Origin of the sequence: Paenibacillus solisilvae, assembly GCF_042656405.1 — a bacterium.
In the GTDB taxonomy this organism is placed as follows: Bacteria; Bacillota; Bacilli; order Paenibacillales; family Paenibacillaceae; genus Paenibacillus_Z; species Paenibacillus_Z solisilvae.
The window spans coordinates 57672-115342 of sequence record NZ_JBHSOW010000058.1; the positions used below are offsets into that span (position 1 = coordinate 57672).

At 50.8% G+C, this 57671-nt stretch carries 53 protein-coding genes and 3 pseudogenes (2 of these 56 cut by a window edge); 42 read left to right on the plus strand and 14 right to left on the minus strand.

Features of this window, described 5'->3' with window-relative positions; translation table 11 throughout:
* The 7 genes from ACFPYJ_RS15830 to ACFPYJ_RS15860 form a co-directional block, all read right to left on the minus strand.
* Positions 1–645: the 5' end (the start) of a hypothetical protein gene (locus tag ACFPYJ_RS15830; RefSeq protein ID WP_379189130.1), read on the minus strand. The gene continues 1797 nt to the left of window position 1, outside the view; only the first 645 of its 2442 coding nucleotides appear in the window; the start codon lies at positions 643–645; the stop codon falls past the left edge of the window.
* An 80-nt stretch (positions 646–725) separates the two neighbouring features.
* On the minus strand, positions 726–1436 hold the full coding sequence (locus tag ACFPYJ_RS15835) for a sulfite exporter TauE/SafE family protein (RefSeq protein ID WP_379189132.1): 711 nt from the start codon (positions 1434–1436) through the stop codon (positions 726–728).
* Between the two features lie 10 nt (positions 1437–1446).
* The gene (locus ACFPYJ_RS15840) at positions 1447–2898 is read right to left on the minus strand and encodes an aldehyde dehydrogenase family protein (RefSeq protein WP_379189133.1); all 1452 of its coding nucleotides are present in this window, start codon (positions 2896–2898) and stop codon (positions 1447–1449) included.
* Between the two features lie 39 nt (positions 2899–2937).
* Positions 2938–3777 (minus strand): carbohydrate ABC transporter permease, encoded by an 840-nt coding sequence (locus tag ACFPYJ_RS15845; RefSeq protein ID WP_379189134.1) that lies wholly within the window; start codon positions 3775–3777, stop codon positions 2938–2940.
* Between the two features lie 15 nt (positions 3778–3792).
* Complete coding sequence (locus tag ACFPYJ_RS15850) at positions 3793–4671, minus strand: carbohydrate ABC transporter permease (protein ID WP_379189135.1); 879 nt, start codon at positions 4669–4671, stop codon at positions 3793–3795.
* Between the two features lie 62 nt (positions 4672–4733).
* Entirely contained in the window at positions 4734–6140 is a 1407-nt protein-coding gene (locus tag ACFPYJ_RS15855; RefSeq protein WP_379189136.1) for an extracellular solute-binding protein, read from the minus strand.
* A gap of 200 nt (positions 6141–6340) precedes the next feature.
* A complete protein-coding gene (locus ACFPYJ_RS15860; protein ID WP_379189137.1) occupies positions 6341–7132 on the minus strand; it encodes a creatininase family protein in 792 nt (263 codons plus the stop codon).
* A 108-nt stretch (positions 7133–7240) separates the two neighbouring features.
* Here ACFPYJ_RS15860 and ACFPYJ_RS15865 point away from each other — a divergent pair, with 108 nt between their 5' ends.
* From ACFPYJ_RS15865 to ACFPYJ_RS16060, 41 genes and pseudogenes are all read left to right on the plus strand, one after another.
* Complete coding sequence (locus ACFPYJ_RS15865; protein ID WP_379189138.1) at positions 7241–8170, plus strand: U32 family peptidase; 930 nt, start codon at positions 7241–7243, stop codon at positions 8168–8170.
* A 17-nt stretch (positions 8171–8187) separates the two neighbouring features.
* Complete coding sequence (locus ACFPYJ_RS15870) at positions 8188–9216, plus strand: Gfo/Idh/MocA family protein (RefSeq protein ID WP_379189139.1); 1029 nt, start codon at positions 8188–8190, stop codon at positions 9214–9216.
* Positions 9213–9950, plus strand: coding sequence for an amidohydrolase family protein (locus ACFPYJ_RS15875; RefSeq protein WP_379189140.1), 738 nt, complete (start codon positions 9213–9215; stop codon positions 9948–9950). Before ACFPYJ_RS15870 ends, ACFPYJ_RS15875 begins: the two co-directional genes overlap by 4 nt.
* A gap of 52 nt (positions 9951–10002) precedes the next feature.
* A complete protein-coding gene (locus ACFPYJ_RS15880; RefSeq protein ID WP_379189141.1) occupies positions 10003–10758 on the plus strand; it encodes an amidohydrolase family protein in 756 nt (251 codons plus the stop codon).
* 14 nt (positions 10759–10772) lie between these two features.
* The gene (locus ACFPYJ_RS15885; RefSeq protein WP_379189142.1) at positions 10773–11891 is read left to right on the plus strand and encodes a mandelate racemase/muconate lactonizing enzyme family protein; all 1119 of its coding nucleotides are present in this window, start codon (positions 10773–10775) and stop codon (positions 11889–11891) included.
* A 52-nt stretch (positions 11892–11943) separates the two neighbouring features.
* Positions 11944–13026 (plus strand): DUF4432 family protein, encoded by a 1083-nt coding sequence (locus ACFPYJ_RS15890; RefSeq protein ID WP_379189143.1) that lies wholly within the window; start codon positions 11944–11946, stop codon positions 13024–13026.
* Between the two features lie 15 nt (positions 13027–13041).
* On the plus strand, positions 13042–13875 hold the full coding sequence (locus tag ACFPYJ_RS15895) for an amidohydrolase family protein (protein WP_379189144.1): 834 nt from the start codon (positions 13042–13044) through the stop codon (positions 13873–13875).
* Between the two features lie 12 nt (positions 13876–13887).
* Positions 13888–14277, plus strand: a complete 390-nt coding sequence (locus ACFPYJ_RS15900) for a RidA family protein (RefSeq protein WP_379189145.1) — start codon at positions 13888–13890, stop codon at positions 14275–14277.
* Positions 14278–14351: 74 nt separating this feature from the next.
* The gene (locus ACFPYJ_RS15905) at positions 14352–15122 is read left to right on the plus strand and encodes an AAC(3) family N-acetyltransferase (protein ID WP_379189146.1); all 771 of its coding nucleotides are present in this window, start codon (positions 14352–14354) and stop codon (positions 15120–15122) included.
* Between the two features lie 138 nt (positions 15123–15260).
* Complete coding sequence (locus ACFPYJ_RS15910; protein ID WP_379189147.1) at positions 15261–16064, plus strand: IclR family transcriptional regulator; 804 nt, start codon at positions 15261–15263, stop codon at positions 16062–16064.
* Positions 16061–17140 (plus strand): lactonase family protein, encoded by a 1080-nt coding sequence (locus ACFPYJ_RS15915; RefSeq protein WP_379189148.1) that lies wholly within the window; start codon positions 16061–16063, stop codon positions 17138–17140. Before ACFPYJ_RS15910 ends, ACFPYJ_RS15915 begins: the two co-directional genes overlap by 4 nt.
* Before the next feature lies 1 nt (position 17141).
* On the plus strand, positions 17142–18452 hold the full coding sequence (locus tag ACFPYJ_RS15920; protein WP_379189149.1) for a hypothetical protein: 1311 nt from the start codon (positions 17142–17144) through the stop codon (positions 18450–18452).
* Between the two features lie 495 nt (positions 18453–18947).
* Positions 18948–19709, plus strand: a complete 762-nt coding sequence (locus ACFPYJ_RS15925) for an IclR family transcriptional regulator (RefSeq protein ID WP_379189150.1) — start codon at positions 18948–18950, stop codon at positions 19707–19709.
* An 89-nt stretch (positions 19710–19798) separates the two neighbouring features.
* On the plus strand, positions 19799–20680 hold the full coding sequence (locus ACFPYJ_RS15930) for a fumarylacetoacetate hydrolase family protein (protein WP_379189151.1): 882 nt from the start codon (positions 19799–19801) through the stop codon (positions 20678–20680).
* Between the two features lie 49 nt (positions 20681–20729).
* The gene (gene gucD / locus ACFPYJ_RS15935) at positions 20730–22199 is read left to right on the plus strand and encodes an alpha-ketoglutaric semialdehyde dehydrogenase GucD (RefSeq protein WP_379189152.1); all 1470 of its coding nucleotides are present in this window, start codon (positions 20730–20732) and stop codon (positions 22197–22199) included.
* A 276-nt stretch (positions 22200–22475) separates the two neighbouring features.
* Positions 22476–24707, plus strand: a complete 2232-nt coding sequence (locus ACFPYJ_RS15940) for a helix-turn-helix domain-containing protein (protein ID WP_379189153.1) — start codon at positions 22476–22478, stop codon at positions 24705–24707.
* Positions 24708–24883: 176 nt separating this feature from the next.
* A complete protein-coding gene (locus ACFPYJ_RS15945) occupies positions 24884–25846 on the plus strand; it encodes an ABC transporter permease (RefSeq protein WP_379189185.1) in 963 nt (320 codons plus the stop codon).
* 1 nt (position 25847) lies between these two features.
* A complete protein-coding gene (locus tag ACFPYJ_RS15950) occupies positions 25848–26747 on the plus strand; it encodes a carbohydrate ABC transporter permease (RefSeq protein WP_379189154.1) in 900 nt (299 codons plus the stop codon).
* Positions 26748–26803: 56 nt separating this feature from the next.
* A complete protein-coding gene (locus tag ACFPYJ_RS15955; RefSeq protein WP_379189155.1) occupies positions 26804–28459 on the plus strand; it encodes an ABC transporter substrate-binding protein in 1656 nt (551 codons plus the stop codon).
* Between the two features lie 70 nt (positions 28460–28529).
* Positions 28530–28739 (plus strand): annotated as a pseudogene (locus tag ACFPYJ_RS33160) (family 43 glycosylhydrolase); the annotation flags it as partial.
* A gap of 45 nt (positions 28740–28784) precedes the next feature.
* A complete protein-coding gene (locus ACFPYJ_RS15960; RefSeq protein ID WP_417629237.1) occupies positions 28785–29291 on the plus strand; it encodes a beta-xylosidase family glycoside hydrolase in 507 nt (168 codons plus the stop codon).
* Positions 29273–29347: a hypothetical protein gene (locus ACFPYJ_RS15965; protein ID WP_379189186.1), complete on the plus strand. Its 75-nt coding sequence runs from the start codon at positions 29273–29275 to the stop codon at positions 29345–29347. Before ACFPYJ_RS15960 ends, ACFPYJ_RS15965 begins: the two co-directional genes overlap by 19 nt.
* 5 nt (positions 29348–29352) lie before the next feature.
* Positions 29353–30114 (plus strand): ThuA domain-containing protein, encoded by a 762-nt coding sequence (locus ACFPYJ_RS15970; RefSeq protein WP_379189157.1) that lies wholly within the window; start codon positions 29353–29355, stop codon positions 30112–30114.
* A 16-nt stretch (positions 30115–30130) separates the two neighbouring features.
* Entirely contained in the window at positions 30131–31123 is a 993-nt protein-coding gene (locus ACFPYJ_RS15975; protein WP_379189158.1) for a zinc-dependent alcohol dehydrogenase, read from the plus strand.
* Positions 31124–31130: 7 nt separating this feature from the next.
* Positions 31131–31976 carry a sugar phosphate isomerase/epimerase family protein gene (locus tag ACFPYJ_RS15980; RefSeq protein WP_379189159.1) on the plus strand — a complete coding sequence of 282 codons (846 nt, stop codon included), beginning with the start codon at positions 31131–31133 and terminating at the stop codon, positions 31974–31976.
* 16 nt (positions 31977–31992) lie between these two features.
* Positions 31993–32802 (plus strand): alpha/beta fold hydrolase, encoded by an 810-nt coding sequence (locus ACFPYJ_RS15985; protein WP_379189160.1) that lies wholly within the window; start codon positions 31993–31995, stop codon positions 32800–32802.
* A 16-nt stretch (positions 32803–32818) separates the two neighbouring features.
* Positions 32819–33715: a sugar phosphate isomerase/epimerase family protein gene (locus ACFPYJ_RS15990; protein WP_379189161.1), complete on the plus strand. Its 897-nt coding sequence runs from the start codon at positions 32819–32821 to the stop codon at positions 33713–33715.
* A gap of 3 nt (positions 33716–33718) precedes the next feature.
* Positions 33719–34534, plus strand: a complete 816-nt coding sequence (locus ACFPYJ_RS15995) for a sugar phosphate isomerase/epimerase family protein (RefSeq protein ID WP_379189162.1) — start codon at positions 33719–33721, stop codon at positions 34532–34534.
* Positions 34535–34607: 73 nt separating this feature from the next.
* A complete protein-coding gene (locus ACFPYJ_RS16000; protein ID WP_379189164.1) occupies positions 34608–35711 on the plus strand; it encodes a Gfo/Idh/MocA family protein in 1104 nt (367 codons plus the stop codon).
* A complete protein-coding gene (locus tag ACFPYJ_RS16005) occupies positions 35708–36550 on the plus strand; it encodes a sugar phosphate isomerase/epimerase family protein (protein WP_379189165.1) in 843 nt (280 codons plus the stop codon). The genes ACFPYJ_RS16000 and ACFPYJ_RS16005 overlap by 4 nt, the downstream gene beginning before the upstream one ends.
* 202 nt (positions 36551–36752) lie before the next feature.
* Complete coding sequence (locus ACFPYJ_RS16010; protein ID WP_379189187.1) at positions 36753–37835, plus strand: fatty acid desaturase family protein; 1083 nt, start codon at positions 36753–36755, stop codon at positions 37833–37835.
* Positions 37832–38152 carry a MocE family 2Fe-2S type ferredoxin gene (locus ACFPYJ_RS16015; RefSeq protein WP_379189166.1) on the plus strand — a complete coding sequence of 107 codons (321 nt, stop codon included), beginning with the start codon at positions 37832–37834 and terminating at the stop codon, positions 38150–38152. The genes ACFPYJ_RS16010 and ACFPYJ_RS16015 overlap by 4 nt, the downstream gene beginning before the upstream one ends.
* A gap of 10 nt (positions 38153–38162) precedes the next feature.
* Positions 38163–39413, plus strand: coding sequence for an NAD(P)/FAD-dependent oxidoreductase (locus ACFPYJ_RS16020; RefSeq protein WP_379189167.1), 1251 nt, complete (start codon positions 38163–38165; stop codon positions 39411–39413).
* Between the two features lie 268 nt (positions 39414–39681).
* Entirely contained in the window at positions 39682–41547 is a 1866-nt protein-coding gene (gene iolD, locus ACFPYJ_RS16025) for a 3D-(3,5/4)-trihydroxycyclohexane-1,2-dione acylhydrolase (decyclizing) (RefSeq protein ID WP_379189168.1), read from the plus strand.
* 13 nt (positions 41548–41560) lie between these two features.
* Positions 41561–42472, plus strand: coding sequence for a myo-inosose-2 dehydratase (gene iolE / locus ACFPYJ_RS16030; protein ID WP_379189169.1), 912 nt, complete (start codon positions 41561–41563; stop codon positions 42470–42472).
* 1 nt (position 42473) lies between these two features.
* The gene (gene iolC, locus ACFPYJ_RS16035) at positions 42474–43484 is read left to right on the plus strand and encodes a 5-dehydro-2-deoxygluconokinase (protein WP_379189170.1); all 1011 of its coding nucleotides are present in this window, start codon (positions 42474–42476) and stop codon (positions 43482–43484) included.
* Between the two features lie 54 nt (positions 43485–43538).
* Complete coding sequence (locus ACFPYJ_RS16040) at positions 43539–44984, plus strand: CoA-acylating methylmalonate-semialdehyde dehydrogenase (protein ID WP_379189171.1); 1446 nt, start codon at positions 43539–43541, stop codon at positions 44982–44984.
* Between the two features lie 30 nt (positions 44985–45014).
* Positions 45015–45893: a class II fructose-1,6-bisphosphate aldolase gene (gene fba / locus ACFPYJ_RS16045; RefSeq protein WP_379189172.1), complete on the plus strand. Its 879-nt coding sequence runs from the start codon at positions 45015–45017 to the stop codon at positions 45891–45893.
* Positions 45890–46921 carry an inositol 2-dehydrogenase gene (iolG, locus tag ACFPYJ_RS16050; protein ID WP_379189173.1) on the plus strand — a complete coding sequence of 344 codons (1032 nt, stop codon included), beginning with the start codon at positions 45890–45892 and terminating at the stop codon, positions 46919–46921. Before fba ends, iolG begins: the two co-directional genes overlap by 4 nt.
* Before the next feature lie 4 nt (positions 46922–46925).
* Positions 46926–47741: a 5-deoxy-glucuronate isomerase gene (iolB, locus tag ACFPYJ_RS16055; protein ID WP_379189174.1), complete on the plus strand. Its 816-nt coding sequence runs from the start codon at positions 46926–46928 to the stop codon at positions 47739–47741.
* A gap of 109 nt (positions 47742–47850) precedes the next feature.
* Positions 47851–48861 (plus strand): LacI family DNA-binding transcriptional regulator, encoded by a 1011-nt coding sequence (locus ACFPYJ_RS16060; RefSeq protein ID WP_379189175.1) that lies wholly within the window; start codon positions 47851–47853, stop codon positions 48859–48861.
* Here the strand turns inward: ACFPYJ_RS16060 and ACFPYJ_RS16065 are convergent.
* The 4 genes and pseudogenes from ACFPYJ_RS16065 to ACFPYJ_RS16080 form a co-directional block, all read right to left on the minus strand.
* The gene (locus tag ACFPYJ_RS16065; protein ID WP_379189176.1) at positions 48830–49639 is read right to left on the minus strand and encodes a hypothetical protein; all 810 of its coding nucleotides are present in this window, start codon (positions 49637–49639) and stop codon (positions 48830–48832) included. The genes ACFPYJ_RS16060 and ACFPYJ_RS16065 overlap by 32 nt on opposite strands.
* Positions 49640–49836: 197 nt before the next feature.
* Positions 49837–50127, minus strand: a pseudogene (locus ACFPYJ_RS16070) (sigma factor); the annotation flags it as partial.
* 414 nt (positions 50128–50541) lie between these two features.
* On the minus strand, positions 50542–51507 hold the full coding sequence (locus ACFPYJ_RS16075; RefSeq protein ID WP_379189177.1) for an aldo/keto reductase: 966 nt from the start codon (positions 51505–51507) through the stop codon (positions 50542–50544).
* Positions 51508–51539: 32 nt separating this feature from the next.
* Positions 51540–54242 carry a UxaA family hydrolase gene (locus tag ACFPYJ_RS16080; RefSeq protein WP_379189178.1) on the minus strand — a complete coding sequence of 901 codons (2703 nt, stop codon included), beginning with the start codon at positions 54240–54242 and terminating at the stop codon, positions 51540–51542.
* A 395-nt stretch (positions 54243–54637) separates the two neighbouring features.
* On the opposite strand from ACFPYJ_RS16080, the gene ACFPYJ_RS16085 reads away from it, so the two are divergent.
* Entirely contained in the window at positions 54638–55579 is a 942-nt protein-coding gene (locus tag ACFPYJ_RS16085; RefSeq protein WP_379189179.1) for a helix-turn-helix domain-containing protein, read from the plus strand.
* A 463-nt stretch (positions 55580–56042) separates the two neighbouring features.
* On the opposite strand, the pseudogene ACFPYJ_RS16090 reads toward ACFPYJ_RS16085, so the two are convergent.
* The 3 genes and pseudogenes from ACFPYJ_RS16090 to ACFPYJ_RS16100 form a co-directional block, all read right to left on the minus strand.
* A pseudogene (locus tag ACFPYJ_RS16090) lies at positions 56043–56204 on the minus strand (IS110 family RNA-guided transposase); the annotation flags it as partial.
* A 494-nt stretch (positions 56205–56698) separates the two neighbouring features.
* Positions 56699–57352 carry a signal peptidase I gene (lepB, locus tag ACFPYJ_RS16095; RefSeq protein ID WP_379189181.1) on the minus strand — a complete coding sequence of 218 codons (654 nt, stop codon included), beginning with the start codon at positions 57350–57352 and terminating at the stop codon, positions 56699–56701.
* Between the two features lie 212 nt (positions 57353–57564).
* Positions 57565–57671: the final stretch of a hypothetical protein gene (locus ACFPYJ_RS16100; RefSeq protein WP_379189182.1), read on the minus strand. It continues 109 nt past the right edge of the window; the window shows 107 of its 216 coding nt (coding positions 110–216); its start codon lies beyond the right edge, outside the window; its stop codon occupies positions 57565–57567.

Sequence of the window (57671 nt, forward strand, 5' to 3'; positions counted from 1 at the left end):
TTCCACATAACTGGCAATCGTGTCGGTACCTGGAATAGCCGTCGCAAGTGACTCCTGATGATACGTGATTCCTTGATGATCCTTATAATTGAGCTCGAGGATAGGGAGGTAACCCTTGTACAATTCGGGTGTGCTCAGGTTAGTCAGGCAAGAACCGAATTGCTCTTTACCATCGGCTCCGACGAAAATCCGAGAGCTGAGGTTGCCCACTTTGTTTGAGATAATCTGGCTGCCGTCCGCCACGGTAAGGGCCACATTGCCCGGCGTAGTCGGCTGCTGGGGCTGCCCGAACGGTATGTAATAGACGCCGGTATCAGTTAGGAATCCTCCCCCCGCGGCCGGGGCAATGGCATACATGATGGGAGAGAGGTAATCTTTCACGTTGTCATAGGTAGGACCTTCCGGCTTGGCAAGAACCTGCTGGCCCCAGATATCCTGTGTTGTCGTCAATGCTTCGACGACTCCGTTCTTGTACTGGCTGCTCAAGGCGGGCGAGTTGGTCCCCGGAGGGCAGCCTACCGTACCGGGGTTAAGACCTACGGCTATCGGAGCCCCGTTATCTGCAGCAGACGTCGGGAAAACAGCTGAAAAGAAAACGCACATAAGGACAATGGACGAAAGTATCGATTTGATCGGCTTTCTCATCGATGAAAGTCACTCCTTTTTCATTATTGGTGTCATTGTCTTTACTATCCGAATTACCTCATCTCACCACCTCCCCAATTTTAAAAACTCTGAATAACGGAATTGATGCCAGTTGCCACTAAGAGTATGAAAGTCAAGCGCCGAAACGCCGTTTGGTTGATTCTCTTGTGCAGCACGGAGCCGAAAGCTTGACCGATAAAAATTGCCGGAATCAACAGCAAATCCAGGAGCAGGTCGGTATGGAAACGTCCGATAGAGAGTAAAATCGCTAGACTTGCCGGGTAGACAACACAGTAATAGGCCATGGATGTGCCTCGAAAGATGTTCTTGTCCATATTCTTCGACATGAGATAAAAGATGATCGGTGGACCTGGCACTCCGATGCTGGAGGTTAGAAACCCTGACAGAAACCCGATCCGTTTGCCGTCCCCCAGAGGAAAACGAATTTTAATCATGATGGATAAGGCTGATAAGATGATTGCGAAGCCGACGATCAGCTTCAACCACGCGACATCTGCGGTATAATACAATAGTCCGCCAAGCGGCAATCCGAACAGACTGCCTATTAAAAGCCGCTTCAATAAGAGTTTGTCGATATCTTTAACTACCCTTGGAAGGGTAGTTAAAGAAGAAATCAAAGACAGAAACACGCTTAATAAGATTGCATAATGGGTTGGATACAACAATATAAACAAAGGAATAGCGATAATAGCGAACCCAAAGCCGGTGCTGGTTTGAATCATTGCTGCCAGCAGTACGATGGGAAAAGCGAGCATCCATTCACTCCACATACGAGTCTCCTTACAGGCGCATCGGCGGCGGGTCGAGGTAGACTGTCTTGACCTGGGTGAAGAACTCGCGGGCAGACTTGCCCTGCTCCCGGGAATTGGAGCTGGAGTCCTTCATGCCGCCGAATGGAACGTGCGGTTCCGCGCCTGCCGTTTCGGAATTGACGTGCACGATGCCACACTCGACCTCTTCGATGAAATGCATAGCTTTGGCAATGTCCCGGGTGAAAACCGCTGCGCTCAGGCCGAAGTTGCTTCTATTAACCATGGAGACAGCTTCGTTCGCATCTGCGGCTGAGATCACGGACACGACAGGGCCGAATATCTCCTCCGTGGCGATACGGCTTCCGGGGTCCACATCCGTGAAGACGGCGGGGGACATAAAATAACCGCCCATATCAATCGACTCTCCGCCCGTTGCAAGTCGGGCTCCTTCCCGTTTACCGATCTGGATATATTCGAGCACGGTTCGCTTCTGGTTAAGGGAGGCTAGAGGGCCCAAGTATGTTTGTGAATCCAGCGGATCACCGACTTGGAGTTTACGGCTGCGCTCGACCAGTGCTTCGCTAAAGGCATTCACTAACGGTGCTTCCACGATAACCCTGCTGGTGGCGGTGCATTTTTGCCCTGTTGAACGCATGGCGCCGCGGATCGTCATCTCTACCGCCAAATCCAGATCGGCATCCGATAGAACGACGACGGCGTTTTTACCGCCCATCTCCAATTGAAACTTAGTTCCTTTCTCGGCGCAGACGGCAGCGATGCTTCGCCCCACGCCATTGGAGCCCGTAAAGGAAATGCCTTGCAAACGGGTATCCGCGACCAGCGCGGATCCGAGAATGGAGCCTTGACCGTACACTACGTTTAATACACCTTCCGGCAGTCCGGCATCTACTAGCGCTTGCGTCAGATGATATGCCGTGAGCGGAGTTAATTCCGCCGGCTTCCAGACTACGGTATTCCCATAGACGAGGGCGGGCGCAATCTTCCATGCCGGAATGGCGATCGGGAAGTTCCACGGTGTGATGATCCCGACGACGCCCAGTGGAACCTGTCGGGTATAGAGCAGGGTGCTTGGGTCGGTTGCCGCATAAACATGCCCCGTCTCTTGTCGGGATTCACCGGCATAATAGCGTAGGAGCGCAGCTGCGCGCATCGTTTCTCCTTTAGCTTCGGGGAAGGTTTTCCCCTCCTCCAGGGAGAGATCCCGGCTGATTTCATTGGCTCTTGCCGTGAGGATATCGGCTGCGCGGTACAGAATTTCCCCTCGTGCCACCAAGCTCATGCTGCGCCACTTGGGATAAGCAGCCGCCGCAGCCGCGACGGCATCCTGCATATCGATCGGGTCGCTTTCCGGAAATTCCCCCAGGACCTCCGTGTTTCGGCTGGGGTTGAAATCTTGTAAAACTCGCCCGGAACGGGCAGCAACCCATCGGCCGTCTATAAGATTTTGATAAGAATCCATAATGATGCCTCTCCTTTCTGCACTGGCGTCCAGAAGGGATTATCCCTTGAGGGCACCTGCCGTAAGCCCCTTGGTGATTTGTTCCGATAGCATTAAATACAGAATAAGGACCGGAAGCATGGTGATCATCATACCGGCGCACAGATAGACCCATTGGGCGGTGACCTCAGCGTTAACATCGAGATGGTATAAGCCGACGGCGACGCTGTAGTTGGATGGCCGGGTCATAAAGATCAGCGCGTAGAAGAACTCGTTCCATGCCCAAAGAAAGTTGACGACGAATATTGCAGACATTCCCGGCATCGCCATAGGAATGAAGATAAGAAAGAAAGATTTTGCCAGATTGGCGCCGTCAACGACCGCAGCCTCTTCCAATTCATGGGGGATGGCTTTAAAGAAGCTGGTCAAGTAATAGATAGAGAACGGCAGCATCATTCCCGTATAGATGACAATAAGCCCGGCCTTTGAATTGACCAAATGCAGGCTCTCCCAGAAGAAGTAGAGAGGAACGACTGCTAAAATAACCGGCATCGTAATGCCGATGAGGAAAAACTGCTTTAGAATCTTGGCCCCCTTGACGCCGTTAATACGGGAGAGAGCATAAGCCGCCAATGTGGAGACCGCTAGAGCGCTCGCCGTGGAGGATACGCTCAATAGGATGCTATTGCCGAAATAGGAGCTCATTTTAGCGCGGTTCCAAGCTTCCGCATAGTTTTCCCAGCGCCAATTCTTTGGCAGCTCCCAGGGCAGGGAGTTGAGAAATTCGGCATTGTCCTTCAGGGATTGCATCACAACCCAGAGAAAGGCTCCGATAATTACTGCTGCATAAAGTGAAAGTATGAAGTAAATCGTGCATTTTTTTCCACTTGCTAGAGACATTTTTTTTTCGCCTCCCTAAAACTCGTAAGCTTCTCGATGAAGCAAGCGGTTAACGAACCATAAAATTGCGAAGATGATGAGCATCATTATCGTTGCCAAAGCTGTGGCATACCCGAAGTCATAAGAGACAAAGGCAATGCTGTATACATATGTGGCGGCGACTTCGGTGGAGCCCATGGGGCCGCCTTGGGTTAACACGAATACCCAGGCAAATGCCTGAATGGCATGGATGATCCATAAGACTAGCAAGGAACGTAACACTTCCCATAGAAGTGGAAGGCTGACGTAAATAAACTGCTGCCTGTCGTTAGCGCCATCTATCTTGGCTGCGTCGTACAGCTCCGGCGGAATGCGCTCGAGGCCGGCCGAGAGAAGTACCACGTACATGCCCATGCTATGGAAAACCGAAGCGATGATCACCGCCAGCAATGCCGTATTGGGGTTTCCCAGCCAAGGAGTGGTCAATGCATCGAGTCCGATTGCCCTGAGGAAAGTGTTGATTAGACCCCAATTGGGGTGAAGCATGAACTTCCATACCAAGGATGTGACCAGTATCGATAAGACTTCCGGCGCGAAAATAACGATCCGGTAAAAGCGCTTGAAGCGGATGGGTTTTCCCAGACACCAAGCTAGAAAGAGGGCAGGAACGAACAGCAAGATCAAGCTGACGAACGCATAGATGAACGTGTGCTTAAGGGCCGAAAAAAAATAGGGATCGTTAAATGCGTTAATGTAATTTTTCAATCCGACGAATTGAAAGCTGCTTTCCATGGAGCGATTGGTAAAGGAATAGAGTAGCGTTTGCACCATTGGAATGATGAGAACTAGCACGTACAGTATTGCCGCGGGCAGAACCAATGGCCAAAATAGGCGTCGGCGGATTTTCTCCAGCATGAGTGACCTCCTATGTGAAATGAAGAGCGGAAGTTAGAACTTCTTCCGCCCCTAAATACCGCTTATTTTTGCCGCAGTCTTGCCAAATTATCATCGATCTCCTTAATGACTTCTTCCGGTGTCGCTTGCTTGAAATACAGCTTCGAGACGGGAAGATACCAAGAATCCGACCGCTGCTTATCCGTATTAATCCCATAATAATTTAAGGTTAACGGTGAGTTCTCAGCATTCTTCAGGACACCGTCCAACCCTGGAATCGAGTCGGGAGTCGGGACGCCAGCGTATGGAGAGATAAAGCCGAGATCATGTGCTCGTTGAGTCTGCTCTTGCTTGGAGGTGAGAGTGCGTAAATATTCGACGGCGAGATCCGGGTTTTTCGATTTCTCGGCAATGCTCCATTGGAAGACGGTGCCGAACATTCCCTTCTGGTCTCCTTGCCCTTCTGGAACCGCAGGGAACGAGGTGATCCCCACTTGGAAGTCGGCGGGAATAGACTGCTTCATCTCGCCAACCAGCCAGGAACCCATTAGAATCATGCCGGTCTTGCCGCGGAAAAATTCGGTTTGAGCGGCCGTGAAGTCTAAGCCTTCGAAGCCTTTCAGGAAATTACCGTTATCGACCAACTGCTGCAGTTTTTGAGCGGCCTTCAGGAAGCCGGGGTTGTCGGCTGCTTTCTTGTCGCCGAATGCGACGTCCATAACTCCTTGAGTCCCCACCTCGCGCTGCAGCAGATAGTCCCACCACATGCCCATATACAGGGGGCTTGTGCCGGCTACCGCAATCGGATCTACTTGCTTGGCCTTCAGAGCTTCTGAAACCTTAAGGAATTCATCCCAAGTGGTAGGCGGCGCGAGGCCGAACTCGTCGAACATCTTCTTGTTGTACCAGAGACCGATAACGACCGCCTGATCGGGGACCGAATAATAATCGCCCTTGTACTGGGTGAAGGGTCTGAAGATCGGCAGGATCGACTCTTCCCATGACTTGCCGTCATAATCGGGTCGCGTCGTGTTTTTCAGGGTGTCGGTAAGTTTTTTAAGCTTCCCTTCGTCCACCCAGTGGTACGATGATTTGTTTGCGCCGTTGAAAATATTGTCCACATCCAGCGGATCATCGTTCTTCCAGCGCAATTCGAGCTGCGGACGCGCCTTCGTATTAGAGAAGGTGAAAGTTAAGTCGGTGCCTGGAAATTCCGTGGTTAACGAATCGCCAACGCGTTGCGCCGCAACAAAGTTGTCGGAGCCTTCGGGCCAAAGCACCCCGACTTCCAAAGGACCGCCCTGCACAGGCTTGGCTTTTGCGTCTGCCGAGGGGCTTTCACTGCTTGTACTACTTGGGCTTGTACTACTTGGGCTTGTACTACTCGGGCTTGTGCTGTTCGCGCTGTTGTTGTTGCTGCCGCAACCCGCGACGATAAGTACGCTCGCTAAAAGAAAACTTCCAATCCCATTTCTCCACTTGCTCTTCATGTAAATCACTCCAGTTCAATATACTGAACTACAATTCAAAAATCTATGTTACGAATAATAACATGGGTTTTATTAATTTTCAACACTTTTTCTAAAATATCTTCAATTTGATGAATTTGATGTTACATAAAGTGACATGTCTTTCATATACAGAAGGACGCGCTCAACGCGCGCCCTTCTGTAATGGCTATGAACCTGCATCAAGGAAAGGTCAGTCGATGGAACCGGACGAATTCATCGGCAACGGCACGGCTGATTACGCCAAGCAGCCGGTTGCCTGTTTCTGCGCTAGCCTCGCTGGCGTTGTCGCTGTAGCCGTCGATGGCTGCCCAACTGCCGTGGCGCTGGATGAGCGGTCCCGAGGCCGGATCCCTGGGAGGTGCCGCCTTGTTCCCGCGGCCAGGTAAGGGGAGCAGATCGGTACGCACCAAATCGGGACGGAGAGATAACATCAAGGAGGTTTCGAATCCTCCAGCATGACCCGGCAATTTGCCCAGGCTGGCCGAGGCTTCTTCTTCGATAATCGCTTCCCAAGCGATTGTCCAATAAGACGCGGCGCCAGCAACCACGGGGTGGCGCAAGGCCAGCTCGCGAGCTGCGAGCCGGACGCATTCCTCGTTGCCTCCGTGGGCATTAAGGAGAAAGATGCTGCGGAAGCCGCTGCTCACCAGAGAGTCGGTCAAGTCGCGAAGCGTCCGGATCAACGTATCCGTTGAAAGGGACATAGCGCCGGGGAAAATTAAATGGTGGTGCGAGGCGCCGTAGGTGACAACCGGACAGACGGTAATCGGGATCTGCGGACCGGCCAACGCGGCAGCCGCTGAGGTGATGCCCTCCGCAATCAGAGAGTCTGCCATAACGGGCAGATGAGGACCGTGTTGTTCGATTGCGGCCACGGGAAGCACAACGGTGGCTTCGGGAGCCCATTGTCCAATCTCTGTGCGGGTCAATTCGCTAAATAACAGACTGGATAGCTTGTTTGCGGAATTCATTATGGAATCATCCTTTACATGAGACTTACACTATATTATACTTTGTTTTATATTTTATTTGAAGTTAATTTCAAAATGCTGAACAAAAAAGTTTTTGGAGGTATCGTTATGATAGAAACGCGTGATTTTTTAGCTGGCTTAGGACTTCCCACAGGAGATGCCCACGATCTACCCACTTCAACTAAACGATTTCCGGATGGTGCTCAGGTTCGATTTGAAATTCCCAGCGTCGAAGGTCCTAATGCTTTGGCTGCTGTTATAGAAGAGTCCAAGGAGTACGGGGTTACCATTCATCGCGTCTCTCAGGGGAGCGGTATTATGCTCTGTACCGATTCGGAAATTCGTGAGATGTTTAAGCTGGCCTCGGGAAATGGTATTGAAGTAAGTCTGTTCGTAGGTCCCCGTACGACCTGGGATATTACGGCTGCAAGTCACACCCCGTCAGGAAAGGGTCAGGCTTTGCGGCATGAAGGCATGGATCAGCTGATCTTTGCGCTGGAAGATGTCAAACGCGGCTGCCGTTTAGGTCTTCGCGGCGTGCTTGTAGCTGATGAGGGGCTTCTGCTCGTCATTAATGAGATGAAAAAGGCAGGCCAGCTCCCCGCTGATCTAGTAGTAAAGGTGTCTGTCTCCATGGGTGCGGCCAATCCGGTCTCGATTCGGAATATAGAAACCATGGGGGCTGATACTTATAATGTGCCAACGTCGCTTACCTTAGCCAGGTTAGGGGCTATTCGCCAAGCCGTAGACATTCCGCTGGATCTCTATGTGGAGGCGCCCGATGATTTTGGAGGTGCCGTTAGGTTATATGAGATTCCGGAGATAGTGCGGGTGGTTTCGCCGGTATATGTGAAGTTCGGCCTTCGCAATGCAGCCAACGTCTATCCGAGCGGCGTTCACATTGAGCAGACCGTAATCGCCCAGTGCCGGGAGAAAGTGCGCCGGGCTGCATTAGGACTTGAGATCCTGCGCCGCTACGATCCGAACGCGATTATTTCCAAGGCGGGCGCTCGCGGGCTGGCCGTACCGCAAATCTAAACAAGGGAGGGATCTAGGTGTCTAATCGAACGGTAGGCATTGCAGTGATCGGCTGCGGCGATATTGTCATGACGCAGCACCTGCCTGCCTTGATGGAAAATTCGTCCGTCACTGTGACGGCAGTATGCGATACGGATCCTCTCAGGGCTGAGAAAGCCGGTATGATCTCTGGATGCGCCTACCATACGACCGATTATTTGCGTATCCTTGCGGATACCCAAGTGGAAGCGGTAATCGTTTGTACCCCCCCATGGGTAACGCCCGATATAACCATGGATGCGCTAAGAGCCGGTAAAGACGTTCTGTGCGAGAAGCCAATGGCTACTTCGGTGACTATGGCAGAGAAGGTGGCGGCTGTAGAGCGGCAGAGCGGGCGATTACTTCAGGTGGGCTTCACCTATCGGCATGGTCCATTAATGGATGCTCTTCAAGACTGGATTGCTAGCGGCCGGCTGGGTCGTCCCTTGCAAATCCGACTCGGAATCTATGACGAGGTATGGGATCCCGAAGGCAATCCCGAGCATTATCAACGCATATTAAATACGTTGCGTCACGGGCCGCCTTGCATTCACGACGGTGCCCATGCGGCGGATCATCTGGCCTTCCTGACGAATTCGCACCCGATCCGGGTAGCCGCCCTCGGCTTGGCCACCCGTCCGGAATTTCCGGCGGCTAATTACAATTCCGCTCTAATTGAATTTGCCAATGGCGATCAGGCAAAGCTGGAGATTGGCTGGTTCTATCCGCACTTGCCGGCGGGCGAATTTCAGATTCTGGGGCCCGGTGGCCTCGCTTACCTCGATCGCAGCAACAACGAAGCGGTGTTAAAGACAGGAGAGGTGACCGAGCGGGTCCAGCTTTCCGAGGATCGGGTGCGATCTTGCTTCCGTGCTCAGCTGACCAAGTTCCTAGACTATCATCAATCGCGCCGAACGCCCGTGCCCGGCAGCCGGGAAGGAATCGCCAGCCTGCGATTGTCGTTGGCCATTGTCGAAGCCATGGATACCGGAAATCCAGTAGATATGAAACAGGGGGACATAATGTGAGGATAGACGCACATTTGCAAATTGGCGTTGGACGCTATTACCGGGTAGACCCGGGGCATATGATTGAGCAGATGGACCGCTGTGGCATCGATCAAGCGCTAGTCAGTCCGGTGGACCGGGAGATGGCCGTTTACAACAGGGAGGGGAATGATCGGGTGCTTGCGCTCTCCAAGCAGTTTCCAGGTCGATTTCTCGCTTATGCCACAGCCAATCCCTGGTATGAAGGAGCAGCTGTGGCCGAACTGGAAAGGGCGCTCGGAGAAGGGGCTGCGGCAGTCAAATTGCACCCTCCGCTTCAGGGCTTCATGATTCTGGAGTCGTTAGTTTATCCCCTGATCGAGGTTGCGGCCCGGCATCGCGCGCCAATCTATGTCCATACGGGCACGCCGGTTTATGCCCTTCCTTTGCAGCTTGCGGAGCTTGCGCTTACCTACCCTGAAGTTTCGTTTATAATGGGGAAGAATGGAAAGACCGACTTCACTATGGATGCACTTCCGGCGCTCGAGAAGGCCTCCAACCTGTACGGCGACACCGCCCACGACTTCCCGGAGCGCGGGATGGCGCGCTTAAGCAAGAAAATCGGGCCGGAGCGTTTGATCTTCTCCAGCAATCATCCCGTTTCCAGAATAGAGCTTGAGGTTGATAAGGTACGAGAGCTCGCCGTAAACGATGACGACAAAGCGGCCGTAATGGGAGGAAATATGCAGCGGCTTCTAGCGGCAAGATTCCATTGACCTGCGAACCTATTGTTCCTTAGAAGCGTATTGCCAGACAGGAGGCATTATTATGAAGGTTGACTTTCATGTGCATCAACCCGGCAGACTGGAAGATGGCACCTACCCCTATCAGGCCGAGGAATATATTGACTTTATGGATAAGCAAGAGATCGATATCAGCGTAATGCTTACCATCGACGGATTCTGGCAGGATCCTGTCGCTTGCAACGACTATTTGGCCGAATGGTGCGCTCCATTCCCGGCCAGACTCGTACCCTTCTGCACGGTGGATCCTCGCAAACCGGGGGCGGATAGGGAAGTGGAGCGCTGCGTGAACCAACTGGGGATGAGAGGGGTGAAATTCCATAATTGGCTTCAGGGCTTCAGCCCTTTGGAAGCTTTTATGGCACCGGTATGCGAGGTGGCATCCGACTTGGGCATTCCCTTATTTTTTCACGATGGAACGCCGCCTTACTCCTCATCCTTGCAAATCGCCGAGCTTGCGGTCAGGCACCCGCGTCTGAACGTAATCCTGGGACACGCCGGGCTGCACGATCTATGGCCGGAAGCGATCGCGGCGGGGCGGCGGCACAGTAACGTGTATTTATGCATGTGCGCGACGCCGCCTTTTGCCATGGAGCAGATCGTCGGGCAAGTCCCGTTGCAACAAATCATATTCGGTACCGATGGAGGACTGTTCCATGAAGCTGAACAGCCCTATGTCGATTATCGCTTTCGCGAGCTTGGCGCGCTGGAAATTCCGCAGGCGTCCAAGGAGCAGATTCTAGGACCTAATGCCCTTAGGCTGTTGGGACGACCCTATTAAAGGAGGCTTTCACCATGAGAATAACCCGCATCGAAACGATTCCCGTGCAGGTACCTCTTCACCAAGAGCGCGCCATCCGTTCCGGCCGCGGCAGCCATTTGGTTTCGCCGTTCCTGCTCGTTAAAGTTCATACGAACGAGGGTATCATCGGTTTAGGAGAGGTGTCCTGCACGCCCGGGTGGAGCGGTGAAGATCAAGTAACGGCCGCTCACTTTATCCGGAACTTCATGGAACCCCTCCTTATCGGGAAAAACCCTTTAGACATTGAGGTACTGACACAGCGCATTCAACAGCGCATCGCCCATAACGCTTTCACCAAGGCGGGCTTGGAAATGGCTTTATGGGATATTCTCGGCAAAGCCGCAAGTCTGCCTGTTTACCGCCTTCTGGGAGGCCCGGTGCGGGAATTCGTGCCGACTAAGTTCTCCGTCACCGGCGTGGAGCCGTCCAGAGCCGCGGAGATTGCCGCGTGGGCCGTGGAGCAGGGCTTCAAGAGCATGAAGGTCAAGGTGGGTACGGGGCCGGATGCTGACGTTGCCCGTGTTAAGGCGGTTCGGGATGTAATTGGACCCGCGATCAAATTGGGAGTAGACGCCAATGGCGGCTGGTCGCCCCGTACGGCGGTGCAAACGATTCGAAGGCTGATAGAAGAGGCGGGGATCTCCTTCGCCGAGCAGCCTGTGCCGGCGCTTGATATGTCCTGGCTCGCGGACGTTCGGGCACAGGTGCCGGTTCCAATCATTGCGGACGAGAGTTTGTATACGTTGCAGGATTCCATGGCTCTCGTTCGGGCTGGCGCCGCAGACGTTTTTTCCATCTATATAGGAAAGGGAGGCGGCATCGGTCCAGCCCGCAAGGTGGCTGCGGTGGCCGAGGCGGCAGGTATCGTCTGCACGGTGGGCAGCAATTTGGAGCTGGGTGTCGCCAGTGCGGCAATGATTCACCTCGCCATAGCGACTCAAGGGATCGGCGCTGAAGAATATCCCTGCGATATTCTGGGGCCTTTTTTCTACGAAGACATGCTTCTGGCCGAACCGCTGCCGATTATAGGCGGGCAAGCGCGGCCCTTTGAAAAGCCGGGGCTCGGCGTAGAACTGGACGATTCGAAGGTGGAGCATTACAGAGTCAAGTAGCATTAGCCCACGGTCAAATGGAAAATTGAAGCTGCGAGGGAGGGAATGGCCGATGTATTTATCACGCAATGAAGGCGCCCGTATCAGCTGCGATTATACGTACAAGGGACACCGGATTGCCCACATGGAGAACGAGATTTTGGCGGTGACGCTTCTTCTCGACCAAGGCGGCAGCATCGTGGAATTCCGATACAAGCCCTTGGATGTGGATGTCATGTACCGAGCTCCATGGGGCATGCGAACATGGGGGAGCTGGACGCCTACCGCGGCTAATCCGCGCGGGAACTGGATCGACCACTATCCCGGCGGTTGGCAGGTAGTCTTTCCGGCCGGAAGCTCCGCTTCCACATATAAAGGTGCGATTCAGGGAATGCATGGTGAGGTCAGCTTGATGGCTTGGGACTACGAAGTGATCTTAGATACGCCAGAAGAAGTGGCGTTAGTAATCCGGGTTGAAACGCAGCGTCTCCCTTTCCGCATGGAGCGGGAGATGCTGCTCAAGCGGGATAGCGGGGCTTTGGAAATCCGAGAAACGGTTGAAAATCTGAGCCCGCAGCCGCTGCACTGCATGTGGGGGCAGCATCCGGCGTTGGGAGAGCCACTGCTGGGACCGGAAACGGAGCTTTACCTGCCCCCTTGCCGGGTATTCCGATCTCCTGTCGGGAAAGATCCGACGGGCCAAACCGTGTCGGGAACGTTCGGGACATGGCCTTATCTGACCGGAAAGGACGGACAGCCGGTCGATTTACGGCGTATGCCGCCGCGTGAGCAACCGGCATCCGATATGCTCTTTGCCTCTGAACTGACAGAAGGCTGGGTGGCGGCGTGCAACCAAAGGCTCGGAATGGGCTTTGGCATGAGCTGGCCTCTCCGGGATTGGCCTTACCTTTGGATCTGGAAGGAGCTGGGCGGCAGTACCGAAGCCCCATGGTTCGGCCGTGCCTACACGCTTGGGCTTGAGCCCTTCAGCAGCGTGCCCGATTCTGAGCTGCCGGGACTGGCTGGCGCCGTTGCCAATGGCACTGCTCCTCTCTTCGCACCCTACGAACGACGTTCAATAACGTACCATGCGCTCGCTTTTCCATATGAAGGGAGCTTGCAACGCATTACACCAGAAGGCCAAGTCGAATATTAGAATGGGGGGAATTCCATGATCGATTATCACACGCATTTGGGAGAACCGAAACATTACAGCACGGAATATTTGGCAGAAGGCTTTAAGATGAGAGGAAAGCCCGTGCAGCGCACGACTCCCGACGAGCACTACGAGGAAATGAAGAACGTTGAGAAATGTATCGTTCTTGCCTTTCGCAGCAGGCACTTGGGCTTTAATGTACCTAACGAATACGTGGCCGAGTATTGTCGTCGGGATCCCCAGAAGCTGATCGGTTTTGCAAGCGTGGATCCGCATGACTACAATGCGCTTGATGAGCTTAAGGAATCCATTCAGAACCTAGGTCTAAAGGGGCTTAAAACAAGCCCGATCTACCAGGCTTACGATCCAATGGACGAGCGGATGCTGCGAATTTACAGGTTCTGCGAGGATAACGGGGTACCCATTCTCACTCATCACGGCACTACTTTTCCACGCAGGGCACCGATGAAATGGGCTCATCCGGAGCAGGTAGAGGAAATCGCACTGGCCTTCCCGGAGCTCAGAATCGTGATCGCACATATTGGCCATCCGTGGGAGGAGGAGACGATCAGCGTTATCCGCAAGCATCCGCATGTTTATGCCGATGTCTCCGCTCTTTACTATCGTCCGTGGCAGCTCTATAACTCCCTTACTCTTGCTAAGGAGTATGGGGTATGGAAGAAATTGATCTTCGGCACCGATTACCCGATTTGTACCTTTGCGGACTCGGTTAACGGTTTGCGGAAAATGACTGAATACGCGCAGAAAATGCCCTTCCCAAGCTTCACGACGGAGGACATGGAGGCTCTTTTGAACAATGACATTTTGGTGGATCTTAATTTGGCATAGGGGGAAGAAAAAATGAGCAAACGTGAATTGCGGACAGACAGAGCGCCTGCGCCGGTGGGAGAGTATTCCCAAGGACTAAGAGCTGGGGATTTCGTATTCGTCTCCGGCCAGGTCGGACGCGATCCGTTGACCGGCGAGCTGGAAGAGGGAATCGAAGCCCAGACCGCCCGTACGATAGATAACGTTCGAGCCGTTCTCGAAGCGGGAGGAGCAACGCTTGACGACGTCGTCAAATCAACAGTTCATCTGAAGGACATGAGTCTTTTCGAATCGTTCAACCAGGTTTACGGAACCTATTTCACAACTCCCAAGCCAGTACGCACAACGGTGGGCAGTTTTCTGCCCAAGGCACTGGTGGAAATCGACGTGATCGCTTATGCGCCTTTGACCTCATCGAATTGAACAAACGGAGAAAGCTTCTCGGAGACAGTCAAACTATCAATGGGGGGATTCCTTTGCCGCAGGAACCGCATACAATGCAGTCGTTGGTTGAATCGTTCAGGAGCATAGGCATCAAGCCGGGCACGCGTCTTATTGTTCATAGCGCCTTACGCCATCTCGGCCCCATCGAAGGCGGTGCCGATACCTTGCTTGACGCGCTTCTGGCATGCATCGGCCAGAGCGGAATAGTGATGGTGCCTACTTTTACTTACAATAATGTCGTCTACGATCCGGAAGCGACCCCGAGCGGTACGGGGATTTTCACCGAAATTGTCCGGAAACGTCCCGGCGCGGTTCGATCCCTTCATCCTACGCACTCCGTGGCTGCTATCGGAGAGGGGGCAGCGCAACTTTGCGAAGGACATCACCCGCTGCCGGGCTTTGGCATTGACAGCCCTCTCGACAGGTTAGCCAAGGCCGGGGGCGGAATTCTATTGCTTGGGGTCGGGCACACCGGCAACTCCACCGTTCACGTGGGCGAGTCCCATGCTCGCGTTCCATATCTCGACATTCCTTTTAACCCCGAATGGCCCAGCCGTATCGCGATAACAGGCCCAGTTCCCATGGAAGTCGATCTCTACGATCATCCGGGCTGCAGCCGGGCATTCGGTGTCGTCGAAGCCTCCCTTAGGCAGCGGAAAGCCATTCGTGACGGTAAGATCGGAACGGGCTTGGCGCAGTGGATGTCGGGGGAGAGCGTTATATCCGCTGCCGTGGACCTGCTGCGGCAAGACGCCGCAGCGCTTCTTTGCAATGACCCGGAATGTTATCGATGCAGCCGAGCCCGGGCAAGGCTCGGACGGTAGATGAAGCGGCAGCAGGAGGGGAAGTGTTTGATCACACTGTATCGAATAAAGAAGAGATGATGGTAACTGGCTTCATTAGTCTCCAACTGGGGACGAAATTACAAAGGCCGAATTATGGACCGGAGAGAGGTAATCCTTATGAACAAGCGTGAATCCAAATCCCAAGTGATACCGAATGTTGACCGGGCATTCAATATCCTGGAACTGTTGTGTGAATCTCCTGAAGGGGTGCGGTTTATCGATATTTACGAGCAACTGAACTTAGCCAAAAGCAGCGCTTTCGTGCTCCTGGAGAATTTGGAGATGAAAGGCTATGTGGAGAAAACCCCGGATGGCAGATTCCGCGCCACCCTACGGCTGTTTCAGCTGGGCAGCAAGGTTCTGAACAATTTGGATATTCGGGCTATCGCTCTTCCCTATATGACCGCTCTTCGAGACGAGACTGTCTTTCCGGTTCATCTAGCCATGTTGGACGGTCCGGATATCGTTTACTTGGAGAAGGTGGAAAGCTCGGGCTTCATCAAGTTCGACACGTATGTCGGCAAGAGGGCGCCGGTTCATCTGACGGCGGTAGGTAAAGCTATTGCGGCCTTCCTGAATGAGGATCAACTAGATGACATCATCGCGTCCCGCGGGCTTGGAGGGGGAACCGATAAGGCAGTTACCACGAAAACGGAATTTAAAACCGTGCTGGAGACGGTTCGGGAATTGGGGTACTCGATCGAAGATGAGGAAGAGGTTCACGGGATAAGGTGCATCGGTGCGCCGATTCGGAATCACACTGGTAAGGTGGCGGCTTCCATCAGCATCATTGGACTGCATCGTGAGCTGCCGGCCACCCGAATTCCGGAATTTGGCAAGAAAGTCATCGAAACCGCTAACCGAATTTCGTCGGCGTTGGGTTATAAAACGCTGCCGGCCGAAGCTGCATTCAAAGCATGAACGTGCTAGAAACGCATAATCAAATGGATAACGTTATGATCGGGTCTTACGCCAATAATGATGCCGATGCTCCAGATTTGTTCCGATGTACGTTAGACCCCCTCACGGGGGCTCTTGTTATCGCAGAATCGCTAACGGGGCTTGCAATGCCTTCCTCTTTCTTCATACATCCGAATTGGCGTTATTTGTACGTTGCTGCGGGAATCCTTGGAGGAAGCATAACCGCTTATCGTTTAGAGGCAGACGGAAGCTTGGTTGAGTTCGACAGGCAGTCGTCGCAAGGGGACCTGCCCTGTTGCCTGAGTATGAATTCCGACGGTACCGCGCTGTTCGTTACGAACTATAGAAGCGGGAATGTCGCCTTGTTGCCGATTAGGGACAATGGTGCACTAGGCGAGGCTTGTGACGTTTCGTTTCATAAGGGATCGGGTCCTGTACCGGGACGGCAAGAGCAACCGCATCCCCACTCGGTGATGCTGCATCCAACAGGTCCGTATGGGGTTGTCGCTGACCTGGGAATCGATCGATTAATCGTGTACGAGGCCGGACAAGGCCAGAATTCCTTGAACAAGATATCTGATGTGCCGTTACGTCCAGGGATGGGGCCGCGTCATTTAATGTTTCACCCGAGATTGCCGGTTCTCTATGCGGTCGGAGAGCTCGATAATACCGTCAGCGTACTCAAGTGTGGAGCCGACGATATTTATTATCAGGAAATTCAATACGTATCTACGTTGCCTTCCGGTTATATCGGTGTCAATTATAGCGCGGACATTCACATTTCACCAAGCGGAAAGAATCTATATAGCTCGAATCGCGGGCATGACAGCATAGTGGTTTTTCGTATCGATCCAGTTCAAGGAACCCTATCGGAGCCGCGTCATTTTTCTTCGGGTGGAATGACTCCGATCGCTTTCTCGTTTACTCCGGACGGGCGGTTTTTGCTTGTAGCCAACAAAGATTCGGATTCTGTCGTCACGTTCGAAGTCGACGCGAATTCCGGAGATCTCCATCTGGTTAGTAAGTTATTGGGTATAGCGAAGCCGTCTTGTTTACATGTGATTGGAGGACGATAAGATGAATTTGGGATATTCTGAGCGTATCGTCACGCCTCCTGTCGGCATATGGCTCGGAGGCTTCTCAAGCCGGACGGAACCGTCGCAAGGGGTGAGGGATGATCTTCGAGCGCAAGTTGTTTGGATGCAAAACTTGGAGTTTGAACACGTGCTGATCGTATTGGATCAGGTCGGAATTACTCGCGGTTGGACCGATGATCTTCAGGCTCGCCTCCTTGAGATTTGGGGACTTGAAGCCGATCAGGTGCTTGTTCATTGGACACATACCCACTGCGCTCCGCTTTACAGAGAACCGACACCGGGCTTCGAGCACGCGGCATATTCCCCGGAATATTTTCACGGGCTAATGGAAGACGTTATCGAGGCGTGCGAATCGGCCCGAGCAGATCTTGAGCCGGTATCGTATTCTTTCGGCAGCGGCAAGTGTGACTTAGCGGTTTCTCGTCGCCTGATCCTGAATGGAGTCGATCATTTTGCGGCAAATCCGTTCGGGACGGTGGACCATGATTTACCGGTATTGGCGGCTGCGCGCCAAGATGGGAGCCATAAACTCATCCTATTCAGCTATTCTGGTCATCCCACAATGACGAATGATCTGTTCTGCTCTGCCGAATACCCCGGAGTGGCGCGCCGGGTCATCGAGGCTCGTGTTCAAGGAGCCCGGGCAATGTTCCTTCAAGGATGCGGAGCCGACGCGGTAATCGGTGTACACAGCAGTGAAAAAGAGCGGTACCTTCTTAGCGACCAGCGGGAGGATATTGAAGCGGCGGGCCGCAACTTGGCCTGGAAGGTAATGCTGACATTGACTCATAGAATGGAGCCCGTCTTGGGAGGCGCCCTTTCCAGTTTTATACTGAGTTGTTATCCTTCCTTCGAGCATTATCCAAACCGTGCAGAGTTGAAGGCTCGTGCTTCCGGCAACCATCCCGGCGATGTGCGTTGGGCGAATTATCAGCTGAGCCGTTTCCTTGAAGAGCCTGATTGGCCCTTGACTGTGGAAGCCCGAATTCACGGGCTGAGGATAGGCGACGTCTACTTACTGGGACAGCCTGGTGAAGTGACGGCCGCTTACGGTATCCGGTTGAAGGAACGACATTCTCGGATGAAGCTGATCACCATGGGGTATTGTCATGCCCAAATCGGATACATCCCGCGCCGATCCATGTACGATGAAGGTGGATATGAGGTGGATGCCTGGCGAACATGGGGTTATCCTTCCCGGTGGAATCGCGATATTGAACAATTGTTTGAGTCTGTATCGGAAGAAGTATTAGCACGTTTGCAGGCGAATGGTCGAACCCTCCGAGCATAGAGCACTTTCAGCGAATCCTTCGCTTGAATTGCCGGAGATGAAGATTACCCGAAATTGCTGCCCTCCCACCACGAAAGCCCCGCCCGCACTAGGATAGAGCTTTGTTGAAAAATTTTGCAATTAGCTTCTTATATCCAGTAACGGTAACATTTAATTTTGACCCGAACAGCTTTGAGAAATAGGGGCAGTTACCTGGGAATATCTGGTTCCAGCAGGACTGTCCTTATTTTTATCCCGATGAGGTCATCTCATTTGAGCTGAAGAATGGCTGAGAGAACATGTAAAAAGAGAAGCAAATATGTTTCCATATTGGGTTCTTGGGATGTTTCCTTAAAATGGCTGAATGATAGGAGCCGTATGATGCAACTGGTTGAGTAGCGCGCCATAACGAAGTCTTGTCCTACATGGCAGTGTATAACTAGTGATAGATAATAACTTCATATTGATTGTATGGTTGTAAAAGAATATTATAGACTTGTAGATAGGAGTGACACCATGCCTATTATTCAAGCGCTGGACAGAGCATTGAAAATATTGGATTTATTCGACGAGCATACGATTGAGCTGAGAATTACAGAAATCAGCGCGAGAATGGAGCTTCACAAGAGTACGATACACTCCTTATTGAGAACGCTTCAGTTACACGGTTACATCAATCAGGATATGGAATCAGGAAGGTATAAGTTAGGGTTAAAGCTCCTGGAAAAGGGACAGCTTATGCTGCAAAGCCTAGATATCCGTACAGTTGCCCGAAAGCACCTGTCTGCTTTGTCGGAGCAGACTGGTCAAACAACCCATCTTGTTATTCTTGATGGGAAGGAAGGCGTGTATTTGGATAAAGTGGAGGGAGAAAAGGCTGCGATTCGTTATTCCCGAATAGGCCGCAGAATTTCACTTCACAGCAGCGCGGTAGGAAAGGTGCTGGCTGCCTTTAGAACGAAGGAAGAGATCGATACGCTCCTTCGGAATTACCATTTCTCCAAGATTACAGAAGCGACGATTGCGCAGAGAGAGGCATTCCTTCACGAGCTGAATCAGGTAAGGGAGCAAGGGTATTCCATTGACAATCAGGAGAACGAACCGGGCGTACGATGCGCTGCAGCGCCTATTTTCGAGCATAATGGCTCGGTAGCAGCAGCGATCAGCATCTCAACTTTAATTTCAACTGTAGATGATTTATTGTTTGAACAGTATATTGCCTTACTTAAGAGAGAAGCAGAAACGATTTCACAGACCCTGGGGTTTCGGCAAGTTTGATAAAGCATGTCGAGTCCAGGCATTTTTTACAGCATTATTTGAGAACGTCGTTTTATAATATAAAACTTATTTAAAGGAGTGAGCAATTTATGAAAATTATCCGTTTTGTAAATGAAGGGCTTTCACTGCTAGCTGCAGTTAATGACGATGGGCAAATTTTCGAACTGCCGCAAAGCGATTTTTTAGCTTTGCTCAAAGAAGCTGACGAAAAGGAGATTTCACCGCTCGAGTTGGTTTTCAAAACGATCGAAGGCCGTGAAGCGCTAGCAGGTCAAGTAGATCAGCTGCAACTTCTCGTGCCGATTGAAGCACCAGAGGTGTGGGCTGCCGGGGTTACGTATGAGCGAAGCCGGGACGCGCGGAATTATGAGGCAACAGAAGGCAGACTGGATGCCTCGACCTTTTACGATAAAGTTTATGACGCTGTACGTCCGGAGATTTTTTTTAAATCGACGGCTGCCAGAACAGTAGGTCCAGGCGGCGAAGTACAACTCCGAAGCGATTCCGTGTGGCAGGTGCCAGAACCGGAGTTAGGGCTTGTTCTCAATATGAAAGGGGAAATTGTAGGATACACCATTGGCAATGATATGAGCTGCAGGGATATTGAAGGCGAGAACCCGCTCTACCTGCCTCAAGCCAAGGTATGGAAGCGCTCCTGCTCCTTGGGACCGGCGATCCGTTTAGCCGAAACGGTAGAAAACCCTTACAACTTGCAGATTACAAGCCGAATATATCGCAATGGGGAAAAAGCAGTCGAGGGAACGGCCAATACCAGTCAGCTAAAACGAAAGCTTGAGGAATTGATCGAATATTTGATTCGGGATAATGAATTGTTTGACGGAACTGTGCTGCTGACGGGTACATGTATTGTGCCGCCTAACGAGTTTACACTCGCTCACGGAGACCGGATCGAAATTGAGATTACCGGTATTGGGACACTTGTTAATCATGTTGTAGGTGCAGGAAGCTAATCTATAATTATCCGATTGATATATAACATACATTTAAGGAGGAATATATATGACATCCGTATTTGTTGGAGGGCAAACTTATTTAAACTATATAAACGGTGAATGGTGTCCAGCCGGGACCGGGGAAACCGTTCCCAGCATTAACCCGGCCAAAAAAAATGAAGTCGTGGGCTATGTACAGTCGTCGTCATTGGAGGAATTAAACCAAGCGGTTGCTTCCGCCAAAGCGGCGCAGCAAGGTTGGAGAATGCTATCGGGATCGGCGAGAGGCGACTATTTGTTTAAAGCTGCCAATGCACTTGAAAGACGCATCGATGAAATTGCCGAGACGATGACGCGTGAAATGGGTAAAACATTGTTGGAAGCAAAGGGCGAAACTGCAAGAGGGATCGCCATCCTGCGTTACTATGCAGGGGAAGGGATGCGGAAGGTCGGGGACGTAATTCCCTCCACGGATAGCGGGGCGTTGATGTTTACGACCCGTGTGCCGCTTGGGGTTGTCGGAGTTATTTCACCTTGGAATTTTCCAGTGGCGATTCCGATATGGAAAATGGCGCCAGCCTTAATCTATGGCAATACGGTTGTGCTGAAGCCTGCTCAGGAGACAGCCGTAACGGCTGCCAAAGTCGTGGAATGCATCGCTGAAGCGGGACTTCCTGCAGGTGTATTAAATATGGTGACTGGCAGCGGATCTGTGATCGGGCAAGGTCTTGCAGAGCATAAAGATGTAAACGGAATTACGTTTACCGGCTCCAATCAAGTTGGCAAACGGGTCGGTCAGGCGGCACTAGCCAGAGGGGCGAAATATCAGCTTGAGATGGGCGGGAAAAATCCGATCATTATCGCTGCGGATGCCGATTTGGATTTGGCTGTTGACGCGACGATCAGTGGCGGAATCCGGTCGACAGGACAGAAATGTACTGCAACAAGCCGTGTCATTGTGATGCGTGATGTATATGAAACTTTTAAAGAAAAGCTTCTAAGCAAATTAAAAGGTTTAACAGTTGGTCACGGTCTGGATGCCGGTACATGGCTAGGACCATGCGCAAACGAAAATCAGCTGCGAACGGTGCAGTCCTACATTCAAAAAGGGATAGAGGAAGGGGCGGAGCTGTTATTCGGCGGATCATCACCGGACCTTCCTGATCTCGCCGAAGGCTTCTACATTCAACCCACCGTGTTCGATAAAGTAACTCCGGAAATGGCGATTGCCCGGGAAGAAATATTCGGACCAGTTCTCGCACTAATTCAGGTCGAATCCATGGAAGAAGCCATTCAAGCGGCTAATGATTCGGATTACGGTTTGAGCGCTTCCATTTACACGCAAAGTATAAGCAATATTCTTTCGTTTATTCAAGATATGGACGCCGGTTTAGTAAGAATTAATTCCGAGACAGCTGGGGTGGAGCTGCAGGCTCCGTTCGGAGGAATGAAGCAGTCCAGCTCTCATTCGCGCGAGCAAGGTCAGGCGGCCATCGAATTTTTCACTTCGATAAAAACGGTATTTCTCAAAGCTTAAGAGTATCACTTTGGCTATAAAACCAAAGACATCTTGATTGAAAGTGGTTGAGCAGAAAATCATTCTGTTCAACCGCTTTTTTTTTTATTCGCCGCAATCCTCTAGTGGAATGGTGACAGGCTAGCGGTTGATGAGAATTCGGCCAAATAATTTTGAGAGTCAATTCCGGTATAACCAAACGATAGGTTGCAGGAGAGATTAACTTGTTGTTAAAATAAGCAGAAATGTTACAAAACTTCAGGAAAGCGCTTAACAGGCGACAAGGGGGAATGAAATATGAAAAAAAACTGGTACTATCGATTGCTTTTCTCATATATGCCTGTTTTCTTTCTGATGATTTCATTCCTGTTTTTTATCTTTTTTCAAATATTGACCGAGCGTGCCCAGCAGGACACGGCATATATTTACGCGGGCATTAACCATCAAATGATGCAAAGTGTCGAGCAGCCGCTGCAATCGATTGACCATATGATGGTGACAATCCAGACCCGCAACCAATCCTCCGATTTCAATCTGCTGGATTACTTCGATCAGAAAGGCCAGCCGACCGCTTATTTTACGTATCAAATGTCCAAAGAACTAAATAATATGAGACAACTCAACCAGATCATCCACTCCATTTATTTGGTGCGGGACTTGGATGGCTACATCTTAAGCTTGAACACCTTATCTCCGCTAGATCAGTTTCCGGACAAGGATTTTATTAAGGAGCTGCAGCAGGATCGCTATTCGTATCATTGGACGAACGAGCGTCAATTCAAGGAATTTCAGGCTTCAAGGGAGGTATCCGTCGTATCGCTGGCCCGCAAATATGTGACCAGTCACGGGGAAAGCGGCCTCATGGTGATTAATATACGGGTGAGCGCGCTTAAAGATCTTGTCGCTCAAAGAATGGATCTAACGTCTAGCTACGTCACGATAACGGGCAAAAACAGCAAGCCGATCCTGGCTGCTTCCGAAGGGACTTCCTCCAATAAGACGGCTTTCTCGAATCTCATGTCCGATTATACGGGGTGGACGTATGAGAGCGGCTTGCAAAAAGAAAGTCGATTCACGATTGTACAGACCTTCTCCGATGTATGGATTGTACTGGCTTTAATCATAACGCTTATGGGCTTACTTGCCATCATCTATATGACTAACCGCAATTACAAGCCTCTTCGCGCTTTGATTGCCAAACTGGACAACCTGTCACAGTCTTCCGGAGGAGAGAAGAATGACGGTGACCGTAAGAATGAGTTCCATTATATCGAAGCGACAGTAGAATCGCTCGTTCAGCGATTTAATTTATTTAAATCGCAGTCGGATCTTAACTTTGGGTACCGTAAAAAATCGATCTTCCTCGAGGTCATGAACGGCTCTAGGTCATTAGCAAGCGAAGAATGGAACACGGAAATGGAGCGCAACGGTTTAATCGGAGGCTTTCAGAAGGCGGCCGTAATCGTCATTTCCTTCGATAAGTATTCCGACGTCCTATCGCGCTACAAGGAGCAGGACATGATTTTGTTCCGGTTCATTATACAAAACATGTATGTGGAGCTGGTGCAGAAATTCGGGCTGCGAAGCTGGAGCGAATGGATGAACGATAAGGAAATGTGCGGATTTGTTTACGTACAGGACGAAAATCAGTTGATGCTGATGGACAAAATCCTCAAATTTTCCGACAATGCACTGCAATGGATCCGGTCCAATCTGCCTTTTACCGTAACCGTTGGGATCGGGCAAACGACCGAATCGGTTTCTGCATTAAAAGTATCATATAAAGCCGCTCTTGAAGCAGTTAATTACAGAGTCGTGCTGGGTAACAACCGGATGATCGGCTATTGGGAGACTGAGACAGGAAGATCTTTCGAATTGTACGACCATTTGGAGCGAATCCGGAGCCTCGTGGGCAGCTTCTGCTACATGGATCCCGAATGGCGGGCGAAATACGGCACGCTTTACGAACAATTCAAGCAAAACAAGCTGAAGAGGGACGATATTGTTAATCTGCTAAATTATTTTGTTTATTATCAATTCGAGCAATTACAGAGCTTGATACTCAATGATGAAATGATCGAAACGAACCGGGATATTATGAAGGACATCATCGACCAGTTCGAGACACTGGAGGATGTACAAGAAGAAATGCTGGATATTTTGGAGAAGCTTGAGTACGCCGTCATTGAGAAAGCAAGCAGGGGAGAAACGTCGGAGATAGCATTTAAAATGAAGCAATACATCAACGACAATGTGCATAATCCCGACTTGTCCCTTGTCCATCTCAGCCAACAGTTCGACATCCCTTCGAAAAACGTCAGCGCTTTGTTCAAGGAACAGTTCAATATCAAGTTTATCGATTATCTTATATACAGCCGGGTTGAGCTAGCCAAGCAGCTATTGCTAGACAAGGAAACGGAGCTAAGCATTCAGGAAATTGGGCGTAGGGTCGGGTATATAAATCCGGTATCATTTACTCGGGTCTTCAAACGGGTGGTTGGCATGCCACCGGGCGATTATCGTAAGTAGAAGGCTCGGTTAAGCCGGGAAAATTGTATAGAACTCAGTCGGATCGCGCCGTCAAGGCTCGGTCCGATTTTTGTATAGAGCCGGATTCTTGTAAATTGCCGCGTGATGGCTTTGTGGGGTATAGTTGCCCCACAAACCAATCCATAGACACAAGGAGGCGTAACGAGGTGTCCAATATGACCTCAATACCAGGCCCGTCACGCATGACGACAGAGCCCATCAATCGGACGGTTCGAAGTGAAATCGCCAGAAAGATGCAAAGGCATTGGCAGCTTTATCTATTGATCCTGCTGCCGCTTGTTTATTTTATCCTATTCAAATATGTTCCTATTCTGGGTATTCAGATCGCGTTTAAAGATCTGAGTGCGAAGGTTGGCATCTGGGGCAGCCCATGGGTAGGCTTCAAACATTTTGAAGCGTTTTTCAATCATCCGAATTTTTGGATTCTTATTAAGAACACACTGTTCCTAAGCCTGTATACGCTGGCCATAGGGTTTCCAGCTCCTATCATTTTAGCTCTAATGATTAATGAGTTAAAAAACGGTTTTTTCAAGCGCACGGTTCAAATGGTTACTTATGCGCCGTACTTCATTTCTACCGTCGTCATGGTTTCGATGATCCTGCTTTTTCTGGCACCGCGCATCGGCGTCATTGATCATGTACGGACCGCACTGGGCCTTGAGTCCATTAATTTTATTGGTCAGCCGTCTATGTTCAAGACAATCTTTGTGTTATCTGACGTTTGGCAGTACATGGGGTATAGCGCCATAATTTATATAGCTGCCCTTGCCGGGGTAAACCCGCAGCTTTACGAGGCATCGAAGCTCGACGGCGCAACTAGACTTCAAAAGATCATCCATATTGATCTGCCGAGCATCATGCCGATTATGGTGCTGCTGCTGGTCCTAAGCATGGGTCAGCTGCTGAATATCGGCTTCGAGAAGGTATATCTGCTGCAAAACCCGCTGAATACAAGCTCCTCGGAGATTATATCGACCTATGTCTATAAGGTAGGTCTTGTGCAAGCAAATTACAGCTTCTCGGCGGCTGTCGGATTATTTAATTCATTGATTAACTTGCTATTAATACTGCTTGCCAACTTTGGGGCAAGACGCGCTACAGGATCGGGGTTGTTCTAATATGGCGAAATCGGGGGCTATTCAAGAGCCGTTGTCGGACAAGGTGCTGCTCACCGTCATTTACATCGTATTGTTTGCCGTATTGGCGGTCGTTCTCTATCCGCTCATCTATATTGTGAGCTCTTCGTTCAGCTCGCCGCAGGCGGTCGTGGCTGGAAGGGTGTGGTTCTTCCCTGTCGAACCTTCACTTAAAGGATATTCCGCCGTCCTGAGCAATCCGCGAATATGGTCAGGCTATTCCAACTCGCTTTTCTATATGGGTGTGGGGACCTTAATCAGCGTCTTCCTGACGTTCGCGCTTGCTTATCCATTATCGAAAAAAACGTTTTACGGACGAACCCTGATTATGTATCTGATTATTGTCACCATGATCTTCAGTGGAGGGCTTATCCCGTATTATCTAACGGTGAAGAGCCTTGGCATGATCGATACGCGCTGGGCTCTGTTATTGCCGCAGGCCGTTGCCGTCTGGCAGGTATTCATCGCCAAAACGTTTTTTCAGGAGACGATTCCAGATGAGTTGAACGAGGCGGCAGAAATCGACGGCTGTAGCGATCTAAGGTTCCTCTGGTCGATCGTCCTGCCACTGTCAAAGCCTGTCATTGCGGTGCTTTCGCTTATGTATGCCGTAACCGCATGGAATGCTTATTTTGATGCACTAATTTTCCTGAAAAACGTAAATCTCTATCCGCTTCAGTTGATTCTGCGCGAGATACTCATCCAGAATTCCGTCGATAATTCGATGATGGTGGATGTACGAACAATGGAAGCCAGGCAAGGGATGAAGGATTTGCTGAAATTTTCGCTAATCGTCGTCTCGAGCCTGCCTGTCCTCATCATATATCCATTTGTTCAAAAGCATTTCGTAAAGGGGGTCATGATCGGTTCTCTAAAAGGTTAATCTATACATCAGAAGCATTATCCATTATCCATAATGAATCTGAAGGGGTGTCAGGAATGAGAAAATCATGGAAAATAATGACCAGTGTTATATTGACCGCTGTGTTACTGTTGAGTGCTTGTTCTAAGGAAGATGATTCTACCGGTCAAGGAACGAATGGATCCTCTGAAGACGGAACGGCACCGGTCAAATTGTCGGCATTCATCAATCAATCGCCTAATCTTGCAAGCTTGGATAATCCGTTTACCAAATTGGTGGAAGAGAAAACGAACGTGAAGCTGTCGTTCACGGTCGGACCTCCTAACGATAACAACGATAAGCGAAACGTTCTGATGGCTAGCGGCGATTACCCGGAAGTTTTTCTGAGCGGAAACTTTACGCCCGCCGAGCAGATGAAGTTCGGCAAGCAGGGCGTGTTCCTCCCGCTTAATGATCTGATCGATCAACACGCACCGAATATCAAAAAAATATTTGAAGAGCGTCCGGATTTGAAAGCGGCCGTTACTTCCTCGGACGGCAATATTTACGGTATGCCGCAGGTTAACGAGTGCTATCACTGCTGGTATTCGCAGAAGTTGTGGATTAACCAGAAATGGCTCGACAAGCTCGGATTGGAGATGCCGACGACTACTGAGGAATATGCCGAGGTTTTGCGTGCCTTCAAAACGAAAGACCCTAACGGTAACGGCATTGCTGACGAAGTACCGCTTAGCGGCGCACTCTACACCTGGCATGGCGATATTACGGGCTTTTTGATGAATCCTTTCATTTACAATACAGGCGACGGTCAATCCTTCTCGTATATCCGCGTAAAGGATGGACAGGTACAACTTTCCGCCAATCAGCCGGAATGGAAGGACGGACTTAGTTATCTTGCATCTTTGTATAAAGAAGGCTTGATTGATCCGCAGGCCTTTACGCAAAACCAGGAAGGGCTTCAACAGCTCGGCAATAACGTCGGCGAAACGATTTTGGGCTCCTTTGCGATCGGCCATGTGCAAATGGCGGTAGCCGCAACCGACGAGCGCAACCACGACTATGTAGCCGTTCCGCCGCTTAAAGGACCAAACGGAGTTCAGTTATCAGGGTATTACAAATCGGTTGGCAATCAGGGACGGTTCGTCATTACGGATAAAGCTAGCGAAGAGCAGCAAATCGCCGCTATTAAAATGTTGGATTACCTTTGGACTGAAGAGGGAACAAGGGGGCAAGTATTTTCGCTGGAGGGTCATTCTTGGAGCAAGGCAGCTGCTGGCCAGCTTAACGTGAACGGTGAGCCTGCAATCTATCAGGTGCTTCCTTCCTACCGGAGTGAGACGATTCACACGGATGGCTGGGATCAGGCAGGTCCGGACTTCCGTCCGCGTGAGCGCTTTGAGTCGGAAGCAGTTTCTCAGGATATCCTGTCGCCGGAGGGCTATGAACTGCGCCTGGTAACGGAGACGAAAAAGTATGAAGGCTTTGAGCCGAAAGAGGATGAGATGTTCCCGATCGATATCTTTATCAACACCGAGGACGGCGAGAAAGCCGCGCAATATAAAGCGACAGTGGAGGATTATGTCCGTTCGAACATGCTGCAGTTCATTACGGGGGATAAGGATGTCGAGAAGGATTGGAACAGCTATGTACAGGGCTTCGATGGCCTGAAGCTGAACGAATACTTGCAGATTCTGCAATCCGCGTATGACGCGAACCTGAATAAAATGGAATAACCGTGCTTGCAAATTAATATTAGCGGCCTGTGGCATAGCGCTGCAGGCCGTTCATTCTACCGAAAAGGAAGTGAGACGATTGAAGAGCCAGGAGCTATCACGCATTCAAAATCCTATTTTGCGAGGCTTTAACCCTGACCCATCCATCGTAAGAGTCGGTGATGACTATTATGTGGCAACTTCGACCTTTCAATGGTTTCCTGGCGTACAAATCCATCATTCCCGCGACCTAATCCATTGGCAACTGATCACCCGCTCGCTAGACCGCCAAAGCCAGCTTAAACATCGCTCTGCCGTTGACGATTTTGACGGGGAGAAGCTGGATTTGCAGTGGCAATCGCTTCGGCAGCCGTTTTCCGAAGATTGGCTGTCTGTTAGCGAGAGGCCGAGTTACCTTCGCTTGAAGGGGATGGAATCGCCGAACTCCAGGTTCCGTCATAGCTTAATCGGTCGACGCCAGCAGGCGTTTCATTGCGAGGCAGAGACTGCCGTTGAATTTGAACCGGAAACCTACCAGCAGATGGCGGGCCTTATTTACTATTACAATTCTCAAAACTATTATTACTTGCGAATCGGGTACGATGAAGAAGGAGGAACGAATCTGGGGATTGTGGCTAATGATCACGGAATCTACTTCGAGCATACCGACCCGCATGTTTCGATCCCATCCGGACAACGCGTTTATTTGCGTTTGATTTTGGAAGAATGCAATCTGCAATTCTATTATTCCCTGGACGGAACGGACTGGAGTATGCGACACATCTGGGTGACGGTTATTTTACCGATTGGGGCTTTACCGGGGCTTTCATCGGATTGTGCGCGCATGATTTGACCGGTGGCCGACGCTATGCTGATTTCGACTACTTCCGCTATGAGGAGAAGGAGTGAGTTTAATGGAATCTTCCAATGACTCGTTAAAAGGGTACCATCTTGTATTCGTATGCGGCGAGGACGAGTATGAATCGGAAAACACGATGCCTCGGATAGCCGAGGAGGCTGCGCGGAAGCACGGCGCTTCGGTTACCGTTCTGACGGCTTACCCGAGTGCAGCCAACCCGGAAAATATTCCGGGACTGGAAGCACTGCTAACGGCTGATCTCGCCGTGTTCTATATCCGCTTCCGGCAATTGCCGCAGGAGCAGTTCCGCTATATCAGCGACTATCTGGAGGCGGGCAAGCCGGTGATCGGCTTACGGACGAGCACTCATGGCTTTCAATATCCGGAGGACCATCCGCTTGTTCGCTGGAATGATGGGTTTGGTATCGACGTGCTCGGTGCTCCGTGGATTCGCCATTTCGGCCATTCTTCCTCAACCAGTGTTTCCATCGCATGGGGAGCAGGGAACCATCCGATTCTAGAAGGCATTCCGACTCACTTCGAATGCCGCTCCTGGCTCTATCAAGTGCTGCCTTATCCGCAGGTGGGCGATACGACGCCGCTGCTTAACGGCGCCACGGTGAATCCGGAGGACAACGGGTGGTCGTATACAAGCGAAACGCCGCGCGTTCATCCGGTTGCTTGGACGCGAACCCATTTCGGCGGGGGACGCGTGTTTACGACGACGATGGGGCACCCGGACGATTTCGAGCTGCCGGAATTCCGGCGCCTGCTGCTTAACGGCATTCATTGGGCAGTCGGTGCGGAGTATTTATAAAAGGAGGATCAGTCCATTGAAACAAGTTGCAATTACTGGCATGAAGAAAGCGGAATTGCTGGAACGGGAGAAACCGGCTCTGAAGGAAGGCTGGGCCCTGGTTAAGGTGCATGCTGCGCCAATGTGTGCGGAATATAAGGGGTTTGTCCACGGCGATCATACCGATTGTCTAGGCCATGAAGCGGCAGGCGAGATCGTAGAAGCCGCTCCCGGCAGCAAAGTGAAGGTGGGAGACCGCGTAGTCGTTATGCCTCAATACCCATGCGGCGAGTGCGAAATGTGCGTCGCCGGCGACTTTATATATTGCGAGCATAACCTGCACCATCACGAGCCGACCATGACGCAATATTTGTCCAAACCGTCTTGGCTGCTCGCGAAAATTCCCGATGGCGTAATGTACGAGAAGGCTTCACTTGCTTGTTGCGGTTTGGGGCCGTCCCATGGCGCATTCACGACAATGGGCGTTGATGCATTCTCGACGGTACTCATTACCGGTCTAGGACCTGTCGGCCTTGGAGCGATTGTCAATGCGAAATTCAGGGGTGCAAAAGTTATCGCAGTCGAGATGAACCCTTATCGGGTGAATCTGGCGAAGAAGATGGGCGTCGAGCATATTATCGATCCTCGGGATCCCGATGCAGTGCAGCAAATTAAGGCATTGACCGGTGGAAGAGGTCCGGAGTTCGGACTTGATTGTTCCGGCGTCGTATCCGCGCATCGACTACAAATCGATGTGATCAGACGCAAGGGGAAAGTCGCATTCGTCGGGGAATGTTTCTCTGAGACACCAATTAAAGTAAGTGATGACCTGCTTCGAAAAGGGATTCATCTAATTGGTTCATGGCATTACAATCTCAATGAATTTCCGCAATTGATGAAAGTCATCGAACAATCGCCACTGACGGACCTGCTCATTACACATCAATTTCCGATGAGCCGGATCCAGGAAGCGTTTGAGGTTTCCGCTTCTCAGCAAAGCGGTAAAATCATTTTGAACCCGTGGGAGTGATTAACTAATGAAAGTAGGTATGAATTTACTGCTATGGACGGATAAGCCGAATCCTTCGGAGCATTTGAAGCTGCTTGAATCGATCAAAGAATGGGGCTTTGACGGCGTCGAGCTGGCGGCAGACAATATGGACGCGGGAGATGCTAGAGCATTTGGACTAATACTGAAGGAATTGGATCTCGGTTGCACCGCAATCGCGGCGCTGAACGCTTCAGAAGCCGATCCGGCAAGCCGTGAGTCTCAGCTCCGGGAGAATGCACTTGCGAAGTTGAAACATGCCATCAACAATACGCATCTGCTGGGCGGGAAGGTGCTGTGCGGCCCGCTGTTTCAAGGTCTTGGTCGGTTTACTGGCCGCGGCCCGCAAACCGACGAATGGGACAATGCAGTGGATACGCTCCGTCAGGCAGGCGAGTTCGCCGCCGGGCTGGACATCAAGCTCGCGCTTGAGCCGATCAACCGCTTCGAGATGTATTTGGTCAATACGCTGGAAGAAGGAGTCCGTTTTATCAAACAGGTCGGCCTGCCGAACGTCGGGCTGCTTGCGGATACTCATCACGGGAACATTGAAGAGCTGAACGTTCCGGATGCGTGGAGGAAGGCGGCTGAGCATATTTTTCACGTGCATATATCCGAGAACAACCGGGGCGTTCCGGGCAGCGGACATGCTGTGACAGGGGAAATATTCCAAACACTAAAGGAAATCGGATACGACCAATGGCTGACGATTGAGGCATTTGGTCAGCAGGTGCCGGGCCTCATTTCCCGGTTGCATTTATGGCGGGACTATAGCGAACATCCTGATGACGCCGCAAGACTTGGCGTGCAACATATTCGGAAGCATTTAGCTTAAGGGAGGGGGATGGAAAATGCCTTTCGTACAAACGAACGGAACTGAGCTTCATTACACTGAACGGGGCATAGGCGAGCCGATTATACTTCTTATGGGTCTTGGAGCGCCGGGCAGTGTGTGGGAGGAGCATGTGCGCGCGTATGAGTCGCATTTCCGCTGCATTCTCGTCGATAACCGGGGAACAGGCCGCTCGGCAAAGCCGGAGGGTCCCTACACAACCAAGATGATGGCGGCAGATACGACCGGCCTGCTGGATGCGCTCAAAATCGGGGAAGCTCATATATCCGGCATATCTATGGGGAGCGCGATCGCGCAGGAGATTGCGCTGGCCGCTCCCGGCCGGGTCAGAAGCCTATCGCTTCATTGCTCTTGGCAACAATGTGATAACTACACAAGAAGTGTATTCGAGACGCTGGGCAGCGGTTATTCCCACATGCCGGCAGACGAATTTCAAAAGCTGCTTCAGCTCATTATTTATACACCTTCGTACTTTAACCAGAATGGTGGCAAGCTCGAGGCAGCGCGGGATACGGCGCTGCTTGAGGAGCAGCCGATGCCTGTGCATGCGTTTCTAGCGCAATGCGAGGCATGCATCACCCATCACACGACGGGACAGCTTGGAGCAATAACGGCGCCTACCCTTATTACGGTAGGAGACAGGGATATTTTCACGCCGCTGCGTTTATCTCAGTCGATTGCGGCCGAGATAAAGCAAGCCGAGCTGCATGTCTTCGAAGGCAGCGGCCATACGCATCATTGGGATCGGCTGGAGGATTTCAACCGTCTTACATTGGATTTTTTATTGCGTCATCGAAATTTGGTTTAAAGAAGGAGCGAACAGAATGAATCCTAAACTATCAATAGGCTCGTGGGCGTTTGCCTTCGGTCCCTTCGCACAATCTCCATGGCCGTTCTCGCGAATTTTGCAATACGCCAGCGAAGCGGGCTATGACGGAGTGGAAATTAACGGCTTTGCGCCGCATCCGACGCCGGAGCTTTATCCGACTATGGCCAGCCGCCAAGCACTGCTGAAGGAAATTCGATCTTACGGCCTTGGCATCTCAGGCTATGCACCTGATTTTACCACGGTACCGCCGGCACAATGCGAGCCGGTCCTTTATCTGGAACGGATGGGGGCCTATATTCAGTTTTGCGTGGACCTGGGCATCGATACGATTCGGGTGGACACCGTCAGCCCTCCATCAGAGCTAGTTGAGGCGGAATATGAAGCGCAGTACGCACGGCTTGCCAACACGTGGCGCGCTTCCGCAGAGCTTGCGGCATCCTCGGGCATCCGGATTGTATGGGAGTTCGAGCCTGGCTTCTGGCTGAATAAGCCGTCGGAGGTTAAGCGGTTGGTCGAGGCGGTTAACCATCCGTCCTTCCAGATTTTATTCGATACGAGTCATGCCTATATGAGCGGAGTCATCGGAGCCCGCCAGCCGGGTAGGAAAGAGGTGCTTCCCGGAGGGATCGCGGAATTCGCGAATCTGCTTGACGGTCATATCGGGCATTTCCATCTTATCGATTCCGATGGAACGCTGCATGACGAGGAGACGAGTACGCACGCAGCTTTCGGGGCCGGTGAGATCAATTTCGTTTCGTTCCTGAAGGAGCTGAAGCCGATCGTAACGAACATCGAATGGTGGTGCGTCGACTTTTGCTTTAATGCGGAGGTTGAAGAATGGGGCCGCGAGGCTGTGCCTTACATTCGTAAGGCGATTAAGGAGGCAGAGTAGAGGATGGCAATTTCGTTCGGATTTCAGACCTATACGTGGCAGATGTCCTACGAGAAACATCGCGATCGGCTCGATCACATTCTGGATATCGTACAGCAGGCGGGCGGAGCAGGGGTAGAGCCGGAGGTGTGCATGCTGGGGCGCTATGGTGACGATCCGCTTGCGCTGTCAAACGCACTGGAAGAAAGAGGCTTGCAGCTAGGCGCACTTTGTCTTGCCCTGGCATGGCGTGAAGCCGGCGAGACCGCGGAAGAGAAAGTCGAAGCGGACCGGATTATCCGGTTCTTGAAGCATTTTCCGGAAACGCTGCTCACGATAGTTCAGCTTCCCGGAAAGGATCGCAGCGACTTGGCGAACCGCCAAAAAAACGCTCTATTAAGCATCAATGCAGTCGCCCGGCGTGCTTACGAGGAAGGCATTGTATGCGCCTATCACCCAAACTCCCCAAGCGGTTCAATCTTCCGAATTGAAGAGGACTACCGCATGTTGCTTGACGGAATCGATTCCCGATATTGCGGCTATGCACCGGATACGGGTCATATCGTGAAGGGCGGCATGGATGTCGAGTCGGTATTCCGGGCCTACCGGCCACTAATTAGGCATGTTCATTTTAAAGATATGGAACAGTTAAGCGGACATTGGTCGGCATTGGGGAAAGGCTCGATCAATCATAAGGGCATTGTACAGTATTTGAAGGAGACGGACTATGACGGATGGATCATGGTCGAGGAGGAATCGCAGGAAGCGGGGCGCCAACCCGACCGGGTAACACTTCAGAATGGGATTTACGTCCGGGAAGAGCTGGCTTCATTGGCCTAATCGTAACGGATACGGGTTCAATCCTTCGACCGGGTAGTCTAGCATAGAAGAACTTAAGTAGGAGAGTGGAATAATGAAGCAGCGTATTTATATCGTAGGGACGGGCGCGATTGCCGGTTACCATGCGGAGGCGATCGAGCGTTATGCAGAGTCGGAATCGGGCCGTCCGTTGCTATATGTGACGGATGTAAATAAGGCGGCATTGACGGCCTTTATCCAGCGTTTTCCTTGGGCAGCGCCACTAGACAATTTAGCCTCTATGCTGGACGAGCCTTCCAGAGAGGATGATATCGTTATTGTTGCAACCCCTCCTGTCACTCACGCGGATATTTCCTGTCAAGCACTCCGTTCCGGCCGTCATGTCCTTTGCGAGAAGCCGCTTGCCATGAATCGGGAGGAAGCGGATCTGATGCTGAAGACTGCGGAGGAAGCAGGCAAATGGATTGGCTGCTGTAGCTCCCGCTTTGCAGGCTTGCAGATTACGGAGGAAGTGAAAGGATTGCTAGCACACGGAACGCTTGGGGACGTCTATCAGGTGCAATGGGTTCAGCGCCGTAAGCGAGCAAGGTCGGGGATTGATTACCAGCCTCAGAGCCGTTGGTTCCTAAACCGCGCGGTTAGCGGCGGTGGCACACTCATGGACTGGGGCCCTTATGACATCGCGAGCTTGAACGAGGTACTTCAGCCCGACCGGGTAGAGATTCTTCATGCCTGGATGACCAATCCGGAAACGGGACATCCGGTTGAAGCTGAGGTGCTTTCCGAAGTGGAACAGCATGCAGGGGCGACGATGCGGTTTCATCTAGCTAATGGGGGGAGGGTGACTGTGCAATACGAGCGCGCCGCCTGCTGCCATGGCGAGGAGCGGAGCTTGGCGGAAATCGAAGGGACCGGCGGCGCCGTCAGCTGGGACTGGCTGTGTTTCGATGGACAAGGCGAGCTCAAACACTATTCCGATGTAGGCGGTGATCCGGAAGTCAGCAAGGTTACGGTAAAGAACGCGCAGCTTGGCATGATGGATAAGCCGATCATCTATTTTATGCAGTCGATTGCAGGGCGAGAAACCCCTGTGATTCTCAATGAGCAGGCTGTTTTCAACTTCAGCATACTGGCTGCTATTTACGATTACATCAGAACGGGAGAGGTACAGATTGTCGCAAAGGGGGCGCGGCCATGAACCGGATCTATGCGATGGATACATTTTTCTACAACAGCTTGGGAAACTACCCCTTCAACACCCGTTGCGAAATGCTGTCCGAGCTGGGCTATGACGCGGTCTACTTAACGTTATGGGAAGGGGAAGAGCAGGCTTGGAAGGATCTCAATCGGCTGCCGGATGTAAAAACGGAGTATGGGCTCGAAGTCGCTGCCGTATACGTGGTGCTGGATCTAACGCTGCCGAAGGACCACCCGAATGTTAAAAGGATTATGTCGATGCTGGAGGGGCTGCGAGGGTGCAGCCGGGTCGAGCTGGCGCTCACGATGGGCGATTCTGGGATTGCGCCATCTGATCCAAAAGGAGACCCTCCAGCGCTAGAGCGGCTGTCCGAATTGCTTGTGGCTGCGGAGCGCAATCAGATACAACTTTCGTTGTATCACCATGTTTTCTTTTGGCTGGAGCGATGGGAGGATGCGCTCCGGCTGGTGAAGCAGCTTAACCATCCGCTTCTTGGGATTACGTTCAGCGCGTTCCATTGGTTCGCCGTTGATGGAAAGAATCCGGACATCGCTTTGTCCGATTGCGCGCCTTATTTACATGCAGTTAATCTTTGCGGCAGCCGCAAGCAGTATGAATCTGCGGGGCTGCCTGCTTCAATCGAATGCGTGGATTCGGGCGAGCTGGATATTTTCAATGTACTGGGCGTTCTGAAACGGAAGGGCTATACGGGCTATATCGGATTTCAGGGCTATGGAATGGGCGGTGATACGTATAGCCGTCTTGAGCGGAACCGGGATGCGTACCGATCTATGATGGAGCGGTTGGAACGCCATCCTTCATGGGCTAAGCTCTCGTGAAGCAATCCATATTAGAAAAGGCGGGATGGCTATGATCGGAAGAAATGCGATAAACGATGGTTCCTGAAAGCCTATAATGGCTTTTTTTTCCGCACTTGCGTGCGCGGGCACGCAAGTGTTTCGGAAACCAACTCGATAGAATATTTTTTTTGAAATTGTGTGCGCGGGCACACACTAAGAAGGAGGAATTCAATTGGCTATTGTGGTTCAAAAGCGCGACTACAGCATTCTCGGATCTGAAAATTGTCGCGCCCAAGAGAAAGGGCTGGCCGCTGCGGATTGGTATATGTGTCCGATTCCACGTCCGAAACTGAAGGAGTTGATGAAACGTAAGAATGGCCCAGCGATACGAGATACACTCATTTGGTTCGCGCTGCTCGTTATTGCCGGTTATCTTGCCTACCTTTCATGGGGGACGTGGTGGTCTGTTCCAACCTTTCTGGCCTATGGCATTCTGTATGCAACGTCAGGAGACTCCCGTTGGCACGAATGCGGCCACGGCACAGCTTTTAAGACCCCATGGATGAACGAGGTGATGTATCAGATTGCCTCCTTCATGGTGTTGCGATCCGCGACGCCATGGCGTTGGAGCCATGCCCGGCATCATACCGATACGATCATCGTCGGGCGTGATCCCGAAATTATTGCGGAGCGTCCACCGGTCTGGAAAATCTTACTGATGCAAGTCTTCGATCTGTACGGCGGCCCGATTGAGATTAAGCGTTTTTTCCTGCATGCATTTGGTAGGCTCGAAGAGTCAGAGAAGGCCTATATTCCGGAGATCGAGTATAAGAAAGTTTTTCGCGAAGCGCGGATTTATATGCTTATATTTCTTGCGGTCATCGCCGCATGCTTTTATACCGGCAGCCTTATGCCCGCAATGTTCGTTGGCCTGCCCACCTTCTATGGCTTTATTCTTGTGCTGGGCTTCGGAGTGACGCAGCATCTAGGTCTTTACGAGGACGTACTAGACCATCGGCTCAATTCCCGGACAATTTATATGAACCCTGTGCTGCGGTTCCTTTACTGGAACATGAACTATCACGTTGAACACCACATGTTTCCGATGGTACCGTATCATAACCTATCGCGTTTGCACAAGGAAATAAAGGCGGACTGTCCTGAAGCGCGGCCGAGTTTTCTAGCAGCCTTAAAGGAGGTTATTGCCGCGCTGCGCAAGCAGAAGGAGGATCCGTCATACGTCGTCTTTAAGCCGCTGCCGGATACGGCCCGCCCGTACCGCTATGTCGCAGAACATGAAGAACCAGGGAGGGAACGGGCATGAGTGAACAATGGATCGAGGTTTGCGGCACGGATGACATTGAGGAAGAGGATGTCTGTCGCTTTGATTACGAGGATCGGACATTCGCCGTCTACCGAACGGACAATGACGAATATTACGCCACCGATGGCTATTGCACGCACGAGAGGTTTCATCTAGCCGACGGGCTAGTCATGGGACGAACAATCGAATGTCCTAAGCATAACGGACGCTTCGATATTCTAACCGGAGCAGCACGGCGTGCGCCCGTATGCGTCGATTTGGTGACTTACCCGGTCAAAGTGGAAAAGGGAAAAATCTATCTTTGTATTAAGCGATAAGGAGAATCGTATGAACACAAATGGAATGGTGATAATTGGAGCGGGGGAAGCAGGTACACGGGCTGCGCTCGAGCTTAGAGAACTGGGCTGGAAGGGGGCGATTACGCTCATTGGGGACGAAAAAAGGTCTCCCTACGAGCGGCCGCCGTTGTCCAAGAGCTATCTGACGTCCCAAGAAGCTAGAGAGCCCGCGACGATCGTGAATGTCGATACGCTGAGAGAAAGAGGAATACAATTCCTAACAGGGGATGCGGCTGTTCGCATAGACAGAGACAGACATGAAGTAGAGTTGGCGAGCGGCTCCCGAATTTCGTACGAGCGTTTGCTGCTTGCAACTGGAGCCCGTCCACGGCAGTTACAAACGGGGGGAAGCGGAGACGGACGTCTGCTTTACTTGCGCCGGATCGAGGATGCGGCGGCAATAAGGGAAAAACTTGTTCCCGGTAATTGCATTGCCGTCATCGGAGGCGGGTTTATTGGCCTTGAAACGGCCGCAGCCGCAATTGAACGGGGCTGTCGCGTCACCTTAATCGAGGCGGCGCCACGCATCTTAATTCGAGGCGTTCCGGAAGCGGTTGCAGCAATGGTCGAGAAGCGCCATCGCGCAGCCGGTGTCGAATTCAGGACAGGCGTAGGCATCTCCACAGTCGAAGTTGACGGAGAAGGTGTGGCGGTCATTCTGGCCGACAGCAGCCGGATTGCGGCAGATGCCGTCATTGCCGGGATTGGCGCAGTGCCGGAAACGTCGCTTGCGGAGTCCTGCGGCTTAGATACCGACAATGGCATCAAGGTCGACGAAAGGCTGGGGACGTCGGACTCCCACATATTCGCCGCAGGAGACTGCTGCTCCTTCCCTCATCCACTCTACGACGGAAAGCGGATTCGGCTGGAAGCGTGGCGAAACGCGAAGGATCAAGGCCAGCATGCGGCAGGCAGCATGCTGGGCAAGACGAACCCGTATGACGTTGTGCCTTGGTTCTGGTCTGACCAGTATGAGATGACGCTTCAGGTGTCCGGGCTTGCAGATGCCACAGTCTCAATGATCGAACGAGATCATGGGGAATCGGCCAAACTGTTCTTTCACCTAGATGCTGACGGTCGGCTGATTGCGGCCAGCGGCATGGATCCTGGCGGAGGGATTTCCAAGGAGATCAGGCTGGCCGAAATGCTGATTGAGAAGAGGGCGAAACCTGACCCGGCAGCACTCGCCAACCCAACTGTGCGGTTAAAGGCTCTTTTACGGGAGTGTGAAGTAGGATGATGAAGTCGGATGCATGAGGGATTTGGGCTTCAATGGATCGGCGCGAGACCGCTGTTATCGGATGGCAGATCGACAACGAGTTGAATTGCCATACAAAAGATCAAAAATTAGCCGTGTAAGAAAATTTATCAATAAATAATGATTGATTTACTTAGCGCTTATTTATAATATGTAGTTAAGCGCTTTACCTATTATGATTATAGTAAGTCTATATTATATTTTTATGTTAAAGTATAAAGCGCTTAACGTAATTGTCGAGGAGGAGACTATGAGCACAATTCGGTTAACAATGGCACAGGCCTTATTGAAATTTCTCGATCAACAGTACATTTCCATTGATGGTGTAGAAACGAAGTTCGTAGCAGGGGTAATGGGCATATTCGGACACGGAAACGTGACGGGAATTGGCGAAGCGCTGGAAAGGAGCCCTGGCAGCCTGGTTTTCGTGCAAGGCAAAAACGAACAAGGAATGGCGCACGCGGCGACCGCTTATGCCAAGCAATTGAACCGTACAAGCATCTATGCCTGTACAACATCGATTGGTCCCGGCGCTTTGAATATGGTAACAGCAGCCGGAACGGCGACGGTTAACCGCATCCCGCTGCTGCTCCTTCCGGGAGACAACTTTGCATCCAGACAGCCCGATCCGGTGCTGCAGCAATTGGAAGCCGGACATGACTATACGATTGCGGCGACCGACTGCTTCAAGCCCGTGAGTAAATATTGGGATCGCATCGTGCGTCCCGAGCAATTGATGAGCGCTGCCCTACAAGCGATGCGGGTATTAACGGATCCGGCGGATACCGGTACGGTAACGCTTGCTTTGCCGCAGGACGTGCAGGCGGAGGCATACGCTTACCCGGTATCCTTCTTTGAGAAACGGGTGCATGTCGTGGATCGCCAGCAGCCTTCGACTGAAGCTGTAAAACGAGCGATCGAGCTCATCAGCACAAAGCGCAAACCTCTTATCATAGCGGGTGGAGGCGTGCAATATTCCTTCGCGACGGAAGCGCTTGCCGCATTCGCCGAAACATTTAGCATTCCAGTCGCCGAGACGCAAGCGGGCAAGGGCTCCTTGCCTTGGAAACATCCTTTGAACGTTGGGGGTATCGGCGTAACCGGCGGATTGGCTGCAAACAAGCTGGCCAAAGAAGCGGACCTGATTATTGGCGTCGGGACGCGGTACTCCGACTTTACGACATCCTCCAAATCGGCATTCCCACACCAGGACGTCCAATTTCTGAATATAAACATCAACCGTATGGACGCGGCAAAGCTGGAAGGAACGGCATTGGTCGGAGATGCGAAGGAAGCGATCCGCCTGTTGGCGGAAGGGCTGGCGGAAGCAGGATATGTATCTGCCTATAAGGACGGGGAGATTGCCGGCGTCAACGCGGAGTGGAATGCTGAAGTAGACCGTCTGTATACGCTGGAACGGGAGGACGGCTTTGCGCAAACGCGGGCACTCGGCGTTATTAACGAAACGATTGATGAAGATGCCGTAATCGTCTGCGCTGCAGGCAGCCTGCCGGGCGATCTTCAACGGTTGTGGCGGGTTGGCTCGCCGGGCGGCTACCATATGGAATATGGATTTTCCTGCATGGGATACGAGGTGAGCGGCGCGTTCGGCGCTGCGCTGGCGGAGCAAGGCCGGGAGGTTTATGCCCTTGTAGGAGACGGAAGCTATTTGATGCTTCACTCCGAGCTGGTGACGAGCTTGCAGGAAGGAAGAAAGCTGACGGTATTATTGTTCGACAATCACGGCTACCAATGTATCCATAACCTGCAGCGCGGACATGGAAGCGACGGCTTTGGCAATGAATTCCGCTATCGCGAGTCCGAGACCGGCCATTATACCGGCGGGCCATTGCCCATTGACTTTACGGCACATGCCCGCAGCTTGGGGCTTGCCTCATACAAAGCGTCCAATGCTGAGGAGCTGCGCCAAGCACTGAAGCAGGCGAAGGCTGAAACGCGCTCAACGCTAATCGAAATTCCCGTGCTGGCCGGCACGAATACAGGCGGCTACGAGTCGTGGTGGAACGTCGGCGTTCCAGCCGTATCGGAGAGTGAGAAGGTCGTTGCCGCGCATGAAGAAATGAGCAAAAAGCTGGCACAGGCAAAACCTTATTAAGGAGGAGTTATAGATGGCGTTGTTTCCTTTTCAATTAGGAATTCATCCGATCAATTGGGTCGGCGAAGACGTAAAGGAGCATGGCGAGCATACAACTTACGAGCAAATTATGGACGATATTCAAGCACTCGGCTTGACTGGAACGGAGATAGGCAGAAAGTTTCCGACCGATATCGAGCTGCTTAAGCAAGAGCTTTCGAAACGAAATATTCAGCTTGTCTCCCAATGGAAATCAGTGCTGTTCTCCGATCCCGCCTACCGGGAATCTGAGCTGGAAGCTTTCCGCGCGCATGCCAAGTTTTTGCAGCAAATGGGAAGCAAGGTCATCAGTACCTGCGAAGTAGGAGGATCGCTGCATTTCGATCCCCGCCGGACGCCGAACGAGACCGAAGTTATTCGTCTGGACGAAGCTGGCTGGGAGAGCCTGGCGGTAGGTTTGAATGCTGCCGGTAAAATCGCGCTGGAATACGGGCTGAAGCTGACATACCACCATCATGGCGGAACGGCGATCGAAAGCCCGGAGGAAATCGACAAGCTGATGGCATTAACAGATCCGGAAGCCGTGTCCCTGCTGTTTGATTCAGGCCATGCGTTGTACGGCGGTGCCGAACCGGCGGAGCTCCTTCGTAAGCATTACGACCGGGTCGCTTATATTCATCTGAAGGATGTGCGCATGAATCGGCTTGAGGAATCGAAAGCGTTGGGGGTCGATTTTGTCACTTGCATCCGCAACGGCGTGTTTACCGTTCCGGGAGACGGGAATATCGATTTCCGTCCAATCCTGAATGAGCTTGTCGATCGGAAATACGACGGCTGGGCTTTATTAGAGGGCGAGCAGGATCCGGAAGAGCATCCGGCACGCGAATATGCGGCAAGAGCTATCGAATACCTTTGCTCCCTAATAGGTGAGAAGGAGAGTGTGTAAGTTGTCTACTATTTCTTTCCCTTCCGATAGGAAGTTTGATTTTACGGCGATTGGCCGTCTATGCATCGATCTCAATGCCAACGAGATCAATCGACCGATGGAGCAGACCATGACATTTACGAAATACGTAGGCGGCTCACCGGCAAATATTGCAATCGGGATGAGCCGGCTGGGCAACAAAACGGCATTCATCGGAAAAATCGCGGACGATCAAATGGGCAGATTTATCCGGAACTACCTCGACAATGAGGGGATCGACACGAGCAATGTCGTGACGGACAAGACGGGGGCCGTTACCGGCTTGGCTTTTACCGAGATTAAAAGCCCATTGGAATGCAGTATCCTCATGTACAGGGATAACGTTGCCGATTTACTGCTAAATCCGCTGGAAGTGAGCGAGTCGCTCATCGCGGAAAGTAAAGCGCTGCTCGTTTCCGGCACGGCGCTGGCGGCAAGTCCTTCACGCGAGGCAGTGCTTCTTGCATTAGATTATGCCCGCAAGCATGGCACTACCGTTATTTTCGATATCGATTTCCGTCCTTATTCCTGGGTGTCTCCCGAAGAAACGGCCGTATATTACAACTTGGCTGCGGAAAAAAGCGATATCATCGTTGGAACGCGTGAGGAGTTCGACAGCATGGAGCGCTTCGAGCAAAATCTCGAACACAGCGATCGGTTCACCGCTTCCAAATGGTTCAACCATTCCGCAAAAATCGTCATCATCAAGCATGGCAAAGAAGGTTCGATCGCCTATACGACGGACGGTTTGGAGCATCGGACGAAATCGTACCCGGCCAAGGTCGTCAAAACCTTCGGGGCAGGCGATTCCTACGCGGCTGGCTTCATTTATGGAATTATGTCGGGATTGACGCTTGAGAAGAGCATGGAATTCGGAAGCGCAGCCGCATGTATTGTCATCTCCAGCCATAGCTGCTCGGATGCGATGCCAACGGCAGAGCAAGTCAAGGATTACATCGAACGCTGCAATCGTGGTGAAATAACCGCGAGTTAGGTTGCCGGGTTCATCGCCTTGCAAGCTTACAACTTGAAGAAACGAGGGAATAACATGACGACTACACTTAAAAACTGGATTGGCGGACAATGGGTTGAGGCCTCTTCGGAAAAGTACGACAATGTATATAATCCTGCAACCGAGGAAATTTTGGCGCTTGTTCCGCTTTCTTCCGAAGCAGACGTGGACGCGGCCGTGCAAACGGCAAGAAACGCTTTCGAGACCTGGAGCAAGACGCCGGTTCCAAAACGTGCCCGCGTATTGTTTAAATATCAACAGCTTCTTGTAGACCATTGGGAAGAGCTTGCACGCCTCATTACGACAGAGAATGGCAAAAGCTATGCCGAAGCGTACGGTGAAGTGCTTCGCGGCATCGAATGCGTCGAATTCGCAGCAGGCGCTCCGACGCTCATGATGGGCAAGCAGCTGCCTGATATCGCAACGAATTTGGAATCCGGCATGTACCGCTACCCGATCGGCGTCGTTGGAGGCATCTCGCCATTCAACTTCCCGATGATGGTTCCTTGCTGGATGTTCCCGCTCGCGATTGCTTGCGGAAACACCTTCGTCCTGAAGCCTTCGGAGCGTACGCCGCTGCTTGCTAACCGCCTTGCCGAGCTATTCCACGAAGCGGGATTGCCTGCGGGCGTGCTCAATGTCGTCCACGGGGCGCATGACGTGGTTAACGGCATTTTGAAGCATCAGAACGTGCAGGCTATTTCCTTCGTCGGCTCACAGCCGGTTGCCGAATATGTATACAAAACGGGCACTTCTTACGGCAAACGGGTTCAAGCGCTTGCCGGCGCCAAAAACCATTCGATCGTAATGCCTGACGCGGATCTTAAGCTCACGGTTAAAGAAATCGTCAGCGCGGCATTTGGCTCGGCGGGCGAGCGCTGTATGGCTTGTGCCGTCGTCATCGCAGTCGGCGAAGTCGGCGATGAACTGGTACGCAGATTGTCCGAAGCAGCCGACAACATTACAATCGGCAACGGACTGGAAGAAGGAACGTTCCTGGGTCCTGTTATTCGCAAGCCTCATAAGGAAAGAACGATTGGCTATATTGAGTCCGGCGAGACCGAGGGCGGCTTGCTCGTGCGTGACGGCCGCAAAGACGCTGCCGCCCAATCCTCCGGTTATTTCGTAGGACCGACCATTTTCGATCAAGTTAGCTGCGAGATGAAAATTTGGAAAGATGAGATCTTCGCTCCAGTCCTCTCCGTCGTGAGAGCAGAAACGCTGGAAGAGGCGATTGCGATTGCAAACCGTTCGGAATTCGCCAACGGCGCCTGCTTGTTCACAAGCAGCGGCAGCAGCGTAAGGCAGTTCCGCGAGTCGATTGACGCAGGCATGCTTGGGATTAACCTTGGCGTACCTGCTCCAATGGCATTCTTCCCGTTCTCGGGCTGGAAAAAATCGTTTTACGGCGACCTTCATGCCAACGGGACGGACGGCGTAGAGTTCTACACTCGCAAAAAAATGGTAACCGCTCGCTGGTAATCGCGGCATAAGCTTGGAGGGTGATCCGAAATGTCTTTAGTATCGATGACTGACATGCTTCGCACGGCGAATGCGGGCGGCTATGCCGTCGGTCAATTTAATTTGAACAACCTAGAATTCACGCAGGCGATTCTGACTGCCGCCCAAGAAGAGGCTTCTCCGGTTATCCTCGGTGTAAGCGAGGCTTACATTCCTTATATGGGAGGTTTGCCTTACATCTACGGCATGGTGAACACGTTGATCGACCATTACGGAATTACGGTACCCGTCGCTTTGCATTTGGACCATGGCTCCTCTTACGAGGTATGTATCCGGGCGCTTAAAGCGGGCTTTACCTCCGTTATGATCGATGCTTCGCATCATTCGCTGGATACGAACATCGAGACGACGCAAAGGGTAACGGATGTCGCCCATGTGCTAGGCGCTTCTGTCGAAGCGGAGCTGGGAAAAATCGGCGGACGCGAAGATGATTTGGAAGTGCTGGAAGTCGAAGCTTCCTATGCGGAAACGGCGGATTGTGTACGAATGGTAAAGGAGACGGGCATCGATTGCTTGGCTCCCGCACTTGGTTCCGTTCACGGCCCGTACCGCGGCCAGCCAAAGCTGGGGTTGGATAGGATGAAGGAAATTCATTCGCTTACGGGAGTGCCGCTCGTACTTCACGGTGGAAGCGGTATCCCCGAAGCGGAGATCCGGGAGGCTATCGCCTCGGGAACGGCCAAAATCAACGTCAATACGGATAATCAAACCGTCTTTACGCAGGCGATCCGGAACTATTTGCATAACCATCCAGAAACCTATGATCCAAGACATTATTTAAATCCGGCGCGCGAAGCGATCAAGGCTGCCGTTCGAGACAAAATGAGGCTATTCGGCAGCTCAGGACAAGAGAAAGGCGGACGAGTATGAAGAAAATTAAAATTGGCATCATCGGTGCAGGAAGAATCGGCAAAATCCATACAGACAATTTAAGAAGACAACCGCAAGCGGAAATCGTTGCGATCAGTGATCTGTTTGCCGGTCCAGAGCTGACAGAGTGGGCGCTGGAAAGAGGCATTCCCATAGTGACGAAGGACAGCGACGAGCTGCTGGCTAATCCGGATATAGACGCCGTTTTCATTTGCTCTTCAACGGATACGCATGTGCCGCTTATTAAACGTGCAGCACAGCAGGGCAAGCATATTTTTTGCGAAAAGCCGGTTAGCATGGACATACGGCAGACAGAGGAAGCGCTGGAAGAGGTTCGCAAGGCCGGAGTTCAGCTACAAGTTGGCTTCAACCGCCGCTTCGATCATAACTTCAAGCGGATCCGCGAGTATGTGAAGGCTGGAGCGATCGGCGAAACACATCTGATCAAGATTACCTCCCGCGATCCTGCTCCTCCGCCGGAATCCTACATTAAAGTATCGGGCGGTATCTTCATGGATATGATGATCCATGATTTCGATATGGCTCGATTCCTCTCTGGCAGCGAGGTAGAAGAAGTATTCGCACAAGGCAGCGTGCTAATCGATTCTGTCTTCGGCAAGCATGGCGACGTCGATACGGCGATCGTTACGCTCCGCTTCGCAAACGGCGCGCTTGGCGTTATTGATTGCAGTCGCAAAGCAGTTTACGGCTATGACCAACGTGCCGAAGTATTTGGGTCGAAAGGTTCTGCAGCAGCAACGAATGATCACCCTAATACGGCTGTCATCAGCACGGAAGATGGCGTCATCAGTGAAAAGCCGCTTCATTTCTTCCTGGAGCGCTACAATTCGGCTTATATCGAAGAGACCGAGCAGTTTATCAATGTTTTGCTTCAAGGCGGTGAGGTTTCGGTCAGCGGAGCGGATGCCTGCCAAGCCGAGAGAATCGCGTTGGCTGCGAAGCTGTCGCTACGCGACAACCGCAGCGTGAAGCTGTCGGAGCTTAAGGAATTGAAAGGGGGGGTGTGATCAAATGAGCAAACTGATTGTGAGCCCGGAGCGTCAGCCTTCGGGATTGGACCCCATCCTTTCGATTACTCCGGAATCAGCAGGCTGGCGCTATGTCGGTTTCGAAGTCTACCAATTGAACCCGGGGGAAAAGCTAAGCAGAGCAACAGCAGGCAACGAAGTATGCTTGGTGCTGCTCGGCGGATTGGCCAACGTGGCGACGGCAAAATCCTCATGGATGAATATCGGGCAAAGAATGAACGTCTTCGAGCAGACGCCGCCTTATTCTGTCTACGTTCCGAATGACGACCGGTACGAGCTTGAGGCACTAACGAAAGTGGAGCTGGCTGTATGTGAAGCACCCGGTAAAGGCAACTATCCCGCGCGCCTGATCGCGCCAGGAGACGTCGGTGTCGAAATACGGGGAACGGGAACGACGCAGCGGTACATTCACAATATTTTGCCCGAGCACAAGCCTGCCGACAGCCTGCTTGTCGTGGAAGTGTTTACGCCGGAAGGACATTGGTCTAGCTATCCGCCCCACAAGCATGATCGCGACGCGCTTCCCGAGGAGTCGCTGCTGGAGGAAACCTACTATTACCATGTGAAGCCTGAGCAGGGCTTCGCCATCCAGCGCGTCTATACGGATGTCCGCTCGCTGGATGAGACTTTGGCAGTCAAAGACGGCGAAGCGGTGCTTGTTCCGAAAGGGTATCATCCCGTTTCGGCGCCTCCGGGCTACCAGGTCTACTATCTCAACGTTATGGCGGGTCCGACCCGAATCTGGAAGTTCCATAACGATCCGGATCATGCATGGATTGCATCAAGGCAGCAGCTGTAATCTCCATTATGTTTGCAAATTATTTGCAATTCGAGAGGATAAATCGGATAATATCCTGGTAAGGGGGCCTTTAGCCTGCCCTTAACATCCGACGATAATGAGGTTGGGCATGAAAGCGACCACGATATATGATGTTGCCAAGGAGGCGGGCGTCTCCATCGCGACCGTCTCCAATGCGATAAACGGTAAAGGAAAATTAAGTAACAAAAAGCGCGATGAAATATTTAAGGTGATGGAACGTCTCCAGTACAAGCCAAGCGTGATCGCTTCGGCCTTGATGGGCAAGAAGACTTACACAATCGGGCTGCTCATTCCCGATGTATCCAACCCCTTTTTCTCAGAGATTGCACGTTCTGTGGAGGATTTGGCGCATTCCGAAGGGTATAGCGTCATCGTTTGCAGTACGGACAACAAAGATGATCGGGTAGAGAAATATATTCGGCTGTTGGAGCAAAAAAGCGTAGACGGCATTTTGATCGGGACCGGCGTGGAAAATGCAGATATTCTGAGGCAGCTGACGGAAAAATCGTTGTCTATCGTCATGATTGCAAGGGAAGCCGTCTCGCTAAAGGTTCACAGCGTCCTGACGGACAACTTCAAAGGTGGGGCACTTGCCGCCGAGCATTTGCTTAGCAAAGGCCATCGCCGGATTGCGGTGTTGTCAGAAAATTTCAAGGTAACCAGCAGTTTCGAGCGGGTCCGAGGTTTTCGATTTGCGCTGTTCGAGGCGGGAATCGCTCTAGACGAAGCGGATATTATCTCGTGCGATTCCAGCATCAGAGATGGAAAACGGGCAGCTGCGGCACTAATTCGCAGGGAAAACAGTCCATCGGCGATATTTTGCTGCAACGATTTGCTTGCTATCGGTGCATTGCAAGCCGCCAAGGAAACGGGAGTACGGGTACCCGAGCAGCTGTCGATTATCGGCTTTGATGATACGATTCTCTCTACCGTGACGAATCCGGCGCTTACAACGATCGCCCAGCCAATGGACCAAATGGTCAAGCTGGCATTCGACTTGCTGATTCGCAGCTTGGAGAACACGGATGAAATCAAGCAAAGAATCGTTATGCAGCCGGAGCTGATCGTCAGGGAATCGACGGGCAAATTAAATGTTTAGAAAAAAGACGCTCACCACTTGTGCGCAAAATTCGGATTTTGTACATATGTCCATTACGGTAGCGAGTCTGAGGCGCAACTTTCTCCAGTCGAGGCTTACCAGAATCCCACGCCTGATCAGTTAGCATGGCTTCAGCTTTTCCTTTTATCCGCAGATCAAAAGATGCTTGCTGTTGATATAGTTGCTTATTGGCCTTATCAAGATCCAATTTTAATTGATCTTTTGCTTTTTGAGCAGAGCACCAATTATTGACGTCGGTCAATTGTTGCTTGGAAAGATCTTTCGTAAAACGAGGTGTGTCTATTACCCAGCACGATCCTTCAATGTCTGGAGGGAAGAATACCCAATTATTGAGAGAGGTTGTTTTGTCATTTCTCAATTTAGTGGCATTTTTATAGTAGATATCCATCGAACTGCTGCTTTTATTCTGAATATCCTGACTGCTTTGGATTTTATCTGATATTTCGCTCACCAGATGTTCGAATTGCGTTACTTCACCTTTTAATGCAAGCGTCGACTCATTCTCCACTGGAACATCGTCGATGACTTCCTTCACCTTGTTATCAATTAGCTCCTCGGTGAATGTCGGAGTTACAGTTTTGCCATCTGTAAAGCTATATTCCGTCCGCCAGGATTGTTTAGCAAGTCGATCAAATGTAATCTTCGCCTTTATGGTTGCGGCGACATCGAGGTCGGGCCCATCTTCCCATCTGTAGAACCATAAAAAGATGCTAATAACGAGGAGAGTAATACAAGAAAGTAAAATTGCTTTTCTCAATATATGACCCTCTTTCATGAAAAATGATGACCCTTTTTTTATCCATTGCTTCTACATCCAGCTTACAACGTTAAGTGAACTTGCTAGCGAGTCAAAGGATACTGGTCATTTCTTATTCAACACGATATATTGTTCGAGTTTGTTGCGCTATCCTGTCCGTTCGTATTATGAGGTCACCAGATCTTTCTGGTCGACCTATCGATCAACGTAATCTCGTTACCTTCCTTATCCGTCTCAATCGGATCATGAAGCGATACGTCTTTCCTAGTCTTCTTCAGAGACCGAAGGAGCATAAGTATTTCGTTACCAATACAGCGGGCTGCAAAAGTCGCAAGTGTCGTGCCTTTACCGGTCTGAAAGCTCTCGATTGCCTTGATCAATCCAATCGTCCCAATCGAGATCAGATCCTCGAAGTCTTCACCTGTGTTGTCGAATTTTTTGAGGTTGTGAACACGAAGAAAGGTAAAGTTACGCACTCTAACAATCATATGACCGTCCTGGAGTGGCCAAAATTGAATTATTGCCTCATGACTAATTCGCTAGAAAATAGATGGTAATGTGGTGCATGGGCAGCATCGTACAGAAACAGACAGGCTTTTATCTCCAAACTGAAATGCACCCTTTTCTCAATCCTTGAAACATAACTGCGACTTATCCCCAGCTCCGAATGATAACTGGCAGGGAAATAATCGGTAGCAAAAGCGCTTGCATTATTGGTTTTTTGTGGACAGTCCGGGTACCGCTGCGTCCAAGTTAATTCCAGTGTAATCACCTTTGTGAGCAACTAAAAAATCCCGCCCCAAAGACATTCTCTTAGGGACGAGATTATTATTACAATTCATGAATCACCCGGGCAACTCGGTTACGAATTGATCTAGATGACCATGATTTACCCCCACCCACTAAGCAAATCGATACTCTTCAGGATCTTCCGTATCATAGCCAAAGGCATCAAGCGCCGGCCATAGCTCAGGGGCAATCGGGTAATTCGCGAGCTCCAACGTCTGGGCTACCCGTTCCGGTTTACTCATGCCGACGACCGTACTAGCGATCCGCGGGTCGCGAAGCGAAAATTGAAGTGCGGCGGCGGCAAGCGGAACATCGTATTCCAGGCAAACCTTGGCGAACATACGCGCTCTCTCCAATACGAGTGGCGGAGCTTCGCTATAGGCATAACGTGCGTATGCATCTGGTCCTTTGGCCAATATGCCACTGCCATAAGGAGCGGCGTTAATGACCGCCACGCCAATACGACTCGCGACATCAAGCAAAGGTTCGGCAGCCCGATTGAGCAGCGTATATCGATTGTGGGTTTCAACCGCACTGAACGCTCCCGTTTCGACATAACGAATGAGCATATCGATTGGTCCGCCGGATATGCCGATGTGGTCGATGACTCCATGCTCTTGAAAATTTTGCAGTACTTCTAACGGTCCGCCGGATCCCATTACATTTTCGAAGGTGGTATGTTCAGGATCGTGGATGTAAACGTATTGCAGACGTTCAAGTCCTAAGCGTTCGAGACTTCCTTCGATGGAACGTTTGATCTGTTCGCCGCTGAAGTCGCCGGTTATAAAGTCGCGGTCGGCTTTGGTGGCCAGCACGTAACCTGCGGGAATACCACCATTCGCATGAATGGCCTTACCGATTCGCCGTTCGCTCTCGCCTTCGCCGTATGCCGCAGCCGTATCCAGAAAGTTGATTGGGCTTTCGAAGGCGGTACGCAACGTCACCAATGCTTGTTCTTCCGACGTGCTATATTGAAAGGTCTCCGGCATATCCCCGAGCGGAGCAGCTCCAATACATAGCGGTGATATGAGTAGGCCAGTACTGCCAAACGGCCGTTGGGATAATAATGAGTTCGCCATGGAGTGTTCCTCGCTTTCTGATATTAACTGGATTATAACGACACACCCAAAAAGCCCCGTGTCATTTGAAAATCGATATTACCTTGCTGATAGAGACGCGGCACATAAGTATGTTCCAAAATTTCTTTGCTACGCTCGAGAATATGATTCACCCATAAGCTAGGGTTGCCCTCGAGTACCAAATCAACATCTTGCTTATGGTTATGCAGTACTGCCTGTTCCGACGTCACTTGCAGCATTGGGACGAAAGGATGCGTCTGCATCGGACGATCACCGATCAGCGCGATTATTAATTCCACACCTGTGGCGGCTAGTCCTGTGATCGTCTCCACCCCATGCGTTGTTGGAGTCTCCATAATGTGGAAGCCGTTTCGGCGGATGTGTTCCCCATAGGCAATAGTCGGCCTAACTTGAGACGTGCTAAATAGATGCTGACTGAACGCTTGCTCGGCAAGTAATCCGCTGTTCTCGGGAACGACAACCAAGCCTCCGGCCCCGACAATCATCTTGGTCAGTGCCTCTAGCTGCTCGCCGGCATCTTTGTTAATGGCACCAACGCTTACGATCCCGATGCACAGCCCTTCCAGACCGACCGTCACCTTCTCCGCAGGATCGGCCGCAACCAATCGATCGGCGAACCAGGCCTCAACCTTCTCGCTCACCTTGGCAATTCCACCGTCGAGCTGGATGCTGGCATAACCAAGACGGCTCGCATCGACACCCATCACATCCATCTGATGGCGCATGTAGTCGTTATGCGTTTTCTCACAGCCATGCTCTAGCAGCAAACAATGCTCCACCATCGGATGCGTAATATAGCCGATCATCGTGCGGGCAAACAGTGATTCAGCTGGCCCCCCCGAGGTGCCGCAGCCTTCCGTGTGCGCCAATGTGACAAAGCGCGAGCGCTCGGGATACCCTAATCCTTGCTCGTTCAGGCGCCGTGTGATCATGCCAGCTACCTGTCCGGCACAAAGACTGGTCGGCACGATCAAGCCGATATTGTCACTGGACTGCCGATTGCGATGCCGAGTAAAGGAAAATTGGATCGGATTAGCCATCGTTACAGCATTATCTTCAATTTCTATCGGATCTCCTGTCGGTACAGGAGTGTGAAGCAGCGTCCCCAGCTGACTCGCATCGTTCTGCTGCCAGTTGCGCCAAATTTGTACTTGTGCATGGCCCGCATTCTCGCCGACGCTTCGCTGACCAGAGGCAATGTGGAGCGCCAACTCGAATACCTCTTTGCCCAGCTCATCCATGGACTTGCCTTCCAGATACTGCCCCGCGTTCACATCCATATCGTTCGACAGCAATTGGAAGCGGCGAGTTGTCGTGACCACCTTGACCGTAGGCACATACGGAAAGTTGGTGATCGAACCATTTCCCGTTGCAAAGAAGATCATGTTGCAGCCTGCGGCTACCTGTCCGGCGATGCTCTCTAGGTCATTGCCAGGGCTGTCCATGAAATAGTACCCGCCATCCTTCATGAGCTCCCCGTACTCAGTTACATAATCGATCCGCGTTGTCGGGTCTTTCTTCATAGCGGCGCCTATAGATTTGAGATAGATGTTGTACAAGCCGCGATACATGTTGCCGCCTGACGGGTTACCTTCCGCACTGGTGCCGTGCCAGGACGTGCGCTCCTTAAATCGGTTCACAATTTCCAGAAATTTGCGCGCGGTTTCCACGTTACGTACTTTCGACAGGACATATGGCTCCGCGCCAATCAACTCATCCGTTTCGGCAATACTAGCCGCACCGCCATAACGCACCAATTGTTCCGAAACCCAGCCGAGCAGCGGATTCGCGGATACTCCGGAAAATGCGTCCGAACCGCCGCACTGCAAGCCAATTCGCAAGTGGCGGATGGATTCATGCGTCCGCTGCATCGTGTCAACCGTTGACAGCCATTCCCGTACTATCGCTTCACCTTTAACCAGCTCCTCTTCGAAGCTGCCTGTGAGCGACACGAAATTATGCAGCACTTCATCGATCGGATAGCTATGTTCGCGTGCATAAGCCTCCACCATTTTGTTCGTAACCGATTCATTGCCATAATCGACAACCAACACCGCTCCGACGTTCGGGTTGACCATGAAACCTGCGAGCGTCCGCAGCAGCAAGTCCACATTATTCGGCTTCTCTGTGCCGCCCTCCGTGTGAGCGACGGGAACGATCCCGTCTATATTCGAATCGTTCTTCCATTCGCCTTGCAGACGAGTGGCAAGCTCATTCACGTAGCTCCCCGTGTGCGAGGTGGTGCCAAGCAGTACGATGTAGTTCCGGGTTCCAACCCCGCGATCTTCATGGCGGCGATATCCCATGAAAGTGCGCGTATCCTTAAAAACTGGCGATGACTGTGCCGGCCGGAAGTTCTCCTCATCAAGGATATAAGGAGAAACTTGATCAGTGAAATTGGGCTCCAATGGCACCACGAATGTCAAACGACGCACACTGAGCGCTTCCCGTACTGTTTCGTTGATCACATATTGGCCGGGCTGAATCGGCTTAAGTGCCACGCCGAAAGGCAAATGCCACGAAAGCAGATCTTCGCCAATAGCGATTGCTTTCACCGCAAATCGATGGCCTTCCATAACCGTGTAATCCAAGACGAGGAACTGGCCTTCATACTTAATGATGGTACCGGAGTTCAATTGGTGAATCGCAACGGCGCAGTTATCCCCGGGCAAGGGAAGTCTCGCTATTTCTTCAAATTGGTAAACAACGTCCATCGATGACTGGCTCCTTTAATGCTTACGTGTGGAATGAGGACGAATCCCAGGATTCGATTCAGCCTATAATAGAATAAATTGAGTTTTTTCCAAGGTTTGTGCTGTTTAAACAACAATATTCCCATCCAGTTGATGAGCATTCAGGCAAAAAGTCTTTGTATCACTCCGTCAACTTCGGTGTAATCCATCCATAATCTTTCCGCTGCATACTCCAAAAATGTTGATAGGCATCAATTTTTTAGAGAACATAGCCTCCTTGATTTCGGTGTACGCACATATTATTGTACTAGAAATATGGCATTTGTTAATTCTTTACCTTTGCAAAAACATACTCTATTTTGATATTCTATAAATAAGACAATAACGAAGTGAGATGATCTGGGGAGGTTCGGAAAATGCAAAAACCGCTTATAAAGAACTTTATTAACAACCACCTCCTGCCATTTGACATTGTATTTAAGGACCAAAAGACACCAAATCGTGAACTACCAGAGCATCTTCATGATCGCTTTGAATTGGTTTATGTTTATAGTGGAAAAGGTACGTTTTTCTTAAACAAAATGCTCTATGAGATGAATGAAGGAGACCTCTTCATCATTCCTGGAAATACCATTCATCAGGCATTGCCAGATTCTGAATCTCCAATTACTGCCACTGCTCTCTTTTTTGATCCGCAACTGATCGGGCATTATTCGGCAGGTGATTCGTTTACGAATATGCAAGTTTTTGAGCGATCCCGAAAATATAAGAGCTATAAGCTTGTTGTCCCAGCGGCCATGCGCCCTATGCTTGAAGAAAAACTCAAACAAATGCATGAAGAATTGGAAATACACGAAGCTGGTTTTAGATACGCAGTTCAACTACATTTAAATAGCCTTCTGATCAGCATTAATCGTTTGATATTAAAAGAATCCCATCATCAACTGGCCTCGTCCGATGTCGGACCCTCCTGGTTACTAAACATACTTCAACACATAGATCAGTTTCACACTAACCAAATCGCTGGACTTTCGTATTTGGCTAAGTACACTTCAGTATCAGCCGCTCATTTATCTAGGGCGTTTAAACAACTAACCGGGATGAACATCACCGACTATGTGAATGCCAAGCGAATTTCAACTGCAAAGGAGCTTCTTTTAACTACTGACTTAAGTATTGAGACGATCGCCCACAATTGCGGTTATGAGAGCTTACCTTATTTTCATAAGTTATTTAAGAAGTTTACTGGCGTTACCCCAAGCCTATATCGCAAAAAAGTAATTAATGAATCTGATAAACCATTTTATGGGGTGTCGTCATCTCCTGACGGTACGAAGATTGCCCTATTATACGAGTGACAAGAGTTCACGATCAGCGTGGGTAAGAAAATATCCACACAAATGATTGAGGACATTTTCAAGCATGAGCAAGAGGACAATCAATACTATATTACTTCAGTACGTTGGCTGCCAGATGGCAAATTGGTAATTGCGAATAATATCAAGTGAATGATTTAAACTTCCAATAACAAAATATCAGATAAAGACTTCAATTCATCTTGAGATGCTAACTATGACCCACTTTATCTACAGTGTAAAAAACCCCTCATACTAAGTTATTATTTGAACCCTCCACACCTTGGATAGGTGTAACGAAGGAATGTAAGGGCGTAGACCCGTCGAGTCGTGGGATGGTAAACCTTCAGGGAACCGATAGCGTTTAGCGGATGGGTCTATGCCCTAATCGGGTACGTACTCGGTCCTCCGTGCTTTCTTTGGTCGAAATCCTGCGAATGAGTCAATTTACGTGATGCATCTTAACTTAAGCTGCTTCTGTCCAGGTCAAGACGGTTTTCTCTGGCGTGAACGTTTCTCCTCGTTGAACAATACCGACTAGAATTCGAGCCAGCTTCCCAATTAGCTTAAATATGGATTGCTGCTTTTTCATCTTCTTTTCTTGCACATTATGCTCATGCAGATGACGAATGCATTTATAAAAGGAATCCCGTTTATTTCGGTTGCCTCGATATTATCTGTATCAAGCTATCGTTCCCATCGTATTGAATAATTTCTCCGTTATTGAGATGTCAGAAACTCAAGCTCTTTTTTCGTTTCCGGATTAACCATTATGCTATCTGTAAGGTTTGGACCAATACTTTCGCAATGATAAAAAGGTCCACCAGCGTTGAACTTCCCCCGTCAAGTAGACAATTATATAATTAGAGCACTAAGCAGCCTTAGTGGACAATATTTTGAAAAGCGTCAACAAGACGCGATTGTAAAACAAACGGTTCGCAAGCTAGAAAGCCTAGGATTCAAAGCTTCTCCACTATCGTGCCCGTTAGCCATCCATGCCGCTCATGCGACACCACAGATTATGGAAGTACATTGCGTTCTTCCATGGGAGCGTAATAAAGGACTGCCCGGCTGGCCTCATGTATCGTTTTTTGTTAGCTGAACAATATATAAAATTACTGCCTAAGGACCAATCACCCCAAGTACTTTCCCTTCAACGTTTTCTGTCGGTATTGGAGTGAAGAACCTGCTATCATTACTGCGAAGCCAATCATCACCTACAAGATAAACACTGTCTTCGGGGATCTCGATTTCGTTCTTGGTTGATTCTTGAAAATAATTCACGTCATTTTCGATATTCTTTCTGGTGCGATTATCTAAATCACTATTCTTTAAAATTTTTTTCAAACTTTCAAGATCATGCCCCCCTCGATGGGCTCTTCCGTAAAAAGTATCAAGAAATTTGCCGTTAATATAGATTTGTCCTTTGTCAATTTTTACTTTTTCGCCGGGGAGCCCGATTACTCTAGAAATACTGTACTCACCCAGATTCTTTTTAGTTTCAGGATTTTTGAAATATACGATATCGCCGCGGCTAATTGCATTCTTGTTATAATATTTTAAATCAATCACAACCTGCCCTTCATAATCATGATTACCTCGATCCATATTGTCATAGTTGTGATTATAGACGAACTGATCAGGATTCACCTCATTTTGAGTCAAAGTAATAATCGTTGGTTTTGTCGTGGAGTCCGTAATTGTGATGGGCGTGCCACCAGAACTGCACCCCGTAATTACAAATAAAATAATAAAAGAAAAAATTGCTTTTCTCATTATTTTTGCTCCTTTTTCTTCCATTAAATTAGGACACTAAAATATACCGAATGTTGCGTTAAACTCCTGTTAGGTGAACAAAGACTGCCGATTTTGCCAGCAATCTTTCGTTTAGCTCGTTGGCAGGAGATGCGACAACCACGTCAATAAATTTTTGTAAGTCGTCTTGAGTTATATCGTCTATTTCTCTCGGGAGAGCATCAATTTAGAGCTTAATTGGAAGTACGTATAAATTGGATTAATCCAATCACTACCAACATCAATACAAACACAATCATAAAGCTTATTACAAACTTAACTATGCCTGATACCTGTGTTT

What these genes read in the sequence shown, in the direction of transcription:
- ACFPYJ_RS15880 (WP_379189141.1), top strand. Translation starts at nt 10,003, where the DNA reads ATGAAGGTTGACTTTCATGTGCATCAACCCGGCAGACTGGAAGATGGC.
- iolD (WP_379189168.1), top strand. Translation starts at nt 39,682, where the DNA reads ATGAGCACAATTCGGTTAACAATGGCACAGGCCTTATTGAAATTTCTC.
- ACFPYJ_RS15865 (WP_379189138.1), top strand. Translation starts at nt 7,241, where the DNA reads ATGATAGAAACGCGTGATTTTTTAGCTGGCTTAGGACTTCCCACAGGA.
- ACFPYJ_RS15890 (WP_379189143.1), top strand. Translation starts at nt 11,944, where the DNA reads ATGTATTTATCACGCAATGAAGGCGCCCGTATCAGCTGCGATTATACG.
- lepB (WP_379189181.1), bottom strand. Translation starts at nt 57,352, where the DNA reads ATGAGAAAAGCAATTTTTTCTTTTATTATTTTATTTGTAATTACGGGG.
- ACFPYJ_RS16080 (WP_379189178.1), bottom strand. Translation starts at nt 54,242, where the DNA reads ATGGACGTTGTTTACCAATTTGAAGAAATAGCGAGACTTCCCTTGCCC.
- ACFPYJ_RS15850 (WP_379189135.1), bottom strand. Translation starts at nt 4,671, where the DNA reads ATGCTGGAGAAAATCCGCCGACGCCTATTTTGGCCATTGGTTCTGCCC.
- fba (WP_379189172.1), top strand. Translation starts at nt 45,015, where the DNA reads ATGTCTTTAGTATCGATGACTGACATGCTTCGCACGGCGAATGCGGGC.
- ACFPYJ_RS15915 (WP_379189148.1), top strand. Translation starts at nt 16,061, where the DNA reads ATGAACGTGCTAGAAACGCATAATCAAATGGATAACGTTATGATCGGG.
- ACFPYJ_RS15930 (WP_379189151.1), top strand. Translation starts at nt 19,799, where the DNA reads ATGAAAATTATCCGTTTTGTAAATGAAGGGCTTTCACTGCTAGCTGCA.
- iolB (WP_379189174.1), top strand. Translation starts at nt 46,926, where the DNA reads ATGAGCAAACTGATTGTGAGCCCGGAGCGTCAGCCTTCGGGATTGGAC.
- ACFPYJ_RS15945 (WP_379189185.1), top strand. Translation starts at nt 24,884, where the DNA reads ATGACCTCAATACCAGGCCCGTCACGCATGACGACAGAGCCCATCAAT.
- ACFPYJ_RS15895 (WP_379189144.1), top strand. Translation starts at nt 13,042, where the DNA reads ATGATCGATTATCACACGCATTTGGGAGAACCGAAACATTACAGCACG.
- ACFPYJ_RS15910 (WP_379189147.1), top strand. Translation starts at nt 15,261, where the DNA reads ATGAACAAGCGTGAATCCAAATCCCAAGTGATACCGAATGTTGACCGG.
- ACFPYJ_RS15920 (WP_379189149.1), top strand. Translation starts at nt 17,142, where the DNA reads ATGAATTTGGGATATTCTGAGCGTATCGTCACGCCTCCTGTCGGCATA.
- ACFPYJ_RS15940 (WP_379189153.1), top strand. Translation starts at nt 22,476, where the DNA reads ATGAAAAAAAACTGGTACTATCGATTGCTTTTCTCATATATGCCTGTT.
- ACFPYJ_RS16085 (WP_379189179.1), top strand. Translation starts at nt 54,638, where the DNA reads ATGCAAAAACCGCTTATAAAGAACTTTATTAACAACCACCTCCTGCCA.
- ACFPYJ_RS15995 (WP_379189162.1), top strand. Translation starts at nt 33,719, where the DNA reads ATGGCAATTTCGTTCGGATTTCAGACCTATACGTGGCAGATGTCCTAC.
- ACFPYJ_RS15885 (WP_379189142.1), top strand. Translation starts at nt 10,773, where the DNA reads ATGAGAATAACCCGCATCGAAACGATTCCCGTGCAGGTACCTCTTCAC.
- ACFPYJ_RS15955 (WP_379189155.1), top strand. Translation starts at nt 26,804, where the DNA reads ATGAGAAAATCATGGAAAATAATGACCAGTGTTATATTGACCGCTGTG.
- iolG (WP_379189173.1), top strand. Translation starts at nt 45,890, where the DNA reads ATGAAGAAAATTAAAATTGGCATCATCGGTGCAGGAAGAATCGGCAAA.
- iolE (WP_379189169.1), top strand. Translation starts at nt 41,561, where the DNA reads ATGGCGTTGTTTCCTTTTCAATTAGGAATTCATCCGATCAATTGGGTC.
- ACFPYJ_RS15970 (WP_379189157.1), top strand. Translation starts at nt 29,353, where the DNA reads ATGGAATCTTCCAATGACTCGTTAAAAGGGTACCATCTTGTATTCGTA.
- ACFPYJ_RS16000 (WP_379189164.1), top strand. Translation starts at nt 34,608, where the DNA reads ATGAAGCAGCGTATTTATATCGTAGGGACGGGCGCGATTGCCGGTTAC.
- ACFPYJ_RS15980 (WP_379189159.1), top strand. Translation starts at nt 31,131, where the DNA reads ATGAAAGTAGGTATGAATTTACTGCTATGGACGGATAAGCCGAATCCT.
- ACFPYJ_RS15950 (WP_379189154.1), top strand. Translation starts at nt 25,848, where the DNA reads ATGGCGAAATCGGGGGCTATTCAAGAGCCGTTGTCGGACAAGGTGCTG.
- ACFPYJ_RS15905 (WP_379189146.1), top strand. Translation starts at nt 14,352, where the DNA reads ATGCAGTCGTTGGTTGAATCGTTCAGGAGCATAGGCATCAAGCCGGGC.
- ACFPYJ_RS15990 (WP_379189161.1), top strand. Translation starts at nt 32,819, where the DNA reads ATGAATCCTAAACTATCAATAGGCTCGTGGGCGTTTGCCTTCGGTCCC.
- ACFPYJ_RS16075 (WP_379189177.1), bottom strand. Translation starts at nt 51,507, where the DNA reads ATGGCGAACTCATTATTATCCCAACGGCCGTTTGGCAGTACTGGCCTA.
- ACFPYJ_RS15925 (WP_379189150.1), top strand. Translation starts at nt 18,948, where the DNA reads ATGCCTATTATTCAAGCGCTGGACAGAGCATTGAAAATATTGGATTTA.
- ACFPYJ_RS15900 (WP_379189145.1), top strand. Translation starts at nt 13,888, where the DNA reads ATGAGCAAACGTGAATTGCGGACAGACAGAGCGCCTGCGCCGGTGGGA.
- gucD (WP_379189152.1), top strand. Translation starts at nt 20,730, where the DNA reads ATGACATCCGTATTTGTTGGAGGGCAAACTTATTTAAACTATATAAAC.
- ACFPYJ_RS15985 (WP_379189160.1), top strand. Translation starts at nt 31,993, where the DNA reads ATGCCTTTCGTACAAACGAACGGAACTGAGCTTCATTACACTGAACGG.
- ACFPYJ_RS15845 (WP_379189134.1), bottom strand. Translation starts at nt 3,777, where the DNA reads ATGTCTCTAGCAAGTGGAAAAAAATGCACGATTTACTTCATACTTTCA.
- ACFPYJ_RS16020 (WP_379189167.1), top strand. Translation starts at nt 38,163, where the DNA reads ATGAACACAAATGGAATGGTGATAATTGGAGCGGGGGAAGCAGGTACA.
- ACFPYJ_RS16040 (WP_379189171.1), top strand. Translation starts at nt 43,539, where the DNA reads ATGACGACTACACTTAAAAACTGGATTGGCGGACAATGGGTTGAGGCC.
- ACFPYJ_RS16005 (WP_379189165.1), top strand. Translation starts at nt 35,708, where the DNA reads ATGAACCGGATCTATGCGATGGATACATTTTTCTACAACAGCTTGGGA.
- ACFPYJ_RS15835 (WP_379189132.1), bottom strand. Translation starts at nt 1,436, where the DNA reads ATGTGGAGTGAATGGATGCTCGCTTTTCCCATCGTACTGCTGGCAGCA.
- ACFPYJ_RS15840 (WP_379189133.1), bottom strand. Translation starts at nt 2,898, where the DNA reads ATGGATTCTTATCAAAATCTTATAGACGGCCGATGGGTTGCTGCCCGT.
- ACFPYJ_RS16015 (WP_379189166.1), top strand. Translation starts at nt 37,832, where the DNA reads ATGAGTGAACAATGGATCGAGGTTTGCGGCACGGATGACATTGAGGAA.
- ACFPYJ_RS15860 (WP_379189137.1), bottom strand. Translation starts at nt 7,132, where the DNA reads ATGAATTCCGCAAACAAGCTATCCAGTCTGTTATTTAGCGAATTGACC.
- ACFPYJ_RS15855 (WP_379189136.1), bottom strand. Translation starts at nt 6,140, where the DNA reads ATGAAGAGCAAGTGGAGAAATGGGATTGGAAGTTTTCTTTTAGCGAGC.
- ACFPYJ_RS16060 (WP_379189175.1), top strand. Translation starts at nt 47,851, where the DNA reads ATGAAAGCGACCACGATATATGATGTTGCCAAGGAGGCGGGCGTCTCC.